The following is a 57,671-nucleotide window of genomic DNA, read 5'->3' on the forward strand; positions in this document are numbered from 1 at the left end:
AATATCCTCAATATTCTTAATCCCATCAACAGTCAGAATTTCTGTACCAGCAACAAAACAATTTCCCGCTTTTGTTACCGTCCTTTGAGTAGATTGCAGGACATTATCAGCACCCTGAGCACCGCCCTTAACTGCCTTATTAGCAGCCATGAAACCCTTAATACCACCCAGTACAGCCCCAGCAAAAGGCACGTAAGCCAAAAGATTCCAACTATCCTCAACCTCAAACTTACCGTTATCTTGATAACTCTGATAAAGATTAGAAGTAGCCTTACCAGCCCCATAACCATCCAATCCCGTATTCACAGCAGCAACCCACTTCAAAGGTCCACTCGCAGTAGTAGCCCAAGTAGCCGCCTTCATCCCAGTGAGAAAAGACACCCCAATCCCAGTCACATTCCCAGCATTGTAGAGCATCGCATGATTCGGCTCCATCTTATTGCCAGTAGAGTATTCATAAACATCAGTTAAAAAACCACCCGACACACCGCTAGCAAAACCAGCACCCCACTCTCCAAACATTCCTAAAACTTCTTCACCACTTGCACCCGTAGCAGCAGCCCCACCAATATATCCCAGACCAAAACCAACCCCACCAATAGCAGCTAATGCAGATACCCCACTCAGCGTAGCCATCATATCGCCCATCGTGAAATAGCCGCTTGGGTCAGTATTACTAACCGGATTAGCATGAGCATATTGGTAATCGTGCTGACTCATCGGGTCATGTAAAGACCCAGGGAAAGCATCCTTAGAAATAAACCTTCCCAAATTAGGGTCATAATACCTTGCTCGTAAATAATCCAATCCAGTAGCGCTATCCCGCTGTTCTCCCGCAAACTGGAAGGAATTACCAAAAGCCCCAGTTTGGTCTAACAATCCTCCAAAAGCATCATAAGTATAGCGGTCAGTTACCAAACCCACATTATCCGTAATTGCTCTGGTAGAACCCAATCCATCAGTATGAGCAAACCTTTCTTTACCATCATGACGCGACCTGACCAATCCCACACCCTGAGTATAATCAGCCTTAACTGCTCCGTTAGCATCGTATTCCATCAAGACTTCAGGTAAACTCCAAATCGGAGCCGTCAAATAATTCGTCCTGACCCCATTATTAATAGCTGCGACCCTGCTACCAAAAGCATCGTAAACAAACTGCGACTCTGACGTACCGTTATTCACCCCAACCAAGCGATTCTCACCATCATTAATCCAATCATAAGTAACAGTCTCAGTACCCGACGACCGAGTTTTCAGAGAACCATTATTATCGTAAGTAAAGTTAGTCAGCTTGCTACCTTCCGCCGTCCGATTGAGGCGATTGTTACCATCGTAGCTATAAGTAGTTGACCCTGACAAAGTATCGGTTTTGGTCAAGCGATTTCCCACCAAGTCATAGCCATAGCCCATAGTCCGATTTCCCACAACCGCATCAGCAATCTTTTCCTCCGTCAATCGATTGAGTGCATCGTAGCTGTAATCGACAGTGCGACCGTTATATTCTTGAACCTGCTTGCGATTACCAACAGCATCAAGGGTGTAATTAAAACCGGAGAAAACAGTACCAGTGACATTTTTAGTAGTTAACTCAGTTAAACGGTCGCGCGTATCGTATGTGCGCGTTTCTACCGAACTGTCCGCAAATTTAGTTTGAATTAAATTACCAACTTTATCGTAATCGTAATCAGCCAGAGTGCGATTTCCCTCCTTGACTGTATCCAAACGATTCAGCTTGTCGTAACCGTAAGAAGTCGTTCCCGCCCCAGTCGTCAGGGAAGTAATATTGTTTAACAGGTCGTAGCCGTAACCGACAGTTTTCAAATCCGGCGTGGTAGTTGTTTGTAACCTGTCGCGAGTATCGTAAGCGTATTGCGTTACGCCGCGTCCGTCTGTCACAGTCCGCAATTGCGATGTAACTGGGTCATAGGTATAGGAAACGGGCGAGATTCTGGGGTCTGTGAATGTTTTTTGGTTTAAACGCCCGAGAGTGTCGTAGGTATAGTTAATCCTGTCCCCGTTAAAATCAGTTTCGCTAACGATTTGTCCGAAATTATCGTAGACTGTTTGATTCCGCTGTCCCATTGGCAGAATGGTTGCTGTGGGGCGGAAAAATGCGTCGTATTCAAATTTTGTGACATTTTGGTTGGCATCTTTAATCTCGGTTAATCGGGCTAAATTGTCGTAAGTGTATTTGGTTTTGGCTTGATTTGCTTGTTCGATTTCGGTTAACTGACTGAGATTGTCGTAAGCGTATTTGGTTGCGTGTAAATTCTCATCGGTGACGCTGGTGATGCGACCGAACTGGTCGTAACCCATCAATATTTTATCGCCATTTTGGAAAGTTGTTTCTACTTTCTGTCCGTATTCATCGTATTTATAACGGATGCTGCGACCGAGTGCATCGGTAACTCGAATTAAATTGCGGCGTTGGTCGTATTCAAACTCCGTGCGTTCGTTTAGGGCGTTAACAACCGCTTTGATTTGGCTGTAAGCATCGTATTCGTAGGTGGTGGTTTGATTGAGTTCGTTGGTTTCGGTTTTAACTCTTCCTTGTGAGTCGTAGGTCAGGGATAAGCGGGAGTTATCGAAGAAAATTGTTTCTTTAATTCGGGCGAATTCATCGTAAACATAGCGAGTTGTACGATTTTTGAAGTCTGTAACTGACTCAACTTGTCCGCCTGGGTTGTAGGTGTAGGTGGTGTCATTGCCAAGAACATCTTTTGAACGGATTAGTTGACCGATGTCGTTGTAGAAATACGCTTCTTGATTGGCATAAATATCTGTTTGAGATTTGATGCGACTGGCGGCTGAATATTCAGTTTTTATTCTCTTGTTGTCATCCCAAGTCGGCGTAGAATCCGGTAGAATTGTTTCTGCTAAACGACCTAATTCATCGTAGGTATAACGGGTTTCTAATCCAGTAGTCGAGACTTCTGCAATCAAATTATTGGCTTGGTCGTATTTTTTGATGACTTTCGGATTGTCGCTGCTGTTATTTGGTGTATTGTCGGGTAAGGTAATTTCATCAATGCGAGTTACAACTGAACCAACAGACGGTGGAGTTGAATTGTTATTTTGGCCTGATGTTTCCGGCAATTCGTAGCGGTAAGAAGTGACATTGCCAAATACATCTGTCATTGATGTAACCCGTCCCAACTTATCGTAAATCATCGATTGATTGTTGCCTTGGGAAGTTCTGCTAGCAATGGTTTTACCTTCCGAGTCGTAGTCATACTCCATCCATTGCGTATAAGTTTGACCGTTCAGGTTAAATGTGGTTGTTGCTTTCTTAATTCTGTTGTTGAGGTCGTAATCAGTTTTAACTTCATTTCCTCGGCTATCCACCATGCGGTTGATGTTACCAAAACGGTCGTAGTCAAATTCTGTTACTTGACCGTCTGGTGCGGTTTGGAAACGCAGTTGACCTTGTGCGTTGTAGCTGTAGGTTGTTTTTAGTCCATTTGTATCAATGCTTTCGATTAAATTACCGCGGCTGTCGTATTTAGCATTAGTTTTTAGACCTGTTGGTGAGACAATGGATGTGGCGCGACCGCGATTGTCGTAGGTCATGCGGGTGGTGTTACCCTGTTCGTCTTTTATGGTCAGCAGGTTGTTGTTGCCATCATAGGTATATAAAGCTGTAACGCCATCTGCATCGGTTTCACTTAATAGGTTGTTATCGGAGTCGTAGGTGCGGGTAATAGTGCCAGCTTTGGCATCAATTTCTTGCAGGACGTTACCGCGCGAGTCGTAAATATAGGTGGTAGAATACCCGCGTGTATCTTTGACAGTTTGTTTGGAATTGTTGGGGTCGTAGGTCATTTCAACGGCTTTACCGTTGACATCTACCATTTGTTTCAGCCGTCCAGTTACTTGGTCGTATTCTGCTTTTGTTCCAGTCCGTCCCAACGAATCGATAACCTCAGTTAAAAAGTGCGGCCTGTCCTCATCTTCATACTCAAACCGAGTTGCATTATTCTCCCTATCCTTAACAGCAACCAAATCCCCTTTCGCATCGTATTCGTACTTAACCTTCTTCCCATCCGGGTCAACAACACTGACAATCCTTCCAGCAACATCCCTCTCAAAAGTCACCGACTTACCAGTCGAACTCTCAATCCCCGCATCGCTAAAAGTCAGCTTATTCCCATTCGCATCAGTAGCAGTCAACAAATCCCCAGACTTAGCATCAATCTCGTAAACCAATCCTTCCTTGGTAGTCAACACATAAACCCCACCAAACGCCGGATTTTCGGGATTGAAGGGCTGTCCGTTGACTCCATAATACCCGTTCTCATTCCGTATCAAATTCGCATCCTTAACCGTCAAATTCATCGTCGAACCTTTCTGAGACTCAAAAGCCGGCTTGTACATCGCAGCCCCCGGCCCAGCAGCCCCTAAATACTGATTCAAATGATGCGATTGTGGCTTGAATGTAAATGTCTCCCGCTTACCCCCCGGTAACGTAATAAACACTTTAGTTCCCGATTGAAAAGGAACAGTATTAATCCCCAAATCCTCATAAGTCGGGTCAGGTTTCAAAGAAGTCTTCAAATCCGTATCCCGGAACTCCATCCGCCAGCCGTAGCCGAAATCATCGCTAGAATTCGCATTCAAAGAATCGTAAGTCCGAGTCACGCTAATCGGAATACCCGCCACCGGAACGGTTAAATCAGTAAACGACAACCGGAAATTGCCCAACTTCAAATCCCCTGCAACATTCACCACCCTCTCAATAGTCGAACCGTTGCCATTAGCATCTATTGCAGTGAATTTGAGAGTATAAGCGCCGTTAGCCAAAACAGTCGGGTCAAATGTCGCAATAACTCCATTATTGACCGCGGTTGTTCCCCGATAAACCTCCTTAAACTCCCCGCCATCAACCGGGGCTAATTCCAAAGTATAGTAAGCCAAATTGCTGTCAGAAATCGTGCCAGTTATATTGACAGGTGCGGTGATTTCTGCATCATCTTCTAAACTGATATTGATAGTTGGCGCGTTGACATCGCTAGTATCAATTGCAGCCACAGTTTGAGTCGCACTTCCCACATTTCCAGCCGCATCCTTAGCGGTTGCAACTGCCGTAATACTGCCTAAATTATTTAACTTGACAGAGACCTTGCCTTGTGCATCTAAAACAACAGGAGTGCCGTTAATAGTCAAACCCAAAGATTCAACTTTCACATTATCAACAGCATTCACGGTAAACGTGACAGAATCCCCAACATCGACGGTATTGTTACTAGCAATTAAACTTACTTTCGGCGCAACAGTATCGGCAACAACGCTTAAATTGTAAGAAACAGTAACGCTTTCCCCAAAAGTATCAGTCACCTTAACCTCAACCGGATGATTGCCGATATTAGCAGCCGAGGGCTTCCAACTAATGCGGCCGAATTCATCAACAGTCATGCCGCTGGGAGATTGAATTAAAGCAAAAGTCAACAAATCTCCATTCGCATCAGTCGCCTTCAAATCGTAGCGATAACTTGCACCTGGCGAAACAGATTGAATCGGAATGTTGGGAACAACCGCTGCTGAATTAGCCCTGGCAATCAACTCAAAACCTTGGGCCGCACCCGTACCCGAATTGTCAACAGCCCCGACTACTACTTGATGGTTTCCAGCAGTAGGATTGTTCCAAGTAATCGCACCAGTAGCTGAATTAATTGTCATGCCGGTTGGGGATTGCAGCAACTGATATTGAGAGATAGTGCCGTCAGCATCAGCAGCAGTTACTTGGTAGGTATAAGGGCGTCCTGGTGAGGCTGTAAATACTGGTGTAGAAGTAATTGCTGGGGGAAGGTTGATAGCAGTAGTTGCGGCATTGACAGTAAAAGTTTGAGTAGCAATTGCCCCTGAAGAGTCAGTCACGGCAACTTCTACAGAATGCTGCCCGATTTGAGTAGCATTCGGCGTCCATTGAATAACACCGTTACTATCAATTGCCATCCCGACTGGATACTTACTCAAACTGAAAGTCAGCGGGTCGTTTTCCAAATCATTCGCGACAACTGTATAAGCGTAAACTTGATTTACTGCTGCCTTGGATGGAGGAGTTGAGACCACAGCCGGAGGCGTGTTTATTCCCCTGACAATTAAGGTAAATTCTTGGACTGCATAACCGCCGTTGCCGTCAATTGTCCTTACAGAAACAGTATGTTCGCCAACTTGTTCTGCCGTTGGCTGCCAGCGTAAAGCGCCCGATTGCGCGTCAACAACCATCCCTGAAGGCGCTTTATCTAAACTCCACAGCAACCTGTCTCCATCTGCATCGCTGCCTGTCAAATTGTATTGATAAAGCTTGGCTAGATTGGTAATTTGTTCTGCGGGAGTAGAATCGATGCTAGGCTGGCGATTTGAAGCGATGTTATCGGCTGTTAAGTTAAAGGTTTGAGTGGCAATTCCTCCCAAACCGTCGCTAACTCTGACGGTTATTGGATATGTTCCTTGCTGGGAGACTCCGGGCGTCCAACTAATCAATCCTTCTTGGAATGTCATGCCGGCGGGCGTGGAAGCTGGCGTTGCGAATGCCATGCCGTTCGGAGGATTTAATAGAGTATATGTTAAGGGGTTGCCGTCTGGGTCTTGGGCTTCTACTTGATAGAAGTATGTCTTGCCCAAACGGGTGTTTGTGCGGGGAGTGGAGGTGATGGATGGTGCGCGATTGGGGGCGGCTGGGCTGACGGTTAATTCGATTCTTTGGAATGCTTCTCCGCCTTTGTTATCGGTGGCTTTAATTAAGAGTTCCCAAGGTTCTACTTCGCCGGCGTATGCCCAATTGAATGCGCCTCCTTGCTGTGCGGTTGTGGGAGTCCAATTAATTACTCCGGTTGTTGGGTTAATTGTGGCGTTGGTGGGGGTGACAGGTTTGCTGGTATTGGGAATTATGGAGTAGGTAATTGTGTCTCCGTCTAAGTCTACGGCTTTGGCTTGATATTGGAATGGTTGGTTGACGGCGGGATTGATGTTTTCTGGCAGTTGGGATGTGAAGGCGGGGGCGTTGTTTCCCGGTAGGACTTCGATTTTGAAGGCTTGCAAGTCGGTGCCGCCTCTGCCGTCATTGACTCGGAGGATGATATCGTGGGTGCCGACAGCATTGAGTGGGGGACGCCAAGAAATCGTGCCGTTGGGGGCAACTGCCATGCCTTTGGGTGCGAGTACCAATTCAAAGGTTAAGTCGTCGTCGTTTAAGTCAGTTGCAGTTGTTCTGTAGACTAATCTTTCTCCTGCTTTGACTGTTGTTGGCGGGGTACTGGTAAATTCGGGGTCAATATTGGGGCCTGCTAATTTGGAATTTGTGGCGGCAAAATCTACTCCAAACTTTGTATTGTTAGCGGTGACTGTTACTTCTTGATAAATGGGATTGGTTGGATTCGTTTGAGTCCATCCGGGCTGTAATTGCGAGACGATGCGGTAGTTTCCGGGGGCGAGGGTGAATGAGTAATTACCGCTGGCGTCGCTGTAGGTGAAGGGTTCGTTGGTATTTTGGATGCCGTCGCGGTTAGTGTCAACGTAAACCAACCAGTTTTTCATTCCCGGTTCGTTGTCGGTTGGTTTTCCTAAACCTCGGACTACCATTAAGTTGTCAAAACCGCCCCAAGCGTTGAAGAGTAAGTCTCCCGTCACCGGGTCGGTTGTTGCGCCCCAGGCGCCGCCATAATTGGTAACAAAAGGAGTTCGAGTTGAAGGAATGGGATTGCCGTCGTTATCTATAGAGTAAGCATAGATGCCACCACCATTCCATTCTGCCATCAGCAAACCTTCACCGCTGTCAAAATTGGGTGCTGTTAGTGGCATATAAACAAAGGCACCCGGGCCGGCACCTGCGATTGTTTCCAATTCAGGTGGATTGATGATGTAGCGGGGCGTACCGTCTGGGAAGTTGCCGTTGCGCGTGTAGGTGACGGTGTAAAATCCATTGCTGGGGTAGGCACCTGTTGCCTTAAGTTGCCCCTCTCCAGGAAAGCCTTCGGGAACGAAAGTCAAGCCTCCCAATCCCCCAGGATATCTTTGGTTGGGCGCGCCTCCCGGCTTAATAGAATGTATTCCACCAGGTTTCCATAAGTTGGATAAGAGTACGTTGTCGGGGGTGTAGACCAAACCCGCATCGCTGTAGGAAGAGTCGGCAAAGTAATTGGCAGTGTAGGGCGTTTCTGGGTCGCCGTCGTCGTCTAAGCCGATGATATGACCGTTTTCTCCCCGCACTACCTTGACTTCATACAGGGCACCTCCAGGAGATGCCGCACCGCCGCCCAAGAGCAAGGTATTGGGGTCAACAGTGCCGTCCGGGTTGCGTTTGAAGGTCATCGCCCCCAATATGCCCGGTACGCCGTCCGGTCGATTTAAGTTGTAGGCGGCGTAGTTATCTGCAAAGCGCGGGTCCACTACTACCCGACTGTCAGGAGTCATGTTACCCGGATTGGTAACGCGGCGAGTGCCAGTCCCGTCTGCATCCAGATACACGCTGCCCTTAACCGTGCCGGGGACGACGCTGCTGATTGACAAATCAAAACTTTGGATGTCCGCGTTGCCGCGACCGTCCTCGACTCTGACTCTCACTTTGTGAGTACCCTCGACGGGAGTCGCCCAAATAATCCTGCCCGTTTCTGAATCAATAATTGCACCGCTGGGCGCGTCTTCCAGCAAATAAGTGAGAGTATCCCCGTCAGCATCGCTGGCATCCGTGTCGTATACATAGCGCCCGCTTGTATAACCCGAAGTAACGGCCGAAGTGTTGAAAGTCGGAGAACTGTTTCCCGGTTCGGGTACCACCCGCACTTGGAAATCTTGCTGGGCAACACCACCTTTACCGTCAGCCGCTTCCAAGACGACGCGGTAAGTCCCCAATTCCTCACCGATGGCACCGCTAGTCTCGCCATCCCCGGGAGTAACGACTGCTGGTACAGACTTTCCAGACAGCGTTTGGAAACTGTAAGCAGAAGCTGTAGTAGAGTTGCCAATCACCGCCAAAACGTACTCCCCGTCAACAGGCAACAATGCCTCGAAGTCAGTACCGATATTGTTCTGGTTGCCGACAATCCTCAGCTGGCTGCCCTGATGCCCTGGCTGGTAAAGTACCCAATTAGCACCGCTTCCAGATATCGAGTCAAAGAAAACGCGCTGACCCGCAGTTCCAGTAAACTTGTAGAGGTGAACGGGATTCCCTGGCTGCAAAGTAGTGCTGACGCGCTTGTTGAGTTCCAAGTCTTGGGCGTCTGCAAAATCCAGCATCCGGAAGCGGAAGTCAGCAGGAGAATCTTGTTCCCCAGTCAGTAACAAATTGTAAGTACCAGACTCACTTAAGGTATAAGGGCCGGCATCGCCAGTTGACGACGCGCGCCACCAACCATCGTTGAGAAATATCGTGTCACCGCTTGGGCTCACCAAGCGGGCGGCAACAGATTCAGCCCCTCCACTCGGAATCATGCCGTCGTAAAAGATTGTTTGTCCGGCCTTGCCAGTAAAACTGTAAACTTCAGCAGTTCGTCCGGGGTCTTGAGTCTTGCTAACCGTCACCCCCATTTGCAGGGAGTTCTCATTGTCGCGGGGGTCTGGAGTAACGGACGGCAACTCTAGAATGCGGTAGCGATAGTCGCCGGTACTGGTGGGAGAACTTCCCAGAACCTGCACCGTGTAAGTCCCCGTTTGCTGCAACTGAACGACTGGAGGGTTCGAGTCGCTGCTGGCGTTAATCAAGAAGACTTGGGTGCCATCTGGGTTGAGCAGCCTGACATTAACCGCGTCATTATCTACGTCCTGGCTGTCGAAATAAATGCGAGTGCCCGCGCTAGCTGTGAAGGTATGGTTGACAACCTGTCCCTCTGCAATATTTCCACTTTGCACGCTGCCGAGCCCAGTTGTGGCAACGGGTGTCGGTGTAGAGTCCGTTACCGTAAAGCTGTAGTCAACGGGAGTTGCGCTGTTACCGCGAACTGCTAAGACATACTCCCCGTTTGCCGGCAGCATCAAGTTAAAGTCAGACCCAGACACGCCAGTTTGAGGAACCACTTGGTTGTTTGGTCCGTAGACTATCCAGCTAGCGCTGCTGCTAAAAGGCACAGCCGCGTCAAAATTCAGCGTTTGTCCCGCCGTACCCGTAAATTTATACAGCTCGGTTTCATTGCCCGGTTCGAGCCTGCTTGGGGTCGGGGTTGCCACAGGTAGAGGAGTTGCTGCTGCCACATCCTGCAAGCGGAAGTTGTAACTACCTGTCGCACTGTCATCCCCATCAACAATTAAACGGTAAGTTCCAGACTCGGTAAGAGTCGCAGGCGGCCAGTCGGCATTGGCTGCAATCCAGTTGCCAGTGGGACTGGCTGCGTTCCAGGTATTGTTGGTAAATTCAGCACCGCTGGGACTAATCAATTTAGCGCGGATGCCGCTGCTGGCACCTTGACTGTCGAAATATACCCGCTGTCCCGGAGTTCCCGCGAAAGTATATTCGTTTCTTTCCCCAACTTCCCCAATAGTCCCCGATACGGTACTCCCCAGTTCCAAAGCAGTAGGGGTAGCAATAGGAGGGGTAGCAACTTTAAAACTGTAGTTAGCGGGAGTTGCGGAATTGTTCTGAAGGGCAAGGACGTAAGTGCCGGGTACTGACGGCGTTATTTCAAAGTCTGAACCAGTCCACCCCGATGTAGGGACAGGCTTGTTGTCCGGCCCGTAAAGCACCCAGCGAACGTCGCTGCCGGTACTGGCTGCTAAGTCGAAATAAAGCGGCTGCCCGACTGCAGGTTTGAACTGGTAGAAATCTATCTCCGTTCCCGGCGCGAGGGTATTTGAAATATCGGCATCTAGATTTAAAAGCGGTACTGCTTGCGGGTCTTCCACATCCACCAGCCGGAAACCGTAATCGCCCGTTGTATTGTCAGTGCCGTCGATGACTAAGTGGTACTCGCCTGCCTCCCGCAGAAACATAGGGGCGGCCATGTCAGCATCCAGGCGGCCGCTCCACGTCGGCTGGATGCCCCACCAATAGTCGTTGATGCTGGCGCTGTTGGGGTCGTTGAGTACCGTATCGGTAGGATGGCTGGGCGAGAACAGCTTAACAGTGAAGTTGCTGTCGCCGCTGATGCGGTCAAAGAACAGCCGCTGACCGGGCTTGCCGTTAAATTTATAGATATCCCGCTCTCCAGGTTCGCTGATACTGCTCGTGACTGGCGAACTCAAAGTTAAAGGGGATACAGTTGTTTCGGGTGTAGTTACTTTAAATTGGTAACTCTCTGGGGCGGTAACGTTAGTGCTGCCACCCATCACCAGAGTGTAAGTGCCGTTCCCCGGCAGCCTGACTTCTAAGTCCGGCGACAACCCACTCTGGGGTTGGTTTATCCATTGGTTGTCAGGCCCGTAAAGCGTCCAACCCGTACCCTTATTTCCGTCCCAGCTTCCTGCTAGGTCAAAATACAGGTGTTGCCCTTCTGTTCCTTCAAACCGATAAACTTGTCGCTCTCGGGCACTAGCTAAAGTACCCGACAGGTTTTGGTTAAAGGGCAAGTCGAAGACGCTGGGATGGTTGGTACTCTTCGTGTCGAGGAGGCGGAAACTGTAGTTGCCCGTGCCTCTCCAATCCCCATCAATTTCAACTCGGTAAGCACCCGCCTCTTCCAGGGTTATTGGTTTCTGTTCTGCTGTTGTTTGCTGTTGGTAAATCTCTTTGCCGCTTGGACTAAAAATTTTCGTCCGCAAATAAGGGTCATTAGCGACGAGGCTATCTACGACTAGCTGCTGACCTACTGTACCCGTGAAAGTGTAGGTGTCCAGTTCGCCCATTTTCGCAATGGAACCCGTTGCCGCATTCCCGAATTCGATGGGGGCTGTTGTCCGTTCAGAAGTAACTGCTTGGAATGGGTAATTTACGCTGCTGTTATGTGGGTTAACGAGCGCTACGGTGTAAGTGCCGTCGGCAGGCAAGGTTAATTCTGCATCGCCCGCCCCATTCTGTTTCAGGATGCTGTTGCCAGGCCCGTAAAGCGTCCAGTTGCTGCCATCATTAAAAAAGTAGACGTTTTGCCCTGCCGTACCTGTAAACTGCAACAACCGCGTTTCGTTTGCTGCTACAGTCCAAGTTTGAGCGGGGGCGTCCAGCACCATTGGCGCTGCTTGAGAAGCGTCTAAGAAGCGGAAGCTGTAAGCGCCTGTTTTGGTGGTATCCGGGATATATGTTGTAGTAGGGGTATCGACAACAGCGCGGTAAGTACCCGTTTCCAGAAGCGCGAACAAGTCCTTGTTCCCGGAGGTCGATATGTTGGGGAATATCTCCACACCGCTAGGGCTTAGAAGCCGAACGTTTTTTGAACCGCTATCTGCAATGCCGTCGAAGTACAGACGCTGACCTGCCGTTCCATTGAAGGTGTAAATGTCTTGTTCCCCAGGCTCGCTGATGGTACTGTTTGCTGGGGTTGGATCGCCAATAGGAAGTGATGCTACGGGCATTGTCGGTGTCACGACCCGGAATTTATAGGTAGGCGGGCTGCCGTTGTGTCCTTGCAAAGCTAATAGGTACTCGCCATCACCGGGTAACGCTAACTCTAAGTCGCTAAGTGCCTGCGTTCTGTTAATAACTGTCTGTCCTCCCGGCCCGTAGAGAGTCCACGTATTAGACCACGAACCATCTAATGCGTCAAAGTACAAATACTGACCGGCTTGCCCGTCAAAGCGGTACAAGTCGGTCTCAAAAGGGCTGGGGGCAAAGGTGCTTTCAATATCTGCGTCCAGAACCAAGGGGGTAGCGCTCGCCCTGTCGAGGAGGCGGAAGCTAACGTTGGCGGTTGGTGTGGCTTGGTCGTTGGACAGCAACAGGTAATAAGTACCACTTTCTGTTAAGGTATCGAGCCTATCTGTTGCGTAGTTTGTCCAATATTCTGCTGCTGTAAAGTTAGCGATTTGGCGGCCGCTGGGGGAAATTAACTTAAGTGAGACGCCTGGGTTATTGGTCAGCCCGTCGTAATACAGCTTTTGGCCCACGGCGCCATCAAACTTGTAAGCGGTCGTCCCCCAAGCTGGGATTGACGGGATGCTCGCAGTCGCATTCAAATTCAGCGTTTGGGATGCTGCCAAATCGAGCAAGGAGTAGCCGTAGTCGCCGGTTCCCTCTACTCGCAAAGTGTAGGTTCCCGTTTGTTGCAATTGAATCGGGCTTGGGGAATCTGTGCTTGCGCTGGAGCCATTGAGGGCAGAGACAACAGAGCCGCTCGGGTTCAACAGCGTGACGGAGACAGCATCGCCATCCGTATCAAGGCTGTCGAAGTAAACTAACGTACCCGCACTGGCAGTAAAAGTTTGGTTGGCCGGGGTTCCTGGCGAAACCGTACCGCTGCGTGCTATCCCCAAACCCGAGTTCGCCACTGGCGGGGGGGTGATGTTGTTCGCGGAGATGTTGTAACTGACGCTGCTGCTCGATGGGTTCTGCAACGCTAGGGTGTAAGTACCTGTAACGGGCAGCAACACTTCAAAATCGCTGTTTAGCCCAGAGCCGCCTATCTGTGACGAAAAGTTTGGAAAACCGGGAGCGTACAGCGCCCAGCTTGCACCCGATGCTGTTGGCGACAAGCTGTCGAATTGGATTCGCTCTCCTGCCGTACCGCTGATTTGATATAGCACTGCTTCGTTTGGGGGCAAGCTGCCTGGCGTTGCCGTTCCCGGAGACAGGGTTGGGGCTGCTGTTGCATCCCCCAAGCGGAAACTGTAGTTGCCGGAGGTATCATAATTGCCGTCAATTGTCAAGCGGTAAGTTCCGCTTTCAGTGAGAATATTGGACAGGCCGTCAGCACTTGTGTAACCGCTGAAGATTTCCAGACCGCTGGGACTGGTGATTTTAGCTGTGATGTTGCCGTTGCCGAGTTGGGGGTCAAAGTACAGTCGCTGTCCGACGCTGCCTGTGAAGGTGTAAACATCTTGTTCTCCAGGCTTGCTGATGCTGGCACTGTTGATGGAACCCAAGGTGAGAGGGGTAGGGTTGGCAGTTGAGAAAAATGGCTGGATGCTGTAGTTGATAGGTGCGGCGGTGCCATTGCCGCCTGGCGCGGGAGTGCCGTCCCCGCGCAAGACTATGTAGTACGTTCCGCTTCCCGGCAGCACTGTCTCTATGTCGCTCCACAGGTAATTAGAGGTCACTAACTGGTTGCCGGGTCCATAGAGATTCCAACCGCCGGGGGACGAGGAAAGGAGGGTGTCCAAATACAGGCGATCGCCCTCGGTACCTGTAAACTGGTAAACGTCCGTCTCCGACCCCGGACTCAAAGTAGCGCTGGTAGGAGCATTCAGGTTCAATGTCGGTGCTGTTGTTAAAGAGAGCAGGCGGAAGTTGTAATTTTCTGTGGATTCGACATACCCGTCTACAATCAGCCGATAATTTCCACCTTCAGGGAGAATATATGGGACAGTTTTCGCCCAATCACTGGATGCATTGGTATTAAAGACTTCAATACCGCTGGGACTGATTAATCGAACGTAAGTGTTAGGTGTCTCTACCAAGGCGTCTATTAGCAGTCGCTGGTTGGCGCTGCCACTGAAGGTGTAGACATCCCTTTCTCCTTTTTCGCTGATGCTGCCAGAGAGGCTGAAGTTGCCCCACACATCTGGTGTAAGCGTTGCTGCTGATTGAGTTTCGGGGGTAATTACCCGGAATTTGTAATCCACAGGAGTAGCGTTGCGCCCCTGGACTGCCAGCACGTAGCTACCGGCTGATGGCAGCACAACCTCAAAATCGCTACCTACACTGTTACCGTTGTAGCCTTCGTAAGTGTTGGAGCCGCCAAAGGTTGTCTTGCTGTCCGTAGCAATCCTCTGATTGCCAGGCCCGTAAAGCGTCCAGTTTGCCCCCCCCGGATTGATATCTGAATCGAGATAAAGGCGCTGACTGGCGTCCCCAGTAAAGGAATAAAAGTGGGTTTCAAAACCGGGACTTAGCTGTCCGGTGACATCTGCATCTAAGTTAATGGGCGTGGCTTGACCCACATCCAGCAAGTTGAAGCTGTAGTTGCCCGTGCTTTCGGAGTAACCGTCAATCTCCAAGCGGTAAGTACCCGTCTCGTTGATAGTAAATGGCTCTGTATCTGAGCCTAAGCCGATGTTGTTCAGCTGGGGTACAATGGAGCCACTGGGACTGACCAGCTTTACGGTGGCATTTACTTGGGAATTACTCAGCAGGTAGTCAAAATAAAGGCGCTGCCCTTTCGTGCCACCAAAAGTATAGATATCCTGTTCGCCTTTTTCGGTAATGGCCGCACTGACGGTGTTGGGGTTGGCGTTGTTGCCCAACTGTAGCGGATAAGTAATCGTGTCGGGTGTAACAATTCGGAAGGTATAAGAGGTGCTGCCGAAGAAGGGCGCGCTGCCCCGCATTACCAAAGTATACTCGCTGTCGCTGGGCAAGACGATCTCGTTGTCGTACCAGCCTACGTACCAAGAGTTTCCTTGTTTTCCGTCAACCCAGGAGCTTACCTGCCTGCCCTCTCCATCATATAGTACCCAGTTCAGGTTGGAGTTGGTGCTGAGTTGGTCAAAGTACAGCCTTTGTCCTTTGGCTCCGTTGAAGCGATATGCGTCATCTTCTGAGCCGGGACTCAGCACACCCGTCACGTTTCTGTCGAAAGGTGCAACGGGTGTTTGCTCCATGTCAATTAAGCTGAAGCCGTATTCTCCCGCAGCACCGTCAATGACTAAGCGGTAGTTGCCCGTTTCAGTCAGGTTGATTGGAGGGCCTTGATAGTTTGTGCCTTGATAGCTTGTATTGCTATCGAGTACCAGCAAGCCGCTGGGGCTGTACAACTTTAATGTCTGTCCAGGAGTGCTCCTAAGAGAGTCGTAGTACAGTCGCTGTCCTTCGAGAGCGCTGAAAGTATAGATATCTTGTTCTCCTTGATTGCCAATTCGCCCCAGTACGGTGTCGCCAAATACCATTGCTGCTGGCGGAGTCCACTGGACGATTCCCGTTTCTGGGTTGACCCTCATTCCCTCTGGGCCGAGTGCCAAGTTGTAGGTTAGGGTATCGGAGTCTGGGTCTTTGGCATCAGCATCGTAGCGGTAAGGTGTATTGACGGCTGCATCGACAATGGGCGTCGAAGTGAAAATCGGCGGCCGATTCGGAGGCGGATTAATAGCTGAAAGCACATACTTTTGTTTGGCCACTCCACCTTTCCCATCTCCCACTTCCACCGTCACCGCGTGATTTCCAATATCTCCGGCAACCGGATTCCAACTAATAATCCCGGTTTGAGCATCTATCTCCATCCCCTGCGGTTTTTCCAACAAGGAATAAGTCAGCGCATCCCCATCGGCATCAACAGCAATTGCAGTATAAACGTAACTTTTACCCACCAAAGCTTCCGTATTTGGTGTCGCCTTAAATTGTGGAACTTGATTTAACTGGCTTAAAAATACTAAATCGTAACTAAACTGAACTCCTTGAGGATTGTAAAACTTTAACGTATCGGTTGATGTCAGTTCCCCCGGCTTTAAAATGCCGTCACCAACCAGTTTGCTAATGTCGTAATAAGGAATTCCTTCCGGCGTCATTCCGTCCGCATCTAACAGTCGCACCGTTGGGTCGCTAATATTGTTTATCCCTACCAACAACGTATCCCGCACAGGATACTGACCCGCATTTTTTACAGCTAAATCAGCGTAAAGAATTTTGCTGCTTGAATTGAAGGAAGTCTGTTTGTATTCTGCTTCCAGACTGCTCGAAACGTCCTGTAAACGATTGAAATTGACTGGTGCGTTAGGGGATACATCCTCGGAGGGCGATGCTGTTACAGGAGCTGTTGGAACCGCTAAAGGTTGCACGGCAATTGAGGCGATGCCGACTTGCGTTGCTGTATCGCTGTCGTTGTTGACCAACCGTATTTGCAGTTGTGCGGCCGTACCTGGAGCTATTTGTGATAAGTTGACGCTGATGGTCGTTCCGTTGAAAGTAACGCCCGGTGCTAGTTGGGGAGGCTGCCCCTCGGTGAAATTGAAGAAGCTGTTGAGTCCCGTTCCTACAGTGTGAACTAAAGAGCGACCGCTGGCATCGACTAAGGCTATTTCAAAAGCATCCTTGATGGAGTCGGAGTCTGAAGCGTCGAAGTTGAGACCGGCGATATTCACAGTAAGGGTTGACGGCACTGCTGGAATTGTAACGGGCCGTTCTAACTTTTCTGTGAAGGATGTTCCTTCAGCCAGCCATATAACGTCTGAGTCAGTAGCTTCGGTGCGGGTAAAAGTTCTGCTGGCGGTACTGGAATTGCCGGCATTGTCTGTGGCAGTAGCGGTGAAACTGTTGCTGCCAATAGCTAAAGTTACTCCTGCAAACTCAAAGCGTCCTGTAGAGTCAGCAGTAGTTACAGCTCCTGTTTCAGCTAGAATAACGGTACTTCCGGGGTCGGTTTGCCCGGTTAAGGTGACGGTGGAGTCTAGGGTTTGCCCGTCTGCAACGGGAGGAGTGTCGAAAGCTGGGTTTAAGCCAAATGTTAGTTCTGGCGGTGTCGTGTCGAGGGTGAAGGGGAGTTCAAAGGTGTTGGTGTTGCCGTGAGAGTCGGTTGCAAGCAGGTATAGCGTGTACGTGCCGTCTGTTAAGGTGTTGCCGTTTACTGTGGATAGTGTGTTGGGGGTGAGTGCAAAGCTGCCGTCGGAGGTTAGCAAGTCTTTAAGTTCAATGCCGGTAGACTCCCTCGAAAAGCTGGCGCGGAAGCTAGCAATGTCGCTGGCATCGGTAATTGTTCCGCTGATGGCGGGGTTATTGGTGATGCCGTCGGTACTGTTAGAACCGGTGTCGTTAACTAGGGCTGCTGCAATTGCGGGGGGGGCTGTCTCCGGCGGCACTTGGCTGTTGGCGTATTCTATCAGTTGCTGTCCCAGAGTCGTATTTCGCCACTCTCTGTCAGGGTTGATGACTGCATCTAGCAGCGGTGCGTTTCCTGTTGCCCCAAGCACTGTGAAGATAAGGTCATTGTAGTCGCTGTCAGAGTTAGCGGCTGACATATCTTCCATCGCAAAAGTGTTCCCCGTACCTGTTGCGTCGGCGATCGGCAACACGTAAGATGTATCGTTGGAATTGGCATTCGCAATACTGAATAAGGGGCGGTTTTCGGGGAACCAATTTCCCGAATATGAGGATTCGAGCGATGACTGCACTGTACCGTTGGGGACTAACATGACGGCAAAGGTGTCACCTGGGGTCATATTGAAAGTTTTGATACCCTGATATTCGCCGCTGCCCCACTCCCAGTCGAACGGCATCGAACCGGTGAATTTGGCTCCTTCTATCGAGTCGCTAATGACAATGTGTCCGTCGGTGGAATTGCTTAAAACTCTACGGAATGCTTCGGCAATGAATTCTGGAGTTCCTGGTGTAAATGCTTCCATTCCTGCCAGGCTGAAAATTCCGAGTTCGCCTTCAAACAAGCCGCCGTCAAATACATAGTCAAATCTGACTTCTCCTTGGTTATCTACAAGAAAAGTCCCGGGGATTGGTAAATTGGCTGTTGTTGTTATTGATAAATTTCTTGGGGGATTGATATTGCTTTGAAAGTTGCCTGTACTCTGTGTGGAATAAGATTGACTGTCTGCAATACCGTCCGAAAATTGAGCCGATTCTTCTGCCTCTAATGGCAGCCAACCGCTCGATACATCTGCGGGTTTTGGCGCAATTTCGGTATCAGAATATGTGGGCTGGGCGACGGTAGTTTCTGTGGGATTTGAATTGCTATTATAAGTGTTTGAATTTGGTTCGGGTGGGGATTTAAGAGTTGAGGGTGAAACGCTGGTTTCGACTGAGGCTATCTGTGCCGTACCTGCTGCTGTTTCTGATGGAGTTGAGAAAAGTGCCGGTATAGGAGAATCGGTTTGTACGCTAGAGTTTGAGTGAGAAATTAGCGGGTCGGTATCGAGAGAATTAACGACCATTGCCGGGGAGTTTTCAGTCTCTAATTCTGCTGTTGTGAAGGTGACAGGGATGTCCGTATCAATTGTATCCGCAGTGAATTCTGCAAGAGCGAAATCGTCTGTTTTTGGTGGCAATTGTTGGCTTTCAAATTCGGCTGTTATTTCAGCAACAGGGAGTTCGCGTTCAACCGTATCATCCGCTTCGGGTGTATCAACTATTGACTCGGTTTTTGTCACCAATTGTTCGGTTTCAAATTCGGCTTTTATTTCAGGGAAGGTGGTGTCATATTCAATTAAATCGGCAACGTTTTCTGTTTCTGTAGCAATAACCGAATCGGTTGTTGTGGGAAATTGTTCAGTTTCAGATTCGGCTGCGTTTTCGGTAACATCCCGGTCAATTTCTTGGCTATCAACAGCTTTGGATGCGGGAATAACCTCAGTAATTTTGGTCGGCAATTGTGACGCAGCATTAGGAAGATTGTCATCGGTTTCTCTTGGCAATTCTTCGCCAAAATTATCGGCAATCTCAGATGTTTTTGCAGGAGGCTGTGACGCGATGGGAGTGGGAATTAGCAGAGTTTCAGCGGTTGGTGGAGAAGCAGCATTATTTACAGCATAGTCGGCTGAAGCCGGCAATTGAGAAATGCGATTAGTTGCAGTTGTGTCGGTTTTAATTAATTCAGCATCTGCTGACTCGCTGACAATTGACTCGGCTGATACTGGCCGTTCTATTTCCGAATTTAATTCATTAGGGCTAACACTGGGTGTCTCTGGGGGAGAGGCTGTTTGTTCTATTTGTTGCGATTCTTGACTATCTGATTTGCCAACTGTTGATGTTTCTGTGGCTGGCGATTCTTGAGTATCGGATTTGTCAACTATTGATGTTTCTATTTGTTGCGATTCTTGACTATCAGATTTGACAAGAATTGATGTTGCTGTTGGTTGCGATTCTTGAGTATCAGATTTGCCAACTGTTGATGTTTCTGTTGGTTGCGATTCTTGAGTATCGGATTTGCCAACTATTGATGTTTCTGTTGGTAGTGATTCTTGGCTGTCTGAGTTAGCAACTGTTGATGTTGCTGTTGGTTGCGATTCTTGGCTGTCTGAGTTAGCAACTGTTGCTGCTGTTGGCTGAGGTTTTTGTTGGTCGTTATCAGCAGTTATCGATGGTTTTTCTCCCTGGAATTGATCGCCGGAATTAGTAACAGTTGATTCTTGGGTAAATTTCGGCTCTGATTTATCCGATTCACCCTTCAGTTTTTGAACTAACTGGGAGTGAATTGATGCAGAGAAAGAGTCAACTAATTCGCTGAGGGGAACTATTTTGGATGTAGCGCCCGTGACACGGAATGTGATATCATCGTAATCGATATCGCTTCCTTGAATTAGCCCCATGTCTTCCATGGCGAAGAGTTGGCCTTCGCCTGTAATGTCGGCAATTTGACCGATACTGAAGGTGTCGCTGGGATTGTCTGTAGCTATTGAAAATAGGGGTTTTTTGTCGCCGCCGATTGCGGGGTTGTCGTATACTTGTTGTACGGTGCCGTTGGGTACTAGCATGAAGAAGAATTTGTCTCCAGGCGTCATGGCAAATGTTTTTGTGCCGAGGTATTGCCCGGAATTGAGGTTTTCTGAGCTGTTAGGATCGGTGTAATATGCTCCTTCTAAATCGTCAGAAATTGCGATGTAGCCCTTTGTCGAGTTGCTTAAAGCTCGACTTGCTGCTTCTTTGATGAAGGCCTCGGAACCGGGAACGAATTTTTCCATTCCGAGTAGGCTGACGATGGCTAGTTGTCCGCTATACCAGCCGCCGTCGGATGTGAATTGTATGCCGACTATTCCTTTTTCATCGACAGTGAATGCGTTTGAGTCAAAGTTAACGTTGGTTGGGGGAGTTGAGGTTTGATCTGGTTCTGGGGTTGAGGTTTTATTTGGTTCTAGATTAGTGGCGGTCTCTAAGTTGTTGGTGGTGGAGATTTCGGTAGGTGAAGTTTTGTTGGATTCTGATTTGTCAGTCGTTGATACAGTTGCAACTGAGGTTTTGTTGGATTCTGATTTATCAGTCGTTAATACAGTTGCAGGTGATGTTTGATCTGGTTCAGATTTGTCAGTCGTTGATGTAGTTGCAGGTAATGTTCGATCTAGTTCAGGGTTTTCAGCGGCTGATGCAGTTGCAGGTGATGTTTGATCTGGTTCAGATTTGTCAGTCGTTGATACAGTTGCAGGTGATGTTTGATCTGGTTCAGGGTTTTCAGCGGCTGATGCAGTTGCAGGTGATGTTCGATCTGGTTCAGATTTGTCAGTCGTTGATACAGTTGCAGGTGATGTTCGATCTGGTTCAGATTTATCAGTCGTTGATGTAGTTGCAGGTAATGTTCGATCTAGTTCAGGGTTTTCAGTGGCTGAGGCAGTTGCGGGTGATGTTGTATTTTCTCCTGAATTGTCAGACGTTGATGCAGTTGCCGATGATATTTTGTTTGGTGATGACTCGCTTTTGAGTGTAGTCTCTGATGATAAAGGCGTTTGGTGTTCTTCGGGTTTTGAAGTCGTTTCAGCGGTAGCGGGTAATGGCGTTTTGTCGGAAGCTTTTTCGCTCGTGGTAGATGCAGTTACAACGGGTAATGTTTTGTCCGAATCTTGTTCTGATTTTGTGGAGGCGGTTGGCGATAATTGTGTTTTATTTTCCAGCAATTCATCGGGAACAGCGGTTGTAGCTGCTGTGGTTTTATTTAGTTCTGAGTTGCTGATTGACGAGTTGACTGGAGCTAGGTCAGTCGCAGATTTATTAGAATCAGAAGAAACGTTATTTGATGGAATTCGATTCGGGTTGATTAGGGGGTCTCCTAAGTCGGAGTCGAGTTTACCAATTAGGGGGTCAACTTCAGAATTTGTTGTATCCCTGAGGGTGCTGTTAGTTATCAGAAGGCTGGTGTTGGCAGAAGATATGCTGTTAATATCGGAGGGTTTATTAATAATAAAAGCATCAGTTTCTGTTTGACTGAATTCGGATGCGGGTTCGCTTGCTGGTTCTATTAAGTTTAAGTTAAGCTGTTCGGATTCGGATGATTCTGCCGAAGCTTGATATAATAAAGGTTTTGAGGTTTGAATTCCCGGCAGCAGAGGGGGCTTTGTCGGGGCAAGTCCGGGAATTAAGGATTCCTGTTTTTCTATTAAAGGTTCTCCAATCGGGTCTGTTAAAGGCACTCGCTTGCACTCCTGATTTGAGGGTTAAATTATAGTTTTGGTAAGCTTGGATGCGTCACTTATCTTTTTGAGGAGATGCGAGTTGCAATTATGTTACCCGCTTTGGTCGAGTCGCCTGTTTGAATGGAGTTATAAGGCTCTTCCGTACTCCTTAAATGACTGTAGCCCGCGAAGCTATTGTTACTCGCTTTCGCTATTTATTGAGTCCTAGACTCAATTTATTCAGTCCTCGATTCAACGGGTCAATTTTGACACTATCTGTAGTGGTAAGGCGGGGAGCGGCGCATCATACAAGTAGAGTCTATGCGTCCAGGACTATTATTATTGATTGTTTTGCTTAATGTTCGAGCTGGAAAACTGTCTGTTGTAGGATTAACAGTCAAGGTAGGGGTTGCAAAATTTGTGCTTTTGCTACTTTTTTGGGGAAAACGCAATCGAAATGGCTTTGTTAAAGTCATGGCTGCACCCTTGATTTTTAATTGATTTGGCGTTGAGCAAATTCGAGGAATCTTTACTTACGCTTACTCCTACGACTGCGCTCAACTTGTTGCTCATCCTTATTATCGGCTAGACTAGATTATAAATATATTAGTTACAATACTGAACTTTATAGTTTTTGCTGCTGCAAGTCAGAAGAAATTTCTGTATATTTACGGAGAGTTGTTTGACTTATGTTAAGTCTTTATAAAGGTAACTGTTTTCCTGCGGGAAAATACTTAAATCAGGCAGGAAAATACTTAAATTAACGAATCCACTCCAAGCTTCCTAAGCGCCCGTTTCCTCTCGCTCGGCAGCACCGCTTGGAAAGTCATTCACTGCTCGGACACCCGACCCACTTCGGGCAAATCCAGCAGTGGCGGCGGTGTCAGCAACCTGACTCTCAACTAGAGCGAATTTTCTACCCGGGAGCGATCGCTCAAAAAGAGGCATCCTCGGTTCGTGGAAAGCGGGCTCGCGAAGAATGTAGCATACACGCGTAAAACGATAGCAATACCTTGAATCCCGCACGCTCGCTCGCTACTTTGATAGGATTGCTTGAAAAAACTGTAGCGTAAAACTTTACGATGATCAATTGCTGAGAGTTTGGAGAAAATCGAGCCGGGAAATACCGTTGCTGTTGGTACAGTTGCAGGCATTTTAGAATCAACTGATTCCCTCGGCAATTTGGCGGAAGGCGACTTATAGTTTAAGGAAAATTCCTCCGGGTCATTCGCTGGCGATCGCTTAAGAGAGGAAAGGCTGATTGTTTCTGCAACTGATGCTGCGTAGAGGCGGTATGCAGCGGATAATTTAGTAACGCTTTCTCCCAACAATCCTGTTCTTTACAAATATTTTATAACCAAAATATTCATTATTAATCAACAGCGTGCAGGCGACTAACGTCGCGCCCTCTGGGTAGGCTGTAACTGTCTTACCCACCTATGCAATTAATCACCCTCACTGATTTAATTTTTCTAGTCAATCCGACACAACTAACAGTTCCTATTGAATTGAAACAAGAGGGATTTCAACTAATAATGAAACAAACTTTATTGAAACTCCCCACTGAACCTCTGCTACTTGCGAATCCCAAAGTGGATAAGTGGATTATGGAAGTTAGTTTGCTATTTCCAGAGGTATTTGAATGGGAACCTCCTACATTCTTAGTCGATACTCAGTTTAGCGCTAAGCTTAATAAAGATGTATGCGTACAAATCAACGCCAATGCAGCTTTTCTTGAACGTCAATCCGTCCATTTAATTGAATGGGCAATCCGCCATCCTGCATTAAATTGGTCTGACCGAGTAAAATTGTGGACAGCAGCCGAATCTCTCTCGCTGTCGCCAGAAAATATCAAGCTAACCGTGTTAGCACTGCACCCAGCCCATCCGGGGACGAGGCGCGAACTCAGTTGGGACAGCCGGCAACACACACAGACAAGAGATTGGCTTGCGTCCGCGCTGGCAGGAAAGGCGATCTCGCCTGTTGCTGCTCGAAGAACATCACCGCCTGCTTGCGCGTCCCTAACTCATTTCGACATTGAGGGAATTCCAGAGGTGGAGATTTAGAGACTATTGTCGCAGCCGCTTAGAATGCGATCGCGACTGTTGCTATCCGCATCAATCCCAACTTCCAGTCAATACTGATGGAAAATTTTCCATTGGCTCCCCCACCAGCCTAGCGCTTGCCAATATCACCCGTGGCAAAAACCCGCCTGGAACGCCCAGTTTTACTGACAACTGAGTCTAGCGGGTCAGATCCAAATTTCTTGCCAAAACCTGGCGGCGTCGGCGATTGGGATGGAACGTTACCTCCGGCGTCTGGCAGAGGCAGCATCCGTTCTGCTTCCTCAATGCGATCGTACAAAGCGGCTGTAAGCTGGTCAAGACTTGCAAGTTGCACCCGACTCTCCAGCCGGAACCTGACCTCTGTATCCCAGAGAGCTTCGCTCTCGCTTTGCCGCTGCAAATCGGCTTTGGGAATGGGTATGGTCAGCGCGTAAGGAATTGACCCCTCGCCGCTGGAACTGTAGCCGGGGTTCGTAATTACACACCGTCCCTGGGGGAACCGCAAAATTTCGTCCACCGAAAACAGCGACATTTTTTGAAGCGACTCGTTCCAACTAATAGATTGATTGCTTTGAGATTGGCCGCCCATTGAACGGCTAGTGGACTTGCTTTTGAGCAAAACTTCTTTTTCTCCGTAGCGTTCGGAGTATTTTTTTGCAGTATCAGTGTTACCCGGATTGAATAAAATATGAGTGCTGCAAGCAGAGGCGATCGCCGCCCCCATTTTCTCCCCGTACCCTTCGTACAGTTGCTCCAAACTCTGAATTCCTAAAATGAAACAAGCTCCATTCGAGCGATATTCGTTAATCCACTGCGGCATCCGATCCAATCGAATGGAGGGAAATTCATCGAGTGAAATAACCAGTGGGTCTTTCCGAGGGCGACTTAAGTTGGACACAACGAGGAGGTGAATCGCGGCTGCTAGCAGAGGCCCCACGACGGAGCGACGCTCGTCATCTAATTTGAAAATAATCATCTGTCGGCCTTCTATTTTCGTTGGGATGTCCGACTTTCCCAAAAATGCTCGCAACAGGTCAGCTTGGATAAAACTGCTGAACGTTCCGGCCGCTGTCGTCAGAATTCCTGAAATAGTTTTTTCTGCTTCCTTAGCGCTCAAAAATTGGTTGAAGCTGGTAGCGACCCACTCATCGATTCGACGGGATTGAACCGCATAGTCAATCCGCTTTACCAAATTTGGCAACCTCAAAATTGCATAGAGCATTGCCATGTCTGGATACCTAGAACCCTTGACTAATTGAAGGAGTGCTTTAGCCAATAAGTCTCCAGCTTTAGAGAAAAACTCATCACCTTTTCCATTGCCTGCACTCGCATTTCTATTAATAACCTGACCGATTTCCCCAGCCATGACCGAATCTTGAGGGGACTTCATAAAGTCGAGGGGATTAATGATGCCTGAATAAGGTTCTCCCGGTGCAAATACCGACACTTGGTAGCCATACCGCGCTGCCAGAGGTGCGTGGAGTTTGAGCTGATCGCCTTTCTTATCGTATAGAATAATCGGAAATCCTTGCACCATTGCACTTTCTAGCGCCCTATCAATTGTAGAAAAAGTTTTACCCGACCCAGGTGCTCCAATTACTAAAGTTGACCGTTCTGCATGAGGGAGCCAAACAGTGGGAGGAGAACCAAAAGCTGTCTGAATAGTGGTAACAAAACCTTTAAGTTTTTTCCCCTTCCACCAATAGCGAGGACTGCCACACCATAGCGTGACTTTATTATGCTTGCGTTCCTTAATTTGTTTCAACGAAAGCTGAGTGGCTGCCATTTTTTCGGAAGTTCCGCACACCTTGCCAGTGGTAATTTTGCCCTTTCCATTTCCCAGAAACCGAGACAGTAAGAGGAGGAATATCAGCGCTCCTATTGTTAGATATCCATCCGGGTTATTGTATTGTTGGAAAAGACCGCCTAAGTCAATTGACGATAGGGGTGTGGGTTGCTGGGTTCTCCTCTGGGCTTGAGCGAGAACTGGAGTAGAGTTAGCCTGTGCTATCAAAAATTTAATCTCAAAATTCATAAGTATCTATCTGAATTCAATATTTTGTCTATCGCTCAATTAACTATGACCTCAGTTGTAGCTACAACTTAGTGTTTGCAGACAAGTAAGCTTAAATCAAAATTACTCAGTGTTAGTTCAGTCTTGGGAACGAGCAATTACAGCCAACAGTTCTAACTTTCGGTAGAAAACAACCAGCACTTGATATTATCCCTGCTAACGCAGTCAGCAGGATAGGAATCAAAATTATTGAAAGATTTTTTTACCGTGAACAAGAAACAAAAAGAGTGGCTGTCAGAGCTTTTGAAGAGACACCCGGACTATGAAATTTTAAAACGCAGCACCATCAAACTAGGAAGAGGGGACATTTCGCTAACTTTAGAACGTACAGAATGGATCTACATGGGAGCCGTTGAAGTAAAATATTCAGGAGCCTATCTACCTGGATTAAAGTGGCATTATCTTAACGCCAGACTATCCAGAACGGGCAAATTGCTTTCCGACTTAACCTACAACTCTAAAGTCGTGTCTTACCCTCACTGTCCGCTGGCGCCTGACTGGTTGACAAAATCTAACTTAGAAGAGGTGAAAATTCAGGAAGGAGAACAGATGAATCTCCCCTTTCACGAAGCTGTACTGATGGTAAGCCAGCCCCCGCTACTGAAAGGGAGTTTTTACCGAGCCAAGCAGTGGCATAAGCCAAAACCTGAACGATCGCCTGTAGCAAACAGTCGCCGCACTCCAAAAACTTTCCAGCGCGAACTGCCATTTTTGAAGCCAAAAACCCTAGCTCCCGATACTAAATTTGTCCCCCTTGCTTGTATTGATGGCGGTTTCGTACAGGTTCCTGAATATCTAATAAAGTTGTTAGAAGAAGCCAATGCTAGTCTATCTGAACGAGCAGATGCAGCTTCTTTGTATGCTATCGCGGGTTTGAAAGGAGCCATCAACTTTGTAGAAGGACTGCCTCTACTGCGGACAATAGGAATAAACGCTTTACCGAGCGTCGATCGCGCCCAATATTGGCAGCGAGAAAATTAAAAAAATTGTGAGTGCTTGATTCTGATAATAGCGCAACTTCAGAAATTGCTGAAGCTGCGCGAGCGCTTTCACAATCGTTCTTTTTTTTGCACACTTAATTAGTCTTCCTCACGATTCGGTAGTTCTGTACTACCAGTTAATTTTTTTATGATTTTTTAATTTTTTTGACCAAATTACTAGGCTTAACTGTGCTACCTCTTACCCTTTTTAAAGGTAAGGCTACCGCCTTGCAGGAACTGCAATGTCACAAACTTTTAGAATGGTTAAAACCAATAGTAAAGCTAAAGCAAAAAGCTCAAATAACGCAGGAATGACTGAAGGCACAATCCCACATCAGTCAGAAGACCTTGATTTTGAAATTGACCCCGAACTCCTAGAACCCGGTCACAATCAAGTAAGGCGACCAATTCTGCCCTATGGCATCGTCATCAACGAACAAGTGGCGGGAATATTAATTCCAGAGGATCAGCTAGAAAAAGCCAATTGGTTTGTCATGCCAACAGAAGAGGAAATGACTACAATTGGACTAACAGAAGATGTTACAGGCCTGCTGTTCTCTAAATGCCGCTTATGCGTGCTGGGATTCGTCCCTGAATACATTCGTTACAAGAATGACGTTCCCGATCTAGGCGGTAGTGTTGTCGGGCTGTACGAAGAGTATAAAGCTCAACTCGATAAAAAGATAATGGATGTTGTTAGCGAACACGCCATTGTCTTCTTGGATGAAAACAATCGTCCCAGACACAGCACGCCTATTGTCGTCAGATTTAAAAATGTTGCGCTTTGGAGCTTTAAAGCAGCCAGAGACGAATTCTACCGTTTGTTGGAAAAAGCATTCGCCGATTATTTCCAAATTCCTTTCAGCGGGAAAACCGATAAATGGCGAAGTCTTGGTATCCTAGAGGTGGAATTCAAAGGAGTTAAAGAAGGTGAAGGCTCTAATAAGAGCTACTGTTGCAAAACTGTCAGCTATACTAAGCCAACTGCTGATAATTTCCCCTTTCTATATCTGGGACGCCCGCAGCATAAAAATGCGATTTGGGGGCTGCACGATATCATTGCCGGATTCACTGAAATTCCTGCATTACCAGGTACAGCCGAACCGCAAATTCAAGTGCTGCCACCCGCTCCTCGTAAAGTAGAAAATGGAAAAAAGCAGACCGCCAATCATAAATCCCCTCGTAAAATTGCCGCTGAAGTAATAGAAGAAGAGGATGATTTCGACGATTTAGATGAAGAAGAGGAGTTCGATGATGATTTTGATGCGGAAGCAGATGACTAACAGCCTCGGTTAGTTACTTTTGAAGAAGTGCCTCATATCCAGTTAGGGAGCGAGGCATTTTTTTATTGGTGCGGAACAGGTGATCGCTAACGAAGAGCCAAGTTCAAATACTTTAAAGTCGCTTATTTCATTTTATTGGGAAGCTCAATCAAGGAACTGTTTTATTAGGAAGCTCAATCAACGAACTGTTAGCTAACTGGTACTGGCTGCCGTTGAAGCAAAGAAACAACTGCCGAATACCATTTTGTGACGGCTGCTGTACTTGCAAGCAAGGCAAATCAGAGGTTTTTGAGGGGTCACTTACTACTTGAAGTAGCGGTTTATTAGGTGGCAAGTTTTCGTTTAAATAACTAGCAAATACACGATGAGGAGGAACATTCTTTCTGAATAAATACCCAGCATATAAGCAACCTCCCGCCCCACAAACTCCAGGGCTGTTAAAATTAAAAATAACTAATCGGCCTGCTTGTCCGTTTACAGCCCAAGCCAACACATTTGATGCTGAATTCTGGGGGTTCAGGTCAGAATTTTCGGCAACTATGCCTTGAACAGTTTCAACAGGGATGAGTCTAGTAGCAGGTGTCCAAGAAATCGTTGTAGCACTCGCGGTGCAACCAGCAGTTCCTAACAACATCGATAACAGCAAGAACAAGACCACTCCAAAGCGGAACCACCGCCCAATAAATAAAAACGATGATACTCTGGACTGAGAATTATTTAGGGAAGTAGAAGCGGGGTTTGGGAGTTCCTTATGAGAAGGTTGACAAAACAGTAATAAATTTTTATTTGCAGCTATGATTTGTGGCTCCCCTATGTGTTCTGAACCTGAAGTTAGTTGTTGCTTTTTGCTAAACATTGCTTTAATCTCCGTGAATTATTTCTATGTAGATGTCATACCAAATCCGGTTATGAAAGACACCCGGCAGCTTTACCAAATCCGGTTATGAAAGACACCAGGCAGATTTACTAAATCCGGTGACGAAAGACACCCAGCAGATTTACTAAATCCGGTGACGAAAGACACCCAGCAGATTTACTAAATCCGCTTTAAGCAAAAGTTTAAGTTTTGCTTGTAGGAGTCTTATTAAAGCGAACATATCTCACTTATCTTTGCTGGTTTTACTAAGTGAAGGAACAGTAATCCCAACCTGCTTAAATGCCCAAAGCTCTTCTTCCGAAAATTGCCAAGTGGGTTCTCCCAAATTCGGCTGCAAGGTAGAGCGGAACTTATCAATACTCCCTGCCTTGTTGATGGAGTAACGCAATTCTCCCAGAGCGATTTGCCTTGCTATCGGCAGCTTGACAGTGTGGCTGTAAGGATAAAAATCGTTGGTCGGGTTGGAATAAAGCAAGCTACACTGCTTCCCTTGGAGAGAAACCAATACAGAAAAAGGCACGGCATCTCCCTGCAAATAGGCATCGAACAAGCGATATTGAGTGCTGCCATCTGTTACTTCAGTTACAAACTCTGTCCTGAGAGTCCCCAGACCAACAGGAAGGCAAGCTGAAGGGACATCAGCGTTCCGAGTCGGCTGGCTAAAAGCTGGGGGATGGGTAAATAAACTGTTCAACAAATAAACCAAAAAAGCTGTTAGCAAGCCCCAGGTAAATTTCAACATAATTGTCCGTTTTTTCAAGGAAATCATGGTGCAGAACATCTCCGTTTAATTCAAATTCCTTCTTGAGATGGGTTAACAGCCGTTCCATTAATGCGGGTTTCAAAGTGCAAGCGAGGGTCTGCCGTTGTCCCAGTGCTGCCTAGTCCGCCTATGACCTGACCTTGAGAAACACGATCGCCAACTTTGAGTTTCACTGAACCCTCGCGCAGATGAGCATACCGAGTTGTGCGACCGTTGCCGTGCTCGATTTCGATCCAGTTGCCGTAGCCACCGCCGCAGTTCTTTAACCCTTCCTGGCAGTTAGACACCGCTGTCTTGACAACGCCGCCGCCAACAGCTTTTACCGGACTTCCTATTGAGCCGGCAATTCCAATGCCGTTATAGATTTTCCGCACCCCGGAAACCGGACGAGTTCGCATCCCAAAGCGGCTGGTTACTGGCCCATTCGCAGGCTTGATATACTGACTCGTGGATTGACCGCCGCCGGGGGCAGCACTCGCAGAATTAGAGGATTGCACTGCACTGGAAGTCGGAACGCAAGCAGCAGCATTCGACTCCGCGATCGCCCTACCTCCCTCTCGATAGCGCCTCAAAACATCCTGTCCGTAACTTGAGAGAGTTAAACGACCGAATGTATCGGTTGAAGAGCCGTCAACTTTGGAATAGTCGCCCCCGAAATGCTTTTGAGCTACTCGCTCAATTAGGCGATCGCCACTAAAAAAACTTCCAGTAGTAGGGTCTTTTTCTTGAGAGGTGGCATTCAGCTTAGAAGCGAGACTTTGAGCAAAAACAGCTTCTCGATCGGCAGGCGGAAAAAATTGAAAAAGTTCTGCTTGAGTGGGTTGATAACCGCGTCGCAGTTTGGCTAAAAATTGCGTACCCCCTGGTTTAGATGAAATTGAACTAGCAGCATACTCGTCGTAGTTTATAAACTGGTACTTGCCCAACGGAACCCCGCAATTATTTCCGCCATCAACGCAAGCATTAACGCCGGCATTTTCGTAAGAACCGCTGCTTTCAATACTGGCGATCGCTTCCGACAAAGCGGGAACATTGACTCCTTGAACATTGCCAACTGACACTGGCGCTGGTGCAGTGCTACCCGGAGGACAAGGAACATTAATATTAGCTGCTGTAGCTACGCCTTTTGTAACAGGAGAAGATACTCCGCCGCGAACTGCCCCAGTTGGTACAGAGGAAGAGCCGCCAGAGGACGATTCCAGCGCCCCAACGAAAATGGGAGAATTAACCCGATAGGTGAAGAAAGGTACTGGGCCAATGAAATAAGGAGAGCAGCCACAAGGCGAACAAAATCGGAAGAATAGAGCCGTATCAACGGTATCGGTTTGCTCGTCCGGTTCCATGACCACTACCTTAAAAGCACTGCCAAAGGGCAATCTTCCCGTCGGTTCCTTGCCGCCGTTGACACCTTTAAGACAGCCCGATCCGCCCTCGACTTCCTGGTACTTACCGCTAATCCATTGCTTGCCTTCGAGCGAACCGCGAGCGTTCCGACCCGAATTCTCCAGATCGTCTAGTTCGATGTAAGCGCAATCATTTTCTTGGCAGGTAACTGAGAATCCCTGAACGTCGGAGCCTGATATCGTCTTAGTTCGCCGTCGCTCGGCAGGGCCATAAATCGCATCAATTCTCATTACTAAATTGCCGAATTCTGCTATGGGATTGGGAAAGCTAGACAGAGGTAAAGCATTCAGCCCAGGTACGTCTTTAATTAAGGTCGTTTGCCAATCTGAAAACGCGCCAAGTTGAGCGCTGCTTAAGTTCGGAATCGAAGATATTGAGTACTGAGACAGGTCAATTTCTCCCAGTTTCAACTGACCTAATTGTGGATTGGAACTGAGAACCCGATCTAGAGTGCGATCTGCTACATCAATGCCAGCAGCTTTTGTTGCTAGGAGTCCCGCCACCGGCGCAATCTCCGCGACTTTAAATTGACCGAGAAGAGGGATAGCCTGAACTAACTGATTTAACGACTGCTTGGCCACTAAAGTAAATGCGCTTAAAGCTACGCTATCTAAATTCAGACCAGCTTGCTGCGTTACAAAACCAAAGGATAACAATTCTGGTTGCAAAGCTTGGCTGATATCGCCCAACATGATGTACTGGTCAGGAGTTTGCCCTGCTGTCCAACTTCGGCTCAAATCATAGCCAACTGCCTGCTTGTACTCTCCCGCTGAAAGGCTTCCAGATTGACTGATGGGTGGCATTTGAGAAAAAGAAATTTGTGTCCAATCTGGCAAGAGGGCGTTAACTGAAGTAGGATTTCCTTGCCTGTCCCTCCCTGGTATTTCTAAAATTTTGGTTGGCATTTCAGTTGTATCAGCAGGAATTCGTGCCGTAGCAAATATTGGTTGCTCAAACAAAATGGAAACTATTAAGACTAGAGAGAATAACCATACTGATAATTGCCCGAATCTTGTTGATAATATTCTTCTCATGTTTGTGCAAAAAACTTTGGTTATTGGTTGAGGACACTGTAGAAAAGTTAAGCAATTAAGTGGGAAAAAGGAACCCACCGAACTTGATGAGGCTGCAATTGCGCTTCTTAAAATAAATAAAGCAGTCAACCGAGGCTTTACATAGAGCAGCCTCGGCGTAAAGCACTGCCGCTCTAAGTCATCGTCCCCGAAATGAGAAGTTTTATACAGGCGATTTGTAGCCTGCCATCTGAAGCACTACAGCTCTAAATCACCGCCGTATAAATGAGAAGTAGCTGTTTGATTTTGATAGGAATTAGCGTCATTTACCCCTCCCTTAAAATAAGGGTTAGGGTTAGCAGCCGTCTCCGTCCACGGAGTATCTGCTAAATTTAAATCGCCTTCAAAAACGTTTTCTCTATAGCCATCAGCAAAGTAGTCTGGAACCCCGTATCCCTCTGTTTGGTGACTGCTATAACCGTTGCTTCGATATCCGTTAAGGGAGGATTCGCACGGGTTACTTTCACGGCCACTAATAGCATAACCATCAGCGCTGTAACCTGGTTCATTGCCACAGATATTGTTTGGATCGTTCATAAATTATGTAGCTACAAAGTCGTAAGAATCAACAATTAAGCGTAGCTAGGGATAACGAGTAGGGGTTTCATCCGATAGTCGTAATTAAACTACCGCCTATCGGCGGATAGGCTACGGCGGCGATCGACGTAGCCTATCTGCAAACAACCAAGACCTACTGCTATTGGACGAAACAAAATATAGTGCTGCCATTGCTCTTAATTTCGCCCGCCTTCCATCCAGCAAGGTGGGTAAAAATTACTCAGAAATATAGAGGCGCGTATCTCTGCCGAATTGTTTGCCCAACAGACGGCGCAAATCCCTGTAGCTGAATTCGCTACGCGATTTTTCTGATCTTAATTCGTCACACAATTATCCTTCAAAAAGATATGACTCAGCTAAATCTGTTAACGCCCGAATTACTTGAACAAATTACCACTCACCCTGTAAAACCTCAGTCCGCCATTTTGGAAAAGCTGAAGCTATTAGCCCAGATAGGTATGCACCGCGACTTAATAGCCGTGCTACTGGAATTGACCGGAATTCCCCTTCCCCTTTTACGTTACTATGCAGGCCCATTAGTTTTACACAAAACTCCCTGGTCAGAAAGCATACCTGACTGGTTGAAAACGGCTTGCTTATCCGATAGGCTCGATTTAATTCTAGAGGAGTACAGCAACAGAATTGTAGGGAATTACTGCACTTCCACAGAAGTCGTGGCGTATATGATGGGAGCCACATTTGAAGCTCCTCTGCACCACAGTTATTACAACGTCTATATGTGGGCAGCACAAGACACCTTGACAAGACATAATCGGCTACCAAATGGTTACAACTTGTCCGAATTAGCTGAATTTTCAACGGTGAACTTTGACAGCATCCAAAATGATTATCACCATCTAGCTAGAGCAATTAGGAAAAGCGTTGTCCGCCATGCAGCATCCCAAGGCTGGGGCAAACGTAAATTGTCCCAAGATAAAAGCGCTGATGCAGATTTACCGCCAGAAATGGTAACAGCTAAGTCACCAAAAGATAAGTCAAAAGTTGAAGGGCAATTGACTTTATTTTAACAGGGAAAAAAAGGCAATCTTCGCCAATTCTAGCCCGAATAGCAGCAAAAATAAAATGAAAGATACTTCATCGCTTGCAGAAATGCTATATGAGCGAATCCGAGAAGCTCCACCTTATTCCTGGTTTCCGTCTCCCCCAGAGCTAATTGAGCTTATGATTGAAGAAGCTCAATTAGTTTCTGGAATCTACGCCTTAGAACCAACAGCAGGAGACGGCTTATTGGCGCAGGCTATGGTTAGAGCGGGTGCGATCGTTGATGTAATTGAAATAAACCCGCTGCTACAACAACTTCTGTTTCAAAAAGGGTTCAATCTAGTTGGAAGTGACTTTTTAACAACTGAACCGCAGAGGCGATATAGCAGAATTTTGGCAAATCCCCCATTTTCTACGCCCCACATCAAAGGAGTTGATTTGGATATCATACAACGTGCCTATAACCTTTTTTTAGCCAATTCTGGACGCCTGGTAAGTGTTGTTAGCAATTCCATGAATGTCCGAGGCGATCCGCGAGCGCAAGCATTTCGAGCCTTTCTTAAGCGCACGTCAGCCAAGTTAATCGAACTTCCCTTAGAAATATTTTGGGGGAGCGATCGCCCGGTTACTGTTGAGAGCTACCTAGTCGTAATAGACAAAAGGTAGATGATTGCTTCCCCACTATACCGTTTGGTTAGTGGGGACAGCGCAACTTACCTTTCAACAAATTACTATTAGTATCTTTCAAAATAAATATTAAGAATGTAACTTAGACTTCAATACCGAATGTCTGCCCCAATATCTCTGCTCGTTCTATCAATTTTACGACTAAAACTATTACCTTAAAACCCCTCTACTCCCATGAATAATTCCCCACACTTCGCCCCAAATCCTATTGTGGAATACGAGCTTATTACAAACTTTTCCAGACTAAATGATGTTCTCTCGCCTTTAATAAAAGCTCGTGTTATAGCCATAGACACAGAAACCACCGGGCTAGATCCACTTACGGAACGCATCCGACTTATCCAAATAGCTGTTCCCCACCGCCCAGTGATAATTGTCGATCTAGCTGCTTTTGCCGATCGCGAATTATCGCCTTTAAAAGCACTTCTAAACAGCAGTGCGCTCAAAATATTTCAAAATGGTAAGTTCGACTGGCAGGTACTAGAAATAGCTGGGCTTAGACCGTCTGGCCCATTTTTTGATGTCATGCTAGCGAGCCAGGTGTTGCGATCTGGACTCAAGAAAAACCACGATCTACAATCCCTCGCTCTTGAATTTTTAGGAATTAAACTTGACAAGAGCCTACAGTCGAGCAATTTCGGAGGTAAGCTATCAGCTTCTCAGTTAGAATACGCCGCTTTAGATGCTGCTGTCCTGCTGAAACTTAGAGCGCGACTCATCTCAAAACTTCGGAGTGCTGGGTTACTAGAAACCGCCCAAATTGAATTTGAAGCGATGCCTGCTGTAGCCCAAATGGAACTAAATGGAATGTTACTGGATGCAGAACAATGGCATTTGGTGGGGGAGGAACTGAAAGCTCAAAAACAGACTACGCTGCTGGAATTAGTGAAAGCCGGTCTTAAACCAGCCCCTAGCGCACAACTTTCGCTATTTCCAGAGATGGTGGAAACCATAAACCCCCGTTCGTCTGTACAAGTTTTAAGTGCTCTTCAGGTTCTCAACATTCCAATCAAGTCAACAACCAAGAGCGAACTTATTCCTCTAGCTGGTCAATACCCGATTATCCAGTTGTTACTTAATTATCGGAAATTAGCATCTTTGTGTTCAAATTTTACTGAGGCATTGCCCAAACACATTCACCCGATAACGGGGAGGATTCACCCCAGCTATCGGCAATGCGGTGCGCGTTCTGGACGCTTTAGTTGCAATAAGCCAAACTTGCAAAACGTTCCCAGGAATTCTACGGCAAAGGGGATGCGTGCGTGCTTCATTGTCGCTCCCGGATATCAAATTATTAAAGCAGATTACAGCCAAATCGAGCTAAGGATTGTCGCTGAAATATCTGGCGATCGCCGAATGCTGAATGCCTACGCTAAACGCGAAGATTTGCATACTTTAACGGCATCTTTGATTACAGGTAAGGCATTAGAGGAGGTAATGGCAGAGGATAGACAGATAGCTAAATCAGTTAATTTTGGATTAATTTATGGCATGGGTGCTGCAAAACTGCAAGCTTATGCTGAGGAAAAGTACGATATTTTTTTAACCTTGGACGAAGCTAAAGAGTTCAGAAGACGATTTTTCCAAGCTTATTCTGGAGTCAGAAGATGGCACGACAGCATCAGGAAAACGGTGTACGTCAAAGACATCAAGCAAATCCGTACAATTGGCGGACGTAGAAGACGGTGGGCAAAGAAACCCAGGCTTTCTGAGTTGCTAAATCACCCCGTTCAAGGAACTTCGGCTGATATGTTGAAAGTGGCGATCGCTCGTTTGTTCAAACTCCTACCCAAGACTGGAGCAAAATTAATCGGTGTGGTACATGACGAGATTCTGTTAGAGTGTCCGCAGACTACTTTAAAAAGAACCAGTCGCATTCTCAAAAAAGTGATGGTGGAAGCTGGAGAGCTATATTTGCAGCAAGTTCCTGTAGAAGTGGAAGTAACTATTTCCTCGTCATGGGCAAGTTAAACGCATTAGTTCCTGCTGTGTTTGGTAAAGTGCATGGAAATCTAAGCAATAGATAATTGCTAAAAAACCAGCCTAATTGGGATTTGTGTTACAAAAAGAATAGAAATATTCTATGGGTAGCTAAGTTATGCCAGCTCGCTTGATAAACGATCGCTATGCTATATCCCCCAACCCGCGATCGGGCGGGATGGCTGATGTCTATCAGGCAAGCGATATGCTTGATGACCTCCGGCGGGTGGCAGTAAAAGAATTCAAACACGGGCAGATTGAAGCAGATATTCTAGCCGAGTCTTTCAGACGTGAAACCCAAGCCCTGCAAGAGTTGAAGCATCCGGGAATCGTGGAACTTCTCGATTCTGGCAAGGATGAAACTACGGGTAACTATTTTCTCGTCTTGGAGTGGATGGAAAAGGATTTGGCAACACTTCTGAAAGAATCTCCACCAGACGGTTGGGATTCTTTCTGGAAAGCGGTAGCGTTACCCGTGTTGGAGGCTCTGGCTTTTTCCCATAATCGCAGAATAATACACCGCGATATCAAGCCCAGCAACATTTTAGTGGGGAGTGACGGTAAACTCAAACTTGCTGACTTTGGCATATCCAAGCTTAAGGGGTATTTGCAACCAAGCATTACTCTCAAAGACTTTGTATCGCGTACATTCACTCCGCCAGAAACCGACGATGGTTCCTATACCTACACCCGCGATATTTTCAGTTTTGGTGTATTGGTTTTGAAGTGCCTGACCAATATTGAACTCACAGACCATAATAGTATCCCCAGCGCACAGAAAGCGTTTAATGCACCACCTGAAATCCTTGAAATAATCGAGCGTGCTGTTTCCCTCGACCCCGCAGAGCGTCAACCTAATGCAGAGGTACTACTAGCTGAACTTAATGTTATTCAAGGGAAGACAAAAACAGGAGCAATTAAGAAGCCTCCTTGCTTCCTTAAGCTTATACCAAAGTGCTTGAACAGACTTAAAAGTGAAATTGAGATTTCTTCTGAAGTTGAGATCGAGAATCTTATCCTTGACGATCTCAATAATGAATCGGGTTGTGGGATTCGTCCCTATAAATTTAAGGACGACGCAGACGATCCATCTCGTGAAGATCATTACGAAATTTATGGTGTTTCCTATCGGTATCACATGAAGGTGGATCAAAACCGAGGAAATCACCTAGTTATTTTCAATGCTTGGTCTACTTCCTACTCGCAACTGGAACAGCGTCGAGAGCGTGCTTGGAATCTATCCTACGAGTTCAAATTTGGAACGCCACTGAATTTATATGAAGCAAAAGAGGTTATTCAGAAGCTACAGGATGCAGTTATAGAGCATGAAGCCAACTTAAAAGAACAAGAAGATGAAAAAGAAAAGCAACTGATATTCCAAGTTTGGTGGAATATTCTCAGAGCTAAAACAGATTGGGAGAAAAAACGAGAAAAACCGATTAAATACACAAGCGTTACTCGTGACGGAAACCGCGTTACCTTTGAACTATCAGAGCTTCCAGAAGATGACTTAGCTGGACAACCCCGCCATGTGACAAACTTAAAAGGATTTAGCATTGTGGGGGGAGATGTTGAACAGGTCATCAGTGACAGATTGACTCTTTATGTTAAATATGGAGAACCAGACAGACTCCCACAATCTGGTGAGTTACGCTTTGATACTCGTGCTGCTGAGGTTGCCCTAAATCGACAAAAAAATGCCCTTGATGCCATTCGATTTGACCAGGGAGTACGGTCAGACATTCGCCAATTACTCGTCAATCCTCAAGAAGTCCGTACTCCTGACGTAGAAGTAGATTTACAGTTTATTCAACCTCTCAATGAATCACAGCAGCAAGTTGTTAAAGCTGCACTCGCAACAGAAGATTTTCTGATTGTCCAAGGTCCACCAGGTACAGGAAAGACAACATTTATTACAGAAGTTGTTCTGCAAACTCTTAAAGCTAATCCTGATGCTCGAATTCTGCTCAGTTCACAAACTCATGTTGCACTAGATAACGCCCTAGAACGGATTCAAGCTAAAAATCCTAACTTGAAGTTGGTGCGACTTGGTAACCATGAACGGGTATCAGAGAATGTTCATTCGCTCTTACTCGAAGAACAGATGGAACAGTGGCGAGAGGGTGCAATTGCTAAAGGACAGGAATTTATTGATAATTGGTCAGCGCAACGAGGTATTTCTCAGCATAACAGTGAAATAGCCACACTATTTCAAGAAATGAAAACTCTGGTTACAAAAATTGAAAGTCTCAGAGGAGATGTTAATATCTGGAAACAGGATTTAGATAAAATACTAGCAATAAATTACAATCCAGAAAATCCAGATTCATTGTTGGAAACTAAAATCCCCAAGGATAAGCTAGAGGAATGTCAGAGTATTGAAGCTGAAATTAGTATCCTGCGTAAGCAATTAAAAGAAGCACGAGAGCAACAGAAGGAAAAAGCAAAGCGTCTTAAAGAATTAACCGGAAGCAGTATCAATAAACTTTTGAGACTTTCGGTTCAGGAGATAGAAGAGCGGATCAATAAACTAATAGATCCAAATGCACCCGATGCGAAAATGCTCCAACGGCTGATAGCTATTCAGGCGGAGTGGTTCGATCAGTTTGGTCGAAATGAGAAATTCAATGCACCTTTGATTAAGCGATCGCAAGTAGTAGCCGGAACTTGCATCGGAATTCCTAGAGATATTCAAGACATAGAATTTGACCTGTGTATTGTTGATGAGGCTTCAAAAGCTACGGCGACAGAAGTGTTGGTTCCAATTGCGCGATCGCATCGCTGGATACTCGTAGGCGACCCCAAACAACTCCCACCATTTCGAGATGAAGCCAGCAGAGATTCTGACTTTTTGGAAAAATACGAACTTAATCAGGATCATATTCGAGAAACTTTATTTGATCGACTCCTCAGAACACTCCCAGATGGGTGCCGCAAGATGTTAACAATCCAACATAGGATGGTAGCACCAATCGGCAATTTGGTCAGTGAGTGCTTCTATGATGGTCAGCTAAAAAGTGCCAGGACTGACTTAGATCAGCATCTTCGCAGTGTTTTACCACAACCTGTGACTTGGTTAACAACAACCAAACTTCCGAATAGTCGCGAACAGTCTGCCAATTCTAGCTTTAACAATATTTGTGAGGTCAATGTCATAGTTCAGTTTCTCAAACAGCTAAACCAGACGGCAGTAAACGCGCAGAAAAAATACAGTGTCGCTGTATTGACGGGGTATGCAGCACAGCTAAAGTTGCTCGATCGCAACCTTGCCTCAGAATTAAACAATTGGCAAGCATTAACAGTTGAGTGCAATACAGTGGATGCCTTCCAAGGACGCGAAGCTGATATTGCAGTGTACTCTGTGACTCGTTCTAACAAAGAAGGTAAAGTGGGTTTTCTACGCGATGCAGAACGATTAAATGTGGCTTTATCCAGAGGGAAAGTTGGCTTAGTCATCGTGGGAGATCACCACTTCTGTAGAACCTCACATGACAACCCATTACACCGAGTTTTGGATTACGTTGAAAGCCACCCTAAAAATTGCGCCATAAAGGAGCCTAACTTATGAGTTCAGAAGAATCAGTTTTTCTTACTTCCGAAGAACTACGCCGCTATGACAATCGTACAGGCTTCGATTTAGTTAGCTGTAAAGAAGTCGGATTGCCAGTTTATAAAATCACTGTTCAAGCTCTAACCCAACTCCGTAAACCGATTCCCCCGATAGAAGAATATGTCTTGAAAGCTATTAATGCTAGTTTATCCTCAGAAGTGGATATTGCTGGATTTCTTGGTCTCGAACCGTCTATTATCCGGGATGCAATGATAAATTTAAGGATGAGTGAGGATATTGACCTCATAGCTCCTGATGGATCTCTAATGCAAGTTTGGAAATTGACTAAGAAAGGCGAAGGAACCCTCCGCGATGCCAAAATTATTGTTCCCGAAGAGCGAACATTTGATATAAATTTTGATGGGCTTTTACGGTATCCTCGCTGGTATGGGCGATTGGAATCACGTTTACTCAAGCAAAAAGACTTGCGCAATCAAGAAATCATAGAAATTGAACCATCTCCGAAAAAGCTACCCGAACTTTCCGATCTTAAACTCAAAGATGTGGACTCAATTATTCGCCAGATTGAGGGAGCAAGCAAAGCTAAATTCAAGCAAGATAGAGACCTTTTAGCCTTGAAAGCTATTGAGCGCAGACAGAGATTTTTTCAACCTGCTTTGCTCCTAATTTATAAAGCAAAAGACAGTGATGATATTCAGGTTGCCTTTGCTATCGATGGTGTTCTTTCTAATGAACATGAAGCAGCTTTTGCTCGTGCTAATGGTGTCAAGAAACTTCGCTTACTAGAAGCATTGAGGGAAAGCGCACCTAGAAAGTTAGCAGAAGAAGTTTTAGGGCATGAATTTGTTGCTCAAGCTCCCTTACAAGAAGCTGAAGCACTGAAAGAAGAGGTATCTTCAGCTCAAGCTAAAATTGATACGGATCGAAATAGCGTTGCAGAGGCTGAAACGGATGAAGACAAGGCTGCTTTAGAGCAAAAAATTATTGAGCAAGAGCAGGAAATAGAAATTCTCAAACAGCGCTTGAATTCATTTCAAATTAGTTACCTAGAAGTTTACGACCACCCTGAGATTCTCAAACAGGCTATTCAAGACAGTCAAAAACGTTTGATGATTATTTCTCCTTGGATTCGAGCTAATGTTGTAAAGAAACAGTTTATTGAACAGCTAGAAAAACTACTTAAGTGTAACATACAGCTTTTAATTGGGTACGGTTTGGGAAAAGATGAAGATGATAAAAAATACCCATCCGATATCCAAGCGGAGAAAAATCTTAAAAAATTAGCGAATCAGTACAAAGATAATTTTATCCTTAAGCGTTTGGGAAATACCCACGCCAAAATTCTGATATCTGATGCGAAATTTGCTGTAGTAACAAGTTTCAATTGGCTTTCCTTCAAGGGAGACCGCGATCGCACGTTCCGGGATGAGCGAGGGACGCTTGTATCTGACCCCCAGAAAATTGATGAACTGTTCGATAGCTATAGGTCGCGATTTAACGATTGAATTTGAGGACAGAGCAAAAATGACTTATGCAAAGGGGGAAGGGTGAAATTGTGTCATTTTCAAGTTCACGATAATCCTTCCCTCCCTTTCCTCTGGTGATCGCTAACCAAACAACTCCTGTAACGGAATAGAAAATCGCGATCGATCCTGCCCAATAGCCGATCGAGCATAAGTCGCTTGATTGCGAATCGCTAAAATTTGCTCTTCATCGCGCAGCATCGACGGCGTAAACTGATAGCGCTGTTGTCGGAGGTCGTTCAAAGTCACTTTCAATTCATCCGGCTGTTTCCCTTGTACCCGATCGCGATAATATATCTCCTCAGCACATTTTCTCACGGCATTGCCTATTTCTGCTGGCGTACAAAGCCTGTAATCCCTCAATAAAATCCGCCACTCATCATCTGTCCAAGGCGACTCAGAAGCATTACGAAACTCAGGAAAATATTTTTTGAGATGAAGATTAAAAATTTCATACATCGCCCCTTCGTGAGGCAAATCCACAAAGAAAATATCATCAAAGCGACGAATTAATTCCGGCGGTAACATCCCCAAACGGTTAACTGTCGCCACGATATAAATTGGGTATTGATGCTCTTGCATCCACGTTAAAAGCTTCCCCGATAAGCGCCTAGAAACTCCGCCATCTGCATTGGAATCCCACCCTGCAAAACCTTTATCAAAATCATCCCAATAGAGAATTGTAGGACTTAAAGCCTGAGTCAGTTCCAGCAATTCGCGCAAAGCTAAATCTGGTCTGGAAGAACCGACAATCGAACCCCAATCAGCCGCCAACAGCGGTACTCCCATCTTCTTAGCCGCAAGTTTAGCACTCAGACTTTTGCCCGTACCCGGCGGCCCCCAGAGAATCATACCCTTGGGAAATTTGAGTCCGTATTTCTCTGCTTCTGGACTCAACAGAGAAGCCACCTTTGACAGCGACTCGTCTAGCAAGTCTAAACCTCCTGCATCCGGCACATCTGCCTCGGCAATAAACTCTAAGCCTCGCCCCCGCAGCTTGTTAACCTTGTGGTCGAGCACCAACCGCGCTATTTCCTCCACACTCGAAGCAAAAGCTAGCGATCGCTCCAAAATCAACTCGATCTCACCTTGTGGCAACCCCTGGCAAGCTCGAACCAAAGCAGTTTGCAACACCTCGTCACCTTTGTCGCCAAGCCAACGATTGCGATCGCAAAACAACTCCACCACCTTTTGCGCTGCAACTCGGGACGGTAATGGAGTCCTCAGTACCGGAATCAACGGCTGCAAGTTCACCGGCAATTGTATGTAGTTTTCCAGCATCACCCAAAACTGAGGAACCGCAGACCAAGATGAGTGATAGTAAGCATTTGCCAGTTGAAACCCCAGACGCGAACTCACCTGACCGGATTCGTCAAAATCTAGCACTCCCTCAAGAATGTAAATTCCCTCTCTCTTACTCTCTAATAGAAACTCAAGCACGTCAGAATCTGGGTGCAAGTCAGTATTTTGCAAGATACACTGACCGTCCCGACTAACAATTTCCTGCAAGCAACTGTACCCAGAGTTCCAAAAGAAAACAGGCAAATGCAGTTCCTGCCCCCAATTGTGGAACTGTGCTAACACTCTGATTCGGTCAGGCGTGTAATACTCCAGCCCGACAATCTTAATGCCTCTTTGGGCCAGAGCGAGCCAGTCATTAATGGTACGCATAAATTCAACGGTAAGAAATATTCAAAGGTACTCTTCTCATTGATAGGCTACAGTCGAGCGTTGCCATCAGCCAACAGTTCTACAGCAGCCAAACCTCCTCTTAATTCTTACGAATTATTTACGTAATTTCCTAAATATACATAATTAGGTATTTTTTTACTTTGGAAAAAATAACGAATTATTAGATGAATTTATTTCAAGGTAACAATTTTATAAATAATTATTAATAACAATAAAAAAAACTAATTATAAATTTGATGAAATTTGAGAGCGCCTAACGGCGCTGTTAGCCGTGAAGTAGTTTAATTAAATCAAACTTTATGGCTACAACAACAGCTAAAAACCATAACTCTCGCCCATCCAATGGAGCGGTGACTTTGAATGGCAAAAGCAATGGTGCTGCTAAGTCAAAGAGCCCAGCGACAGCTACCCAATCGCAGGTCAGTCGCCGTTCGACACTCACTGTAGAAGAGCAAGCAGACGCACTTCTAGACCGCGTGCGAACTACCATCCTGAAAAAGTTTGGAGTCAAAATTCAGCTGCGCGAAAAACGCCTCCAAACTAAGGTAGGTCACGCTACCAAGGAAAAACTAGGTTTGGATATTGCTGCACAGTTGAAAAAACGCGGCAAAACGATGAACTGGCAGCGTTGGAATAACGAAGTGTTTCCAGCTCTATTTGGTCAACCCGATGCACTGCGCCACGATATGGAAGTCATTGCGCTTGTGATGGCAAAACTATACGACGTTTTCGAGCTTGACCCGCAAGAAGCAATTAAAGGTCTTGTCAAATTCAATCAAGAATCGCTTGCTAAACGCAATAGCTATAACAAGCAGGATGAATCCGAAGATGAAGATGAAGATGATGATGTGGATGACTTAGAAGATGAACTTGATCCTGATGAAGATGAGGAAACAGATGAATCCGAAGAAGACTTGGATGAGGACAGCGAAGAAGACTTCGATACCGAGGACGAAGAAGATGAGGACGAAGATGAGGACGAAGATGAAGATTTAGAATAGTCTTTCACCCTCGCTCAAATTTTTCAGCTTCCTTCAGCGTCGCTCTTGTTGAATATGTAAAACTCTGCTCTACCTAAAAACGGTAGAGTAGAGTTTTTTATTTTATTCATCTTATTAGTATTTTAATAATTTTCAACTTTCATGGAAATATTTAAAGTATTAATTGCTTTCAATTTAATTAGTTTTAAACACAGTTATTAATATTTTATGTGAAAGTTAAGCCCAATATTAAACTTAAAGAGGCAGCGATTGCTGCTGTGTATATGAACAAACTTGAATTCAGGAAAATTGAGAAATGAGAGTCACTGAAAAAGTTCAAAAGACTAATGCAACCCATACCGCTAAAGCTCATAAGACTCAGATAAAAGCCCTAGACAAGTGCATTAGTTACAACGATAAACTTCGCCTAATGGTACTAGAAGTTTTGAGAGAAGAATCAGGTCGAGAACTGGCAAGCGTTGCTCGCTTTAACGGCGGCCAATTTGATTGGGAGACACATAATGCCCAATTTCGCGCTGACTACAGCGAGACACCTTTAAAGGAATTGATGCGTGCTGGTCGCATCCTATACGGATTGACCGATATGGATGCAATCCGCGATCGCCGCGCCAAGCATCGGGGCATTCGCAATCAACGGCTCGCCCGTCAGAGCAGCCCAGTTGCTTCCAGCTCGCAAAGTGTGTACGAAGAAGTGGATGTTGCTGACGACGACATCGATGATTTGGATTAAGTCGCTTGAGCAACTAAGAATCTCAAAAATTGCCTGTTAAGGGCGGCTTCCCCACTCCTCATTTATTCTAGGAGTGGGGAAGCTTATTGCCACCCACCCACCCTTTTATTCAGAGCTATTTTACTTTGTAAAAACCGTATTTGACCTGGATGCGGATTTTAGAGAGCTAAAAAAGGAGGAAAAAAGAGGAGAAAACAGCACAGTTTTTACTCATTACACCTACAATTTCCTACTTTTACCGTTGCAATCAGTATAAATACCTATCACTTTTTGTAAAGAATTGTTGCTTTTGGCGTAATTTTTTGTATTTTAGACCCTCGTAAATCCTCCTCAATCCTCGTAATATGTAGGGTAGTCGCATAGCAAGCCATGTCAAATAGACGTTATAGAGGGTAAAAATGAGTAACGTGAGTTCAATGGAGTCTAATCGTTACCATCTGGTTGCAACTACGTCTAATGTCTCCTCCACCTTGAAGGTTCGTGTTGGAGCCGCAGGTTTACATCTGTTCAATCGAAACACTGGTATGAATCTGTTAGTAGATGAAGTTAGTCTACCTCCAAGCATATGGTCAACTGCCCCACGTCAAGTATCTATCGCGCTGACGAATGCTTGCGATCTTACTTGCCCCCATTGTTACGCACCAAAAAATCCTGCTGTGTTGGATTTTGAGCAGTTAACGGTCTGGCTTACTCATTTGGATGTCAATGGCTGCATTGGTGTGGGCTTGGGAGGCGGGGAACCGACTCTATATCCTCGGCTCGCAGAACTCTGCTCTTTCGTAGCTGAAAAAACGGGTTTGGCTGTTACCATGACCACTCATGCCCATCATCTCAGCGATCGCCTTCTTGAGGATCTATCAGGAAATGTACATTTCATCAGAGTGAGCATGGATGGGGTTGAAGCTACCTACGAATCTCTCAGAGGAAGACCTTTTGCTACCTTGATTCAACGTATCAAGGCACTTAGTAAACGTTTTCCCTTTGGCATCAACTTTGTGGTTAACTCGAAAACTATTGATGACCTTGATAAAGCTATTGATCTCGCGGAAGAATTCGGTTGCTCTGAATTCTTACTTTTGCCTCAAGAAGCCACCCTAAGAACTGGCGGGATTGATAGCGATACTTGTAGAATATTGCAAGAATGGGTGGCTAACTACCGTGGATGTATTCCCCTTGCAGTCAGCGAGAGTGGTGCTGATGGACTTCCGACCTGTAATCCCCTTATTGCGGAAACAGGGTTAGAGGCTTTTGCCCATATAGATGCTTCAGGAATTTTAAAACCAACCTCATACAGTACTGACGGTGTTCAGATTCTTGAGGATGGAGTGATGTTAGCACTTCATAAGCTAGCTAGAAGTAATCAGGAGATAAATTTATGAAAGTTTGGCGTGGCTACGGGTCTGAACACTCGATGAACTTAGTGATGATTGGGCAGTTTAAGAGCGTTGATGACGCGAGAAAAACCAAACAAACAATTGACCAGCTTACTGAAAAGCTTGCTGACAAAATAGAAGTTGGTAGAACTAGAAACCGATTCGGAGATGAAGTTTCTGCTCTTTTAAAGGATGCAAATATCTATACTCTTGGTCCTCTGGAACTTGAGCAGTTTTTGTATGACGTAAGCACTCGAATAGAAGAAGACAAATTGATTCTAACTACTGATGAATCAGAAGTTTCCGCTTTTATGAAGCTTATGATTGATAGAGGAGCAAAAATTGAAATTTTTTCGGCTCATGATTACCCAGACGCTGAGTATGGGCGAGGTAAATAGACTTTTAAGATACTGCAATGCCTTCTCTAGACTGGACAAAATTTGATTCACTTTCAGGTGAGAATACCCGCAACTTTGAAAATCTATGTCGCGGTCTTATGAGGCTGCAATATGGACGGTTTGGCGAATTCAAAGCACTAGCAAATCAGCCTGGTGTTGAATTTCATATAAAGCTGACTGAACAATGTCAGCTTGGTGATTCATCCCGTTGGTTCGGATGGCAATGTAAGCTTTTTCAGCGTAATCAAAATGGAACATTAAATGCAGCAAGCCGTAAGAATATTGAACACTCATTGGAAACTACTGAAAAGGTATTAGCAAACCTCACAGATTGGGTTCTTTGGACTCCCTATACACTCAGTAAGGAAGATCAGGAATGGTATTACAGTCTTCCGACACAATACAAGTTGCACTTATGGGCTGAGGAAGAAGCTGATACTTATCTAAGTAGTGATGGCTTAATACTCAGAAGTACCTACTTTGGCGAACAGATTTTAACTCCGAATACTCTAGCAGAACGACACAGGATAGCAGTTCAGCCAATTCGAGAGCGCTGGCTAGAACCAGTCCACCAAGACGTTGATGCCGAGCGGATAATTCGGCGAATGCTGGGAGAGGTTGACTCATGGGGACAATTGATTGAAGTCGGGGAGCGTTTGAAGAATATATCTGATTTACTATCGTGTGAGTCAGACGGCGCTGTGCCCAGATTAAAACCCTACATAACCTCTTTTATTGATGCTTGCTCAGCGTTTGCTGATACTCTTATCAATTTTCATCAAATCCTTGCAGATGGAGACCTTGATGTTATCCAACAAAAACTAAAGGAACGAAAAACATTAATCAATATAGACGTTCGCGCGACCCCTAGACACTTACGGTCTGCAAATCATCCTGCTGCACTGTATGCTACTAATGCGCTAGACGATATGTACATAGCGCAAGAACTTCTCGACGAAGCTGAAGAATTTCTCGGAGTTGGTCTGGTTGGAGTTTTAGCCGATGCAGGTGGTGGTAAGACGCAGATGGCTGCCCAACTAACTGCTCCCCAGGAGAAGAGACCTGCTGGCATTTTTCTCCAGGGTCGTAATCTTCACAGGGGGCAGTCTCTCGATGATCTTGCAAAAACCCTCTCAATCAATGGCATTCCTATGCCGAGTATAGAGATGTTACTGGCAGCAGTGGATGCGGCTGGTAAACGCGCCTGCTGTCGATTACCAATCCTAATTGATGGACTTAACGAAGCTGAGAATCCAAAAGATTGGAAGCCTGAATTAGCTTCGCTCAGCGAGATTGTAAAGAAATACCCTAACGTTCTAGTAGTTTGCACATTGAGAACTGGAGAACGGAAAAAGGAAGATTGGCATCCGTATCGAGAGTCACAAACTGAGACTAGAGAATCATTCGCAGTTATGGCTCTTCCTGATGGCATAAAGGCAATAGAAAGTGAGGGGTTTGGAGGTGATGTTGATGAGGCAATCGAAAAGTATTTTAGCCACTTCAAAATAGACCCTGGCGATTCAGAGATTCCTACGGAGTTTTTACAGCACCCACTAACGCTGAGAATATTCTGCGAGGTCACCAACCCGAAAAAAGAATCTGAAGTCAAGATTGATTATTTTCCTACCTCGCTTGCACCACTATTTGACAAATATGTTGCTAATGCTGCTGAACGAATTTCACAGATGATTAACCTCAACCATAGTTATACTGCAAATGAAGTGAAGAAGGCGATTTACACACTTGGAATCGAATTATGGAAGTGCGGAAAGCGGGAAATTAGCGAGTCAGGCTTTCGTGATGCAGTGTCTGATGCTTCTCGTGCGTGGGATAGCAGTATCGTTAATCTTCTGGCACAGGAAGGGATTCTCTTCAAGAACCCAGGACCAGGGTTTGAATTTGTAGTCACGCCAACTTATGACGCGCTCGGAGGGTATATTGTCGCTAATGCTCTTCTCATTAAGTACGCGCAGGATGTATCCTTTGCTTGGCTGAATACCCCTGAGACTATCGCACTATTCACTGGTGATACTAGCCACGAATTGGCGCTCGATATACTTCGATCTCTAGTTACACTGGCTCCGCGCCGAATGCAAGGGAGGCAAATTTGGCAGCATATCTCGGAGCCGTTAAAGAAAAACGCTATTGCGTTGGCGGCTGAAATAGATGCAGAGTATTTAGACCAAGAGACAGTAAGCGCCTTATTGAGCCTTTCACATGAATCCTCAAGATTTAGAAGCCGCTTGTTCTTTCGATTTCAAGTAGCCCGTGCAGTGGCACTTCACCCACTTAATGCTGCTTTTCTTGATGAGACACTTCGAGCAATGTCAGTTTCTGAACGAGATATTGTTTGGACTGAGTGGATTCGAGAAACACGCTCCGAGAGATTTAACGATCTACTGGCAATAGAGGGCAGGTGGAAACAACAACTGGACTTTTGGACTACTTCTGAACGACTGCGCGCGAAATGGGTTATGTGGCTTTTAACCTCTACAGATCGAGAACTTCGTGATGTGGCAACCCGTGCGTTGTACTGGTTTGGACGAGGAAACCCCGCAGCACTTTTTGAGGAGAGCTTAATAGCACTTGCGATCAACGATCTTTATGTCCCGGAGCGAATGCTTGCTGCAAGCTATGGAGTTGCAATGGCGCAGCATGCGGATTTAGGCGACCAAACCTTTGTGACCGAAACGTTACCGACCTATGCGCGGAGTATCTATGACTCAATGTTTGCAGAAAGCGCATCATTTAGCACTACACATTCCCTTATGAGAGAGTACGGAAGTCGGATTATAGAAATGGCTTCTCTACATCATTCTGAGCTTTTCACCTCTGAAGAAATTCAAAGAAGTAAACCTCCATTTAAAGAAGGGGGACTACGGGATTGGGGCGAAAGTGAAGCATCTAAAGAAAGGCGTTATGGTGCAGATTCACCATTCCGGATGGATTTTGAAAACTACACTCTCGGACGTTTGGTGCCAAGACGCAGCAACTATGATTTCAACAATGAAGAGTATCAAAAGGTCAGAGCGCAAATTCTTTGGCGGATTGAGCAACTTGGATGGTCAAGTGAAAAATTCAAGGATATCGAAAGCTCAATAGAGAACGGAAATGACTGGAATAGGACAGGAAGTGATACTCAGAAAATAGAGCGTTATGGTAAGAAATATTCATGGATTGCCTTCTATGAGATGACTGGTCTATTACATGATTTAGGAAAAATTGAGAGACGCAATGAGCGTGATTGGAACTGGGATCTTGATATTGACCCAAGTTTTCCAGAGCAATCACCAGAGGCTTGCCTTATACAGGCAGACTTCCTTGGCGATCCCGACATGGAGATGAAGGAATGGATCGTCAATGGAGCACTACCTGATGTAGAACCCTATCTTCAAATAGCGGAGATTCAAAACGAAGTTGGCCCCTGGGTTATGTTAGATGGCTATATAGTCCAGGAAAACGAAACTCTTGGTCGAAACATTTTTTGCTTCATCCGAAGTTTTCTCGTCTTGTCCAGTGAGGCTGATTCTTTTTTCGAGCATCTATCCAATCAAAACTTAGGTGGAAGATGGTTGCCTGAAAAGCCATCAGTTGGCTATACGTTTGCAGGCGAGATTCCGTGGTGTGGAACGTTTCCTGAAAATAGCACTTGTGAATTCTCGTTCGTTGTGAAAGAGGAGACTGTTCAAGTTGAGCGGATAGAACCAAGATTCTTTTTAGATGGCAAGCAGCTAGATTTGAGTCATGTCGATATAGTTAAACTTCGCTTATTAGGTGTTAATGCATACAATGAGGGTGCTGAAAAACTTAGCGAAGAAGAACTTGGGCGTATTGAAATTCGTGAAATTCCAGTGGAAGTTGAGGAAGTACAGCAAGATATAATCACATATCATGCACTCATTCCGGTCTGTGACTTTCATTGGGAAAGTAGTCGTAGCCCTGCCAATCATGCTAGTCATGCCACTACGTTAGCAAAAGAGATTGCCTCTGATTTGGAGTTAATTGGTCAACCACAGACATTCGATCTGCTTACAAGGAAGGGAGTTAAAGCAACATATAACGTTTCTGATTGTAGCGATGATTTCAACAACAGTCAGTCACTGTTTTATATGCAAGAAGAATTATTGAGAGACTTTCTTAAGGAAAACGATCTCGCCCTTATTTGGGCTATTTGGGGCGAACGTCAATATTCATCGAATCAACTCAATAGATTATTTCATAGACCCAATCACCCAGACCCAGCTCATGCGGTGTACAGCCTTGTAAAACGTTACAAGTAAGTAGGTGGTTATAAATCAAGCAAGTAGGTGGTTATAAATCAAGTCAAAAACCCAAAAGCCAAGAGCCTCATACCAAAAGACTTCCAGCATCGAGTAGTGTTACTTTAATTTTGACCGCCTACTTACTTGTAGCCACGTTCATAAAGTTTTTCAAATAACTCTTGTTAGACATACTAGCCCGTACCTTGGAGTAAAGACTATCAGCATCGACTAAGATGTCACCTTCAGCCGTGCGACCATCAAAGAAAAGACCCGACTGCGCCAAAGCTACTATGATTTCTGTTACGGAAAAATTATATTTCTAACGTTTCAGCGCTGAAAACCACTTACACTGTCTTCTTCCGATCGCTCACAATCCCTACTCCTCGCCTCTATCCGATCTAGCTCATCTGCCACAACTCTCCAAAAGTCAATATCTTCAGGGGAAATACCCTGAGCTAAAACCAAATTTTCTCCGCGAACCTTGATTAACTCCCCTCGGACAGAAACAGTCAGAGAAGATACCGAAACCCCCTCCGACTCTCCCACGATCAGATCGTACAAATCTCCTACCCGAATGCGGGTGTACTCATCAGTCTCTTCTACGCGATCGGGAGCATGATTGAGTAAATACTCAAAAGCTCTTTGAGCTGTTGGCAGGATAGACTCAGCCAATTTTACCTGCTGAATATCCATTGTGGCTGCTGGCGGTACTGAATCAGCATTCAAATTATCTGCTGACACGTTTTCAATTATCGGCTCTAACCAGTTAGAGAATATAACCAAATCCTCTGAGTTTTCTTTAACAGTTGCATTCAATACCTCTGCATCGCCATAAGATAGAGCGCTTTGCACTTCACCCTCTAAAGTGATCCGCAGAACGATGTGGCTGTCTCGATCGGAAATCACCCTGATTGCTTCATCCTCCTCTAAAAATGCTGTCCAATCTTCTATAACTTTACGTTTTCCTAGCTTTAATAGTTGACAACCATCTAATAAAGTGCTGACTAGCAAATTCTCTAGCTCTAAGCGCTCCTCTTCTGGCAGCTTTACTATCTCTTCTTTAAACTGTTCTTGTACTTCCTCTTCACTTTCAGTCTGGTATTTCAAAAGAACCGGATTGCTTAAAGTAAGAGGTACGATTAGTTCGCTAGAATTAGAGCGATCGCTCTTCAAATCTTGCTCCTGTATTTCAGTATCTAAAGCCCCCGCTTCTGTCGATCGCAAATCAGCTTCATCCTTCTCTCCTTCACCAACCAACGTCCCAACTTGATTGTCGCCATCCGCTTGCGAAAACCAAACCAGCAAATTTTGTTTTGGTTGCCTATCTTGCCTCAAAGAGGAGGATAAGCCTTTAAGCTCAAGAACTCGGCGTTCCCAATCTTTGTTTAATTCGATGAAATTGGCGGCATTAGTTTTTACCAGACTGATTTGAGCATAGGCATATTTCTCACCTGCCAAGGACAGAGCAAAATCAATCGCAGCGAGGCAGCCGTGATAGAAATCTTGAGTCTCGCCGATGCAGACACAATCTTCTATATCTGGTCCGCAATCGGTTTCTCTTCCAATTTGTCTAAGTTGAGAAATAGATCTAACAGGCAACCTAGAAATGGATAGCTTACAGTCACCTTCTACTGAACTTGAACTTAAACTTTGTTGGGGTGAGTTATCTTCTTCATCATTGATAAAAGTTGCTATTTTAGCTTCTAAAAGGCTAAGCGTTTGTACTCCGCTTTCTTCGTCTATTAATTTAACTGCCCGATCCAATCCCGCCAGCAATCCCTGGTAAAAATCTTGAGTTTCTCCAGCTATTGCTCGGTCAGTTGCTATCTTCTCAAAAAAAGCCAGCCCTATTTGTTTTAGCCTCAAGATATAGTCAGGGGGAAATCTTTGTATGGTGTCTAAAAACATAAGTGTTCCGCCATCTAAAAGCGCGTCGATCTTTTAGCAACCAACCTATCATGCGCTCTTGTCGCTCTCGGTACGCCTTCAGTTGTAACTAACTTTAGTTCTCAAGGCAGAGAACATTGAATCAGTAATTGTTTTATCAAAAAGTATTGTCCGGAAATAAGCCATTGAACAAATGCCTTTTCCCTATTGCTATAACTAGCTGGAATTACAAGAAACAACAGCCACTCGGACGATAGCTTTTGCCTCGGGATCGCGTTTTAATAGTCCGCAAGATTAATTTTGCCGATGACTTTTGAGGTGGGAAATTAGGAGGGAAGGCGGATTGAGTTTACAGCCTTTAGCTTTTAGCTTTAAGCAATAACTTTACTGTTAATAGGAGAACGGCGTTCCCATGCATTTTGACTATCAATACAGCTCTCGACAGCCTGCACCCGTCGCCGATCCGCTGCGGCACAGCAGGAGGCACATACTAGCATCCGTCCTATTGCTACTGGACAGCGATCGCGCTCTTGCCGACTGGTCTCTCCCCCAACTACCTCACGTATCAGGGTTTACCTACAAAGGAAATCGCTTTTTGGTAACAACTGACAAAGAGGCTGAGCAGATAGTTTGGGGGTGGATCGAGAATAATTTATGGGCAGTAACCAATACTGATGAAGATATTGAGTTGCTACTTCAGCACTTGCAAATTTCCCCATCTCTAGTTGAAGCATTTAATGGACAAGCTGCTATCCATTACCTTCGGACAGTTCATCCTAAAAAATTTTGCAAGCTTCTGTCTCCTGCCATAGCCAATCCCACCCAGTTTGTGCAAGCTCTGTTTGAGAACCGCAGCAGATCGCGACTCGTTAAACGCGCCATTTGTGAGTCAGCCCAATTCTCGCCTCTGGCAACGACCGAAGTGGAACGGGCTGGATATCTCATTTACTGCATTATTAATCAACCAGAGGTACTTCCTGGCTCACTCAAACTAAGAATCAACTATTCTTATACCTACAAGTCTATGAAAGAGCGAGCTTAGAAGTATTTAGCGTCACCTGCCAGCATTCATGCACCCAACGGCATTGCCGTTGTCTTTCACAGCAACGGCATGGTCACTGTTGCCAATTGCCTTTGGGAGTGGGAAAAAATCAAAAAATTCCTAATGCGCCTTCAGAGACATCACCTTGATATGAGAGTATAACTATAGTTTTTCTACAAAACGGTCTGGGGATAGTGAGGGTTCATGCCTAAAGTGCAGACATTCCCAAACTTCAACAAAAGTGCAAATATGCTTACAGTTTTAACCGCCACCTCCTTTTGCACTCCGTATTGGAACTATAGTGGCACGCTACCGGAGGGCAATTCATGACAAAGATAATCTCGCTGTTCAACCAAGCCGGCGGTGTGGGGAAAACCACGATCGCGCTCAATCTCGGCTACCACCTCTCCTTACGAGGCCACAAGGTTCTTCTCATCGATATCGATCCTCAAGGTTCTCTAACGCTCTTCATGGGGGTTGACTCTCAGAATTTGGATAAAACTGTGTTTGATGCCATTGTCAATGAGGAACCTCTTTCCATCCACACGGGCATTCACGGTATGGATTTGGCTCCTACCAACATCAACCTCAGCGCGGCGGAAATTCAACTGGTTAACATGGATTTTCGGGAAGTTCGCCTTAAAGATGCGATCGCCCCAATTCAAGCCAACTACGATTTCATCCTCATAGATTGCCCTCCCAGTTTAGGGTTGCTCAGCTACATCAGCCTGGTAGCCGCAACTCACGTCTTAGTCCCCGTTGAGACTCACTACAAGGCCTTTGAGGGCACCAACCTCCTGTTGCAAACAGTAGCGAGAATCAGGAAGAAGGGAAACCGCTCTTTGCAGATAGCTGGTTTTGTTCCCTCCCGCTATGCTGCCACCAACTCTCAGGACAAGCGAACTCTCAAAGCCATAAACGAGCAGTTTACGACCTTTGGTCCTGTTTACGCTCCCATCCCGCGAATAACTGCTTTCGCGGATGCTTCGGAGAAACAAGTCCCGCTTGCTGTTTACGAACCTAAAAATCCCGTCGTCAAAATATTAGACCAGCTATCCGCCAAGATGGAGAAACTCAATGTCAAGTAAGAATGACCAGCCCTATAAAGGTAAGGCCTCTTTGAGCGTTTTGTTTGGAGATGATGAAGTGGCAGAACCAACGGCAGAAAAACTGCTCTCGATTGAGTCGATCGAGCTTCCATCTTCTCAACCTCGCCGATACTTCGACTCCCAAGCTATGCAGGCTTTGGTTCAGTCAGTAAAAACTGATGGAATTCTCCAACCTCTGTTAGTCCGTCCTTTGGGAGAGGAAAAATACGAGCTAGTAGCAGGCGAAAGGCGGTATAGAGCTGCAAAGGAAGTGGGATTGACAGAAGTCCCTGTTATCATTCGGGACTTGACACAACAGCAAGCTCTGCGCGTTGCATTAGTTGAGAACCTCCAGCGCGAAGACCTCAACCCAGTCGAAGAAACCGAGGGGATATTGCAACTGCTCTCCCATCACCTTGAATACGATCTAGAAGAGGTGGTGCGGCTGCTCTACCGGATGCAAAATGACGTACAGAGGATGAATGATAACGTTATCATTCATCATGAAACGCAAATAGTCGTCAAGGTTTTTAGCGAATTGGGGCGGATGTCATGGGAGTCTTTCGTCAGCAATAGACTGGGACTGCTGAAGCTGCCGTCAGACATCCAAGAAGCCCTCCGCCGAGGTCAGATCGAGTATACCAAGGCGCGAACGATCGCCAAAGTTAAAGACGAGCAGGCTAGAAAGTCGCTTCTATTCGCGGCGATTACTGAATGTCTATCTTTAACTCAGATTAAAGAACGCATCGCGGATTTAAAGGCAGGTACTTCGGAAGAAGAACCGGAAGAAAATCTGAAAACCAAAATAAAGGGAGCTTTAACAAGAGCGAACAAGTCCAAAGCTTGGAGCGATCCCAAGAAGCAGAAGCGCCTCCAAAAAATTCTAATAGAGCTAGAATCCCTCTTAGTAGATTAGAAAAAACAAGGGCAATGCCGCATTCTGCCTAATCCGTGCAACCGGATTCTAGAGAAGAAGTTCCGGCATTGAGGGATGGTTGTACCCATTAAAAGACAGAAGCGATCAGAGACTTCTGAGGAATTAAATATGCGACTTCTAGCGGACGGTTTCATACAGCAAACGACAACGCGGTTAGGATACTCCAAGTTCCTGAAACCATTGATTCTAGTTGGTTTTTTCCCTAGTCCCTAGTAAGAGATCCCTAATCCCTGGCTATACTTCGGGCGAGCGGCGCGATCGCGCGGAGTAGAGGGCTTGATATTACTTCTGCGCTGGCTGTTGGGAGGCAAAGTTTAAGTTTTTGTCAAGGATGCTGTGTTAATCGAGAGAGCATTCTTTTTTGGCGATCGGTGTGATACAGGCGATCGCACACGGGACGGCACAACTATTTCTGTAAAAAGAAAAGTCGCGCACGCTAATAATTCTAACCAAGAGTGGCAGTGAAGGAGAAATTATTAGCTTTGCGACAGTGAATGAGAAATCAGCTTTTAGGTAGAATGCGATCGAGCTTGGCAGTTGATAGGTTAGAGACATAGAGATGAAACCGAAAAAAGCAAACTCAAACCCTGTTTGGCTTATGTTGACAGTTATGCCACAAAGTCACACTCTTTCAAACCACAGCCGACTTTCACTGCCGGCAAAGTATCAAACCCTGTTAGACTGTTTTTTGGCAGATTTTCAAAAGTCGCTAAATGCTTTAGCCCGCGCTTGGAACAAGTATCAGCCCAACGATTCGCTCTCAAACGACAGAAAACAAGACTTAGATTGGCTTGAAACGACGCTGCAAGAGTACAAGATTTCCATCCACACTTCAACTAGCAGCCAAGAGTTTTGGAAAGGTTGTAGGGATGGAAAAAAAAGCAGGAGAACAATTTCTGACAAAGGCTCGCCAAACGTCGCACAAACCTTACTCAACGCGACCGCGAATCCGAAAATCCCTCAAATCTACGATCTGGGGTTCCATGTTGGATGGCGGTACGCTCGCCTCAAAGACTACTTGTTGCGAATCAGAAAGCAGCGAAAGTTGGAAGAATCCAAGCAGCTTCAAGATTATCAACAGTTTTTAAGTTTTATCCGCCAAAAGGCTGACTCAGAAGATATGGACTCGTTCGTAAGCTTTGGATGGAGGCGGGAGAGAAATTCAGGGCAATGAGAGATAAACGCAGTAAAATCTTGGCGGTTGATGATACGACTGACAACTTATTTATTATGCAGGCTATCCTCTCCGAAGAAGGCTACTGCGTCAGTACAAGTTCTAGCGGACTTGATGCTTTAGCTTTAGTTGAGGAGTCGCCCCCAGATTTACTCCTCTTGGATCTAATGATGCCAGAAGTAGACGGTTA

Annotated in this window: 28 protein-coding genes (1 of these 28 running past the window's edge); 19 read left to right on the forward strand and 9 right to left on the reverse strand. The window is 46.0% G+C overall.

Translation table 11 applies throughout. The features are described 5' to 3' along the window. Positions 1 to 22,074: putative Ig domain-containing protein (locus tag QUB06_RS03910; protein WP_333434194.1), on the reverse strand; the 22,074-nt coding region annotated here is incomplete at its 3' end. 303 nt (positions 22,075 to 22,377) lie between these two features. Here QUB06_RS03910 and QUB06_RS03915 point away from each other — a divergent pair. After that, entirely contained in the window at positions 22,378 to 22,557 is a 180-nt protein-coding gene (locus QUB06_RS03915; protein ID WP_333434195.1) for a hypothetical protein, read from the forward strand. Positions 22,558 to 23,495: 938 nt separating this feature from the next. Next, complete coding sequence (locus tag QUB06_RS03920) at positions 23,496 to 24,122, forward strand: hypothetical protein (RefSeq protein WP_333434196.1); 627 nt, start codon at positions 23,496 to 23,498, stop codon at positions 24,120 to 24,122. Positions 24,123 to 24,231: 109 nt separating this feature from the next. Here the strand turns inward: QUB06_RS03920 and QUB06_RS03925 are convergent, their stop codons facing one another. Further along, positions 24,232 to 26,157 (reverse strand): type IV secretion system DNA-binding domain-containing protein, encoded by a 1,926-nt coding sequence (locus QUB06_RS03925; RefSeq protein WP_333434197.1) that lies wholly within the window; start codon positions 26,155 to 26,157, stop codon positions 24,232 to 24,234. Positions 26,158 to 26,403: 246 nt separating this feature from the next. Between QUB06_RS03925 and QUB06_RS03930 the strand changes: the two genes are divergently transcribed. Next, complete coding sequence (locus QUB06_RS03930; protein WP_333434198.1) at positions 26,404 to 27,177, forward strand: hypothetical protein; 774 nt, start codon at positions 26,404 to 26,406, stop codon at positions 27,175 to 27,177. 241 nt (positions 27,178 to 27,418) lie between these two features. Next, positions 27,419 to 28,459, forward strand: a complete 1,041-nt coding sequence (locus QUB06_RS03935) for a DUF5895 domain-containing protein (RefSeq protein WP_333434199.1) — start codon at positions 27,419 to 27,421, stop codon at positions 28,457 to 28,459. A gap of 148 nt (positions 28,460 to 28,607) precedes the next feature. On the opposite strand, the gene QUB06_RS03940 is transcribed toward QUB06_RS03935, so the two are convergent. The 4 genes from QUB06_RS03940 to QUB06_RS03955 form a co-directional block, all read right to left on the reverse strand. Further along, positions 28,608 to 29,315, reverse strand: coding sequence for a hypothetical protein (locus QUB06_RS03940; RefSeq protein WP_333434200.1), 708 nt, complete (start codon positions 29,313 to 29,315; stop codon positions 28,608 to 28,610). 244 nt (positions 29,316 to 29,559) lie between these two features. Next, the gene (locus QUB06_RS03945; protein ID WP_333434201.1) at positions 29,560 to 30,078 is read right to left on the reverse strand and encodes a hypothetical protein; all 519 of its coding nucleotides are present in this window, start codon (positions 30,076 to 30,078) and stop codon (positions 29,560 to 29,562) included. 50 nt (positions 30,079 to 30,128) lie between these two features. Continuing rightward, positions 30,129 to 32,462: a M23 family metallopeptidase gene (locus tag QUB06_RS03950; protein ID WP_333434202.1), complete on the reverse strand. Its 2,334-nt coding sequence runs from the start codon at positions 32,460 to 32,462 to the stop codon at positions 30,129 to 30,131. A 312-nt stretch (positions 32,463 to 32,774) separates the two neighbouring features. Then, complete coding sequence (locus QUB06_RS03955) at positions 32,775 to 33,113, reverse strand: hypothetical protein (RefSeq protein WP_333434203.1); 339 nt, start codon at positions 33,111 to 33,113, stop codon at positions 32,775 to 32,777. A gap of 368 nt (positions 33,114 to 33,481) precedes the next feature. On the opposite strand from QUB06_RS03955, the gene QUB06_RS03960 reads away from it, so the two are divergent. The 5 genes from QUB06_RS03960 (at position 33,482) to QUB06_RS03980 (ending at position 41,879) form a co-directional block, all read left to right on the forward strand. Next, positions 33,482 to 34,162, forward strand: coding sequence for a hypothetical protein (locus QUB06_RS03960; protein WP_333434204.1), 681 nt, complete (start codon positions 33,482 to 33,484; stop codon positions 34,160 to 34,162). Positions 34,163 to 34,217: 55 nt separating this feature from the next. Next, positions 34,218 to 34,802 (forward strand): class I SAM-dependent methyltransferase, encoded by a 585-nt coding sequence (locus QUB06_RS03965; protein ID WP_333434205.1) that lies wholly within the window; start codon positions 34,218 to 34,220, stop codon positions 34,800 to 34,802. Positions 34,803 to 34,997: 195 nt separating this feature from the next. Next, entirely contained in the window at positions 34,998 to 36,794 is a 1,797-nt protein-coding gene (locus QUB06_RS03970; protein WP_333434206.1) for a bifunctional 3'-5' exonuclease/DNA polymerase, read from the forward strand. A gap of 127 nt (positions 36,795 to 36,921) precedes the next feature. Then, on the forward strand, positions 36,922 to 40,371 hold the full coding sequence (locus QUB06_RS03975) for an AAA domain-containing protein (RefSeq protein WP_333434207.1): 3,450 nt from the start codon (positions 36,922 to 36,924) through the stop codon (positions 40,369 to 40,371). Next, entirely contained in the window at positions 40,368 to 41,879 is a 1,512-nt protein-coding gene (locus QUB06_RS03980) for a phospholipase D-like domain-containing protein (protein ID WP_333434208.1), read from the forward strand. Before QUB06_RS03975 ends, QUB06_RS03980 begins: the two co-directional genes overlap by 4 nt. A 102-nt stretch (positions 41,880 to 41,981) precedes the next feature. Here QUB06_RS03980 and QUB06_RS03985 read toward each other — a convergent pair whose 3' ends face one another. Then, the gene (locus tag QUB06_RS03985) at positions 41,982 to 43,568 is read right to left on the reverse strand and encodes an AAA family ATPase (RefSeq protein WP_333434209.1); all 1,587 of its coding nucleotides are present in this window, start codon (positions 43,566 to 43,568) and stop codon (positions 41,982 to 41,984) included. Positions 43,569 to 43,888: 320 nt separating this feature from the next. Here QUB06_RS03985 and QUB06_RS03990 point away from each other — a divergent pair, with 320 nt between their 5' ends. The 5 genes from QUB06_RS03990 to QUB06_RS04010 all read left to right on the forward strand — a co-directional run bounded on the left by QUB06_RS03990 (position 43,889) and on the right by QUB06_RS04010 (position 51,371). Further along, entirely contained in the window at positions 43,889 to 44,590 is a 702-nt protein-coding gene (locus QUB06_RS03990) for a hypothetical protein (protein ID WP_333176407.1), read from the forward strand. Positions 44,591 to 44,885: 295 nt separating this feature from the next. Next, entirely contained in the window at positions 44,886 to 45,320 is a 435-nt protein-coding gene (locus tag QUB06_RS03995) for an aminoacyl-histidine dipeptidase (protein WP_333261053.1), read from the forward strand. A gap of 398 nt (positions 45,321 to 45,718) precedes the next feature. Further along, positions 45,719 to 46,699: a radical SAM protein gene (locus QUB06_RS04000; protein WP_333298200.1), complete on the forward strand. Its 981-nt coding sequence runs from the start codon at positions 45,719 to 45,721 to the stop codon at positions 46,697 to 46,699. Next, on the forward strand, positions 46,696 to 47,091 hold the full coding sequence (locus tag QUB06_RS04005) for a DUF6375 family protein (RefSeq protein WP_333176401.1): 396 nt from the start codon (positions 46,696 to 46,698) through the stop codon (positions 47,089 to 47,091). The genes QUB06_RS04000 and QUB06_RS04005 overlap by 4 nt, the downstream gene beginning before the upstream one ends. 17 nt (positions 47,092 to 47,108) lie before the next feature. Further along, positions 47,109 to 51,371, forward strand: a complete 4,263-nt coding sequence (locus QUB06_RS04010; RefSeq protein ID WP_333434210.1) for a hypothetical protein — start codon at positions 47,109 to 47,111, stop codon at positions 51,369 to 51,371. 309 nt (positions 51,372 to 51,680) lie between these two features. On the opposite strand, the gene QUB06_RS04015 is transcribed toward QUB06_RS04010, so the two are convergent. Further along, positions 51,681 to 53,261 (reverse strand): hypothetical protein, encoded by a 1,581-nt coding sequence (locus QUB06_RS04015; RefSeq protein ID WP_333434211.1) that lies wholly within the window; start codon positions 53,259 to 53,261, stop codon positions 51,681 to 51,683. 391 nt (positions 53,262 to 53,652) lie between these two features. On the opposite strand from QUB06_RS04015, the gene QUB06_RS04020 reads away from it, so the two are divergent. From QUB06_RS04020 to QUB06_RS04030, 3 genes are all read left to right on the forward strand, one after another. Continuing rightward, positions 53,653 to 54,282 (forward strand): hypothetical protein, encoded by a 630-nt coding sequence (locus tag QUB06_RS04020; protein WP_333176395.1) that lies wholly within the window; start codon positions 53,653 to 53,655, stop codon positions 54,280 to 54,282. Between the two features lie 326 nt (positions 54,283 to 54,608). After that, the gene (locus QUB06_RS04025) at positions 54,609 to 55,370 is read left to right on the forward strand and encodes a ParA family protein (protein WP_333224277.1); all 762 of its coding nucleotides are present in this window, start codon (positions 54,609 to 54,611) and stop codon (positions 55,368 to 55,370) included. After that, positions 55,360 to 56,286, forward strand: coding sequence for a ParB/RepB/Spo0J family partition protein (locus QUB06_RS04030; RefSeq protein ID WP_333434212.1), 927 nt, complete (start codon positions 55,360 to 55,362; stop codon positions 56,284 to 56,286). Before QUB06_RS04025 ends, QUB06_RS04030 begins: the two co-directional genes overlap by 11 nt. A gap of 360 nt (positions 56,287 to 56,646) precedes the next feature. Here the strand turns inward: QUB06_RS04030 and QUB06_RS04035 are convergent, their stop codons facing one another. Beyond that, positions 56,647 to 56,862, reverse strand: a complete 216-nt coding sequence (locus QUB06_RS04035; protein WP_333434213.1) for a hypothetical protein — start codon at positions 56,860 to 56,862, stop codon at positions 56,647 to 56,649. Positions 56,863 to 56,917: 55 nt separating this feature from the next. Here QUB06_RS04035 and QUB06_RS04040 point away from each other — a divergent pair, with 55 nt between their 5' ends. Beyond that, positions 56,918 to 57,481, forward strand: coding sequence for a hypothetical protein (locus QUB06_RS04040; protein ID WP_333434214.1), 564 nt, complete (start codon positions 56,918 to 56,920; stop codon positions 57,479 to 57,481). Then, positions 57,478 to 57,671, forward strand: the 5' end (the start) of a protein-coding gene (locus QUB06_RS04045; RefSeq protein ID WP_333434215.1) for a hybrid sensor histidine kinase/response regulator. 886 nt of this gene lie beyond the right edge of the window; 194 of the gene's 1,080 nt are visible here — the first part of the coding sequence; it begins with the start codon at positions 57,478 to 57,480; its stop codon lies beyond the right edge, outside the window. The genes QUB06_RS04040 and QUB06_RS04045 overlap by 4 nt, the downstream gene beginning before the upstream one ends.

It is taken from the genome of Microcoleus sp. D2_18a_D3 (assembly GCF_036702455.1).
Taxonomy (GTDB): Bacteria; Cyanobacteriota; Cyanobacteriia; order Cyanobacteriales; family Microcoleaceae; genus Microcoleus.

Bases quoted from the DNA above. Each gene is read 5' to 3' on its own strand.
- QUB06_RS03960 (WP_333434204.1), top strand. From the start codon at position 33,482: ATGACTCAGCTAAATCTGTTAACGCCCGAATTACTTGAACAAATTACC.
- QUB06_RS03965 (WP_333434205.1), top strand. From the start codon at position 34,218: ATGAAAGATACTTCATCGCTTGCAGAAATGCTATATGAGCGAATCCGA.
- QUB06_RS03945 (WP_333434201.1), bottom strand. From the start codon at position 30,078: ATGTTGAAATTTACCTGGGGCTTGCTAACAGCTTTTTTGGTTTATTTG.
- QUB06_RS04005 (WP_333176401.1), top strand. From the start codon at position 46,696: ATGAAAGTTTGGCGTGGCTACGGGTCTGAACACTCGATGAACTTAGTG.
- QUB06_RS03970 (WP_333434206.1), top strand. From the start codon at position 34,998: ATGAATAATTCCCCACACTTCGCCCCAAATCCTATTGTGGAATACGAG.
- QUB06_RS03980 (WP_333434208.1), top strand. From the start codon at position 40,368: ATGAGTTCAGAAGAATCAGTTTTTCTTACTTCCGAAGAACTACGCCGC.
- QUB06_RS03990 (WP_333176407.1), top strand. From the start codon at position 43,889: ATGGCTACAACAACAGCTAAAAACCATAACTCTCGCCCATCCAATGGA.
- QUB06_RS03920 (WP_333434196.1), top strand. From the start codon at position 23,496: ATGCAATTAATCACCCTCACTGATTTAATTTTTCTAGTCAATCCGACA.
- QUB06_RS03935 (WP_333434199.1), top strand. From the start codon at position 27,419: ATGTCACAAACTTTTAGAATGGTTAAAACCAATAGTAAAGCTAAAGCA.
- QUB06_RS04035 (WP_333434213.1), bottom strand. From the start codon at position 56,862: ATGTCTCTAACCTATCAACTGCCAAGCTCGATCGCATTCTACCTAAAA.
- QUB06_RS04000 (WP_333298200.1), top strand. From the start codon at position 45,719: ATGAGTAACGTGAGTTCAATGGAGTCTAATCGTTACCATCTGGTTGCA.
- QUB06_RS04010 (WP_333434210.1), top strand. From the start codon at position 47,109: ATGCCTTCTCTAGACTGGACAAAATTTGATTCACTTTCAGGTGAGAAT.
- QUB06_RS04020 (WP_333176395.1), top strand. From the start codon at position 53,653: ATGCATTTTGACTATCAATACAGCTCTCGACAGCCTGCACCCGTCGCC.
- QUB06_RS04030 (WP_333434212.1), top strand. From the start codon at position 55,360: ATGTCAAGTAAGAATGACCAGCCCTATAAAGGTAAGGCCTCTTTGAGC.
- QUB06_RS04025 (WP_333224277.1), top strand. From the start codon at position 54,609: ATGACAAAGATAATCTCGCTGTTCAACCAAGCCGGCGGTGTGGGGAAA.
- QUB06_RS03985 (WP_333434209.1), bottom strand. From the start codon at position 43,568: ATGCGTACCATTAATGACTGGCTCGCTCTGGCCCAAAGAGGCATTAAG.
- QUB06_RS03955 (WP_333434203.1), bottom strand. From the start codon at position 33,113: ATGAACGATCCAAACAATATCTGTGGCAATGAACCAGGTTACAGCGCT.
- QUB06_RS03925 (WP_333434197.1), bottom strand. From the start codon at position 26,157: ATGAATTTTGAGATTAAATTTTTGATAGCACAGGCTAACTCTACTCCA.
- QUB06_RS03975 (WP_333434207.1), top strand. From the start codon at position 36,922: ATGCCAGCTCGCTTGATAAACGATCGCTATGCTATATCCCCCAACCCG.
- QUB06_RS04015 (WP_333434211.1), bottom strand. From the start codon at position 53,261: ATGTTTTTAGACACCATACAAAGATTTCCCCCTGACTATATCTTGAGG.
- QUB06_RS03915 (WP_333434195.1), top strand. From the start codon at position 22,378: ATGCGTCCAGGACTATTATTATTGATTGTTTTGCTTAATGTTCGAGCT.
- QUB06_RS04040 (WP_333434214.1), top strand. From the start codon at position 56,918: ATGCCACAAAGTCACACTCTTTCAAACCACAGCCGACTTTCACTGCCG.
- QUB06_RS03940 (WP_333434200.1), bottom strand. From the start codon at position 29,315: ATGTTTAGCAAAAAGCAACAACTAACTTCAGGTTCAGAACACATAGGG.
- QUB06_RS03995 (WP_333261053.1), top strand. From the start codon at position 44,886: ATGAGAGTCACTGAAAAAGTTCAAAAGACTAATGCAACCCATACCGCT.